Raw genomic sequence first — 55,696 nt, forward strand, 5'->3', positions numbered from 1 at the left:
GCCCCGCGCCCACCCCTTCAACAACCCCACCCCCGCCAGTCCCCACCCTCGATGAGCTTGCCGCGCGCCCGCAGTCGAGCCGCCACCGCAGGCGCAGCCACGTACACCCAGGCCTGGACACTCGTACCGTCTCCGAGCGCCACGTCCCGAGCCACGCGCTCGTACAGGTTGCCTGGATCCCCCGGCGCGTAGTCCTCCAACCGATCGAGGGCGAGCAGGAGTTGGCCGTACCGCTCAGGCAAGGGAGTGATCAGCTCGCCGCACACCACACCCCCTGCTTCCTCCACGGCGTACGGATAGCCGGGCCCCTCGTACAGCACCGCCCCCGGCAGCCGTCCCGACACCTCGGAAACGGTGCGGCCGAGGAGGAAGAGGTCGTGGTTGGGCTCGCCGGGCCGCAGCGTTCCGTACACGAAGAAGGGCAGACGGCTCACCCCGCCGTCTCCTGCTCCAGCCACTCCAGATACGCCGCACTCCCCCGCACCACCGGCGTGGCGATGATCTCCGGCGTGTCATAGTCGTGCGCCTCGCGCAGATACGCCTCCAGCTCCGCGTACCGCGTCTCCGTGGTCTTGAAGAGCACCTGCCACTCGGACGCGGTCTCGATCTGCCCCTTCCAGCGGTAGACGGACGTCACTGGCCCGGAGATCTGCGCGCACGCGGCGACACGCGCCGCGACCGCGCCCCGCGCGAGCGCGTCCGCCTTCTCCGGGGCGTCCGTCGTGGTCAGGACGGTGAGCCAGTCGGCCATGGCCATGATCGATCTCCTTTCCAGACCTTCGCAGAACGATTCTCACTCCTCACACGTACGGTGGCCTCGGCTTACGTCCGGGGCGACGGCCGTACGTCGGGAAACGCGGGCGTCACACGGGCGTCCGTCCCGGCGTCCTCCATGACCTTGCTGACCTCGATGACCGAGAAGTCAATCTCCCCCTCAGCAACCATCCGCCGCATCCGCTCCACCGCCGCCGCACGCCGATCTCCTCGGAGCCGAGACCCTCGCTCACAGCCCGGGAACGAGCCTGACCACGGTCACGGTCAGCACGGATCCCGAGACGTAGTAGAGAACGATGGCACCGAGGACGGTCGCCTCCCGCCGGTCTCGCTCGCCCCTGACGGCGGTCGATCCGTGGCCGTACGGATCTCGGCCGATGGTCCGCCCCATGGCATCCCTGAACGCTTCGGCATTCCGCATCTTGGCCAGGGTGTCGTCGGCGGGCGGCGCGTAGCTGATGCGGTAGCTCAAGCGACGCCCCGCCTCTCGGCCTCATCCGCGGCGAGCCGCGCCAGCAGCGCGTCGGCCTCCGAGTCGGGCACGGCCTCCAGCATCCAGTGCCGCATGACGGCGTGGATGTCATGCACGCCGGCCTCGTTCATAGCGCGGTCGAACTCCTCGCGCCGCCCTTCCGGGAGAGCGGCGCGGATGTCGGGGATGCTGTTGGGCACCTCGACCTCGACACCATTGACGAAGGTCTTCAGCGGTTCGGCCATCGTCGTCCTCCTATGGAGCCGGGATTCGCTGGGCTCACGGTAGTGGGTGGAGGCCGCCTGGCGTACTACGTCCAGCCGCACCATACGGACTTGCCGACCTTCAGCTCAGACACGCCTCACCGGTCGGCGATCTCCCTGACGATCAGCAGCCCGCGCCCGAACATGTCGTCCGCGGCCGCCTCTCGAAGGCTCGGCTGCACCTCGCCCTTCGGGTCGGAGACGGAGACGTGTACGGCTAGCTCGGTGAGGGTGAGTTCCATCCGGAAAAGCCGGTCGCGCAGGCACCCGTGCAGTACGGCGTTACCGCCCAGCTCGGACACCAACAGGGCTGTGTCTGCGGCGAGTTCGGGGTGACCCCAGTCGGTGAGGAGGCGGTGGGCGCGACGGCGGGCGAGGGTGACGCTTTTGGGGAGCGGGGTGTAGTCAAGACGGTCGTACTGGAGCTGGGCTCCGTCAGACTTTTCAGGCTCTTCGGGGGCGACCATGTCGCTCACCTCCGGGCAGGGACATGCAGGAGTACGTCACTCTGGAGAGCGCCGCAACGACGATCAAGGTGTGGCAACCCGCGTTCGTCCCTGGACTGCTTCAAACCGCCGAATACGTACGGGCTCTGCGCAGCAACCCCATCACGTCAGCGGCCACGAACAGGCAGTCCGACGAGGAGTTCGTCGCTGCACGGCTCGCACGGCAACAGCGCCTCTCGGAGGACCCACCCCTCTCGCTGCGGACTGTGATCTACGAGGCAGTGCTCCGGAACTTCCCTGGCGGAACGGAAGAGGCGCGCAGGCAACTCGACCACCTGGCGCAGATGGCCGACTTGCCGAACGTCGGTCTCCAGATCTTCCCGTTCAGTGCAGGCACGCACTTCGGCTTGAACGGCTCGTTCAACATCATCTCGTTCGCCGAGCCCGGAGCCATGGACATCGTCTACGTGGAGGCCCCCTTCGCTCAGCGGTGGGTGGAAGGCGGAGAGGGCGCTGCTGCCTACGATGAGCTGTTCGAGATGATCGCCGAACGCTCCCTCGATCAACGGGAGTCCGTGCTGTTCCTCCACAAGCTCCGTAAGGAACTGTGACCGTGCCTGAATTCCAGTACTGCAAGTCCACCTATAGCGACCCCGAAGCCGAGTGCGTCGAAGTAGCCACCAACATCCCCACCACCATCGCCATACGCGACTCGAAGAACCCCACCGGCCCGTCCCTCCACGTCCGCCCTGCCACCTGGACGGTCTTCCAAACAGCCCTGCTTACAAAGAGGTTGACGACCGGAGCGGCACACTGACTTGGTGGGTCAGCGCACGGGAAACACGCTCTGCACGAAGGTTCGGGCTTCCCGGATGCGTTGCCCTCATTCCGCGGGCTGCAGCAGATGGCCTGTCTGACCGAACTCATCGCCATTCCGGCTCGCGAGAAGATCAGCTGACGCGATACTTGCCGAACACGTGCAGCACCCCCGCGATCAGGAACTTTCCGCGGCCACCCAACACCCCGTAGATCTCGACGAAGGCGTCTCTCGAATCCGGCACTGCCGCGATCCGCAGGGTGAACGTGCGTCGGCCGGTCAGCCGGTGGCTGTACCACTCATCACGCTCGATGTCCGTTTCCGGCAGGGCCGCCTCGACGACCTCCCATTCGGAGTCCCCGAAGTCGTGCTCGGCGAAGTACGCCAACACCTCGCACAGGGGCCGTAGGTTCTCGCCGTGGATCCGCCGCTTGTCCATGGCGCGGGTCTCGCCGACCGAATGGGCGTGGACACCGTCCCAGACTCCCAGGCGCACGAGCCGACGCTGGCGGCCCCTTTCGATCCGGGCGAACATCGCCAACAATCCGCCGAGCAGCACGCCGATGCCCAGCGCGGGCAGAACGTCTCCCTCGAGGAGGAGGATGAAGAGGCCCCACCACAAGATCCCTGCCACAAGCCAGACGACGAGTGGCCGCCTCGCTGCGAACATCTGAGACCTGGTCGGAGGCCGCTGTCCTCCGAGGACGCGGTCAACAGCCCAGAAGGCACGCGCCAGATCCCCACCCTTGATCGGCATGGCGGGATCGTAGCCCGTCCCCTGCAGAAGTAGGCCCATGGCGAGCGCATGCAGGTACGGGCCCGCCCCACGGGCACATGACCGCAGACTCCTGAACGCCCCGGCGTGCACTGAACTTTCTTTCCGAGCCCGCCGTGGCCGTGGCCGAGATGGCCAGGGGCGTCCGACCGGGCGGCCTGGTCGCGGCGTATGTGTGGGACTACGCCGGGGGCATGGGTTTCCTGCGCCGGTTCTGGGAGGCCGCCGTCAAGGTGGAGCCGTCCGCAGCCGCACTGGACGAAGGCCGCAGGTTTCCTCTGTGCCGTCCGGAGGCGTTGCACGCGGCATGGGACGACGCGGGACTCGTCGACGTGTCGACCGTCCCGATCGAAGTGCCCACCGTCTTCGCCGACTTCGACGACCTGTGGAAGCCCTTCCTGGCGGGGCAGGGTCCTGCACCGGGCTACGTGGCCACCCTCGCCCCCGCCGACCGGGACCGGCTGCGTGACGTGTTCAGTGCGGCTGTCTCCCGGAGGCCAGACGGTTCCATCGCGCTCACCGCCCGGGCCTGGGCGGTGAGCGGCCGCAGACCGGTCCGCGCCGAGGTGAGCCAGGCGCTGCCCCAGCAATAGTCGTCGGGCCGGTCCTCGCCACGACGCTTGCCGTTCCGCGCGGTGCCGCTCCCGGGCAGTCGGAGACCCACGACGGATCACGCGAACGCCGGCATGATCCCGTCGTGGATCAGGCGGAGCTGGGTGTTCACGTCGGCCACCTCCGGGAGGTCGCGGCCGGTGAAGGACTTGACGAGGGTGCGGTCGGTGATGGCGCAGATCATGTGGTTCACGCCGGTCGGGGCGATCTCTCGCTGGATTTTCTCCAGGCATTCCTCGGGGGTGCCCGCTATGGAGAGGCGTTCGGCGATTTCCGGGGTGGTCAGTTCGATGCCGCGGGCCAGGTCGCCGGAGGCGATGGCGTCGATGATCGGTTTGAGCTCGCCGGGGTCGACGCCGTTGCGGCGTAGTTGTTCCTCGGGCATCGAGGAGGCGTAGATGCCGACCATGCTGCGGGCCGCGTCCTTGGCTGCCGCGGAGTCGGGGCCGGTCGCGAAGACGACCCAGGCGCCGATGTCCAGGGACTGCCAGTCCTTGCCGGCGCGCTCGGCTCCGGCCCGGATGTGTTGCACCGCGTAGTCGTAGGCCTCGCGGGTGTAGCTCAGCGCGTGATGGCAGCCGTCGGACAACTCGCCCGCCGCTTCGAAGGACTTGGGCCCGCGCATCGCCCCGAGCTTGAGCGGCACCCGGCTCTGGACCGGTCGGGCGAAGGTGAACAGGCCTTCGTACGAGAAGAATTCGCCGTCGTACGAGATCGTCCCCTCGTCCAGCAGGGTGCGCACCACATGCAGCGCCTCCTTGACCCGGGACAGTGGGCGGGTGCGGGCCCAGTCGATTTTGTACTGCGCCAGCAGCCCGAAGTTGCCACTGGACAGGACACCCTCCGCGCGCCCGCCGGAGAGTTCGTCGAGCGTGGCCAGGGCCTGGGCGATCAGGGTCGGTTCGCGGAGCGTGACCGGGGAGACGCTCGGGCCCAGGCGGATTCGGCTGGTCTGGCCGGCGGCCACGGCGAAGAGCAGCCACAGGTCCTTGTGCCAGGTCTCGTCGGCGGCATAGCAGGCGTGGAAGCCGAGTTCGTCGGCGAGTTTGATGGAGTCCAGTGACTCCGCGAGGGGGTAGTCGGGGAGCATCGCATAGCTGAACTTCACGAGTGTCACCTTCCGAAGAGGGGACCGCGGTCAGTACGGGTGTCCTCACGAGGATGGGAAAACTGAGCCCAACTGTCCAGCGTGCCAAGCCAGTTGTGGAGCCATCCCCACATGTGAGGAGTCGACGCAGACGGGTGACCGCACCTACGCCTCCTCCCGTGCCTCCACCCTGAAGCCCGCCTCCGTCAGTACCGTCGCCGCCACCCCGCGGCCGACCCGGCCGAGGCCCGTCAGCAGGTGGTCGCAGTCGATGAGGGCGGCGCCCGCTTGCTCTTCCGCCAGGGCGATGGCCTTGCGGGAGTACGGAGTCCAGGCGATCCGTTCGGCGGCTTGTGAGGCGCCCATGCTCAAGTGGGCCTCGACCGAACGGTGTACGACATCAGGGGCGACACCGGACGATTCAAGGAGCCGGGTGGCGTTGTTGGGCTTCGCGGTGAGGCCCCACAACAGGTGCTCGGTGCCTATGTAGTTGTTGCGGTGCTGTACCGCGGCCCGCTTGACGTGGGTCATCGCCTCGCGGAGGTCGTCGGTCATCGTGTCGGGGGCGTATCGCTTGTGGGGGGCGTGAAAGCGCTGCTGCACCGCCTGCCGGGTCACGCCCAGGGCGGCGCCGATGTCGGTCCATGAGCAGCCGTGCATTCTGCAGTGCTCGACGTAGTCCTCGACCAAGTCGTCTGCCAGGGCCTGTAGTTGGCCCGAGAGCCGCGCGGCCACGGTCAGCAGGGCGAGCCAGTCGGGCTGCTCCGTGCCGCTGCCGGGTCGGTGTGCGGTGTCGCAGGTGCGGTCCACTTCCGCGATGAGTTCGTCCAGGTCTGGAAGAGTCATGAGGCAAGTACGCCTTGACAGTTGGGGATTGTCAAGGCGCACTTGCCTATCCCCCGACGTGAGGGACGAAAACTCGTCACCCCGCGTACGGCCGCGTTTCCTTCGCTTCCCTCAACGTCCGTCCCCACCACACCAGTTGGTCCAGCATTCCCTTTGCGGCGGCGTCCGGAGCCGACGGATCCCGGTGGCGGCCCTCGTCGTCGAAGTGGGCGCCCGCGTTGTGGAAGGAGACCGTGTCGCGGACGGTGACGGCGTGGAGTTCGGCGAAGACCTGGCGGAGGTGTTCGACGGCGCGGAGGCCGCCGGAGAGTCCGCCGTACGAGACGAAGGCGACGGGCTTGGCGCGCCACTCGGTGTAGTGCCAGTCGATGAGGTTCTTCAGGGGGGCCGGGAAGGAGTGGTTGTACTCGGGAGTGAGGACGACGAACGCGTCGGCGTCGGCGAGTGTCGGCCCGACCTTGGCGAGCTCGGCGGTCACCTCGGCGGACGGTGAGTAGGACAGGGCCGTCGGCAGTCGTACGTCGGCGGTGTCGACGACGTCGGCCTCGATGTCGTCGCGCTCACGGATCCGGCTCAGCAGCCAGTCGGCGATCACGGGTCCGAAGCGGCCCTCGCGGTTGCTGCCGATGATCAGGCCGAGATGGATGGGTGCGTCTGTAGCGGAGTTCTTGGGGTTCGTGGAAGTCATGGGGACAGGCTCGTATCTCAACCAAAGTTGAGGTCAAGTCCCGGCCGGACCACTCGACCGGACCACCAGTGGAGCCGTCGCCCGAGCCTTCGTCCGAGAGGCCGGTCACCCATTCACACCCGCACCGCCGATACTTTTTGCCCGTACGCCCATGACCTGCCGAAACGCCTCCAGGGACGTCGGCCGACACACCCATCCGATACCCGTTCTGACGCCTCGTCAGGAGGCGGGCCGGGCTGACTGCCACTTACCTCCATAAAGCAGGGATGCGACCGAGGTGGAGGAGCGAGCACGATGCGAACATGCCGTCTGTTAACCGGTACCGCGCTGGCCGTCGCCGCCGCGGGCCTCCCCGCCGCACCCGCGTACGCCTACGCGTTCGGCGAGGACACCGGCCCGCTGGAGGTGTACCCGTCGACCGTCACGCCCGGCGCCGAGGTCACGGTGAACACGGCCAAGTGCGGCGCGGACGGCGCGATGAAGGGGGACGCGGGCGCGGTGGGCGCGGGCGCCTTCACGCTGACGCCCAGCGCGCACGAGCGGAACGCGGTCGGGCGCTTCCGGGTGCCGCCGTCCGCACAGCCCGGGACGTACGAGATCGTCGCGCGCTGTTCCAGCGGTACGCGGCTGTCGGGGGACCTGAGGGTCGCGCTGGCCCCCAGGGAGGGGGCCGACGAGCAGGTGCACCCGAGAGGAAGCGTGAAGACGGGGGTCGGTGGCGCACTCGGTCCCGACCCCGTGCAGACCGCGGCGGGAGTGGCGGCGCTCGCCGTCGCCGCCGCGGGCGGTACCTGGCTCCTGCATCGCCGGGCGAGAGGCGACGGGATCTGACGGACATCTCCGCTGTCCACCGGTACCGCCGTCCCCTCCCCCTCCGGGTCCGACGCCCCTCGCGGCCCGGAGGGGGAATCGGGACGCATCTCTTGTTTCAAAGGGGGCATACATGCGCAGGGTCGGCAATGCCGCCATAACCGCCGTGACGGTGGTGGCCTTCGGATCGGGTGCGTGGCTGGTGCGCAGTGGCGCCGAGGCTCACGCGCCGCCGCAGCCGTCTGCTGCACAGGGCCGCGCGGGCGCCCATGTCGACCGGCCCGTGGCCGCCCCGCTCCCGCCCTCCCCTCCCGACCGCGTCCGCATCCCGTCCATCCGGGTGGATGCCCCCCTCACGGGCCTCGGCCTCACCCCGCGGGGCGGCCTCGCCGTGCCGCCGGCCGCGGAGAAGAACCTCGCCGGTTGGTACGAGGCCGGCACCACACCCGGCGAGACGGGGACCGCGATCGTCGCCGGACACGTCGACAACGCCGAAGGACCCGCCGTCTTCTACCGCCTCGGCGCCATAAAGAACGGCAGCACGATCGAGGTCGAGCGCCACGACGGCACGGTCGCCCTCTTCTCGGTCGACGCGGTCAAGGTGTACGACGCCCGCGACTTCCCGGACAAGAAGGTGTACGGGGCCGCCCGACGCCCGGAGCTCCGCGTGATCACCTGCGGAGGCGACTACTCGACGACGACGGGCTACCAGGGCAACGTGGTCGTCTTCGCCCACCTGACGGGAACCCGCTGACGCCTCCGGCGGTTGAACAGGGGCGCCTACCGGGAGGGTGGGTTCGATTCATGGGCGACTGCGGGCCCGTCGTGGCTGGTCGCGCAGTTCCCCGCGCCCCTGAAGGGCGCGTCCCTGGAACCGCCAGCCCTCATGCTCACCAGCCACGATGTGCCCGCAGCCTCCCTCCGGCGGGAGGGGCCGTGGGCCGGTGCGTCGTATGCCCGTCGCTTAGGTTCTGTCTCAGGCCACCCGCACCGTGTACCGACACCGGGCCGTATGCCCGGCCTGCGACGGGCTGACGCACCGGCCCACGGCCCCGACCCACCACCCACCCAGGGGCGCGGGGACTGCGCGACCAGCCACAACGGACCGGCAGCCGACAACGAACCCACCCGCCCAACCGCCGGAGGCAACCCGCACCCGCCCAAGAAACCCTCACACCCCGACCCCCGCCCCGCTGAGCGCAGCGTTCCCCGCGGGAAACAGTTGTGATGCGGCCGGGTAACACCGGCACCGCACGCTCGACACCATGACCTCGAATACGCGTGTGGTGGTGATCGGCGCCGGCCTCGCGGGCGTACGGCTCGCCCGGCGGCTCGGCGAGCTCGGGCTGCCCGCCGTGCTCATCGGTGAGGAGGAGCACACCCCGTACAACCGGGTCCTGCTCGCCGAAGTGCTGGCCGGGCGGTACGCCCCCGAGGTGATCGCCCTGCCCGCGCCCGCGGAGCTGGTGCGTGCCCGGGTCACCGGCATCGACCGCACCGAGCGGCAGGTGCACTGCTCGGACGGCTCGGTGATCGCATACGACACGCTGGTCCTGGCGACCGGGTCGAACGCGAAGCTGCCGCCCTTGCGGGGGCTCTTCACCGCGGATCACATGCTGCCGGAGGGTGTGCATGCCTTCCGTACGATGGACGACTGCCTGGGCCTGTCCAAGGCGGTACGCCCGCAGGCCCGCGCCGTCGTCATCGGCGGCGGTCTCCTCGGCGTCTCGGCCGCCCGCGCGCTCGCCGCGCGAGGCGCGCAGGTCGTGCTCGCGCAGCAGGCCGAGCGGCTGATGGAACGCCAACTCGACCCGTCCGCCTCGAAGTTGGTGCTCCGGCATCTGAAGGACCTGGGTGTCGAGGTGCACACCGAGTGCCGGGTACGCGACGTGCGCTGCGTCGGCGGCGCGGTCCGCTCGGTCGAGCTGGCCGACGGGTACGCGCTCGACGCCGACCTGGTGGTGCTGACCTGTGGCGTGCACCCGCGCGTGGGCCTCGCCCAGGACGCGGGTCTCGCCGTGCACAAGGGCGTCATCGTCGACGACGAGCTGCGTACGTCCGACCCGCACATCCGGGCGATCGGCGACTGCGCACAGCACGCGGGCACCGTCTACGGTCTCGCGACACCCGCCCTCGAGCAGGCCGAAGCGCTGGCCGAGCTGCTGGCGACGGGTGAGGGCGCCGCGCGCTACACCGGCACCCGCGCCCTCACCCGGCTGACCCTCGCCTCCGGCACCCCGCTCGACCTCGCCGCCTTCGGCGAGCCCACCCCGCAACCCGGTGACGACGTCATCCAGCTCGCCGACGCGACCCGCGGCACCTACCGCAAGGTCGTCGTCCGCAACGACCGCGTGGTCGGCGGCGTACTCGTCGGCGAACTCGGCACCGTCGGCGCGCTCGCCCGTGCCTGGGAGGGAGCAGAGCCGCTCCCCGAGACCGGCCCTCTGCTCCACCTGCTCACCAACGATGGAGGCTCCTGATGTCCACGACCCCCACGATCGTGCTCGTCGGCCATGGCATGGTCGGCCAGCGCTTCCTCGAAGCGCTCGCCGAGCGCGGCATGACCGCCACGCACCGCGTGGTCGTGCTGTGCGAGGAGCCGCGGCCCGCGTACGACCGCGTCCAGCTGACCTCGTACTTCTCGGGCAAGACGCCCGAGGACCTCTCGATGACCGACATGGCGTTCATCGAGAAGGAGGGCATCGAGCTGTATGTCGGCGACCCGGCCGAGACCATCGACCGTGAGGCCCGCAGGGTGACCGCCCGCTCCGGTCTTGTCGTCGACTACGACGTCCTCGTCATGGCCACCGGCTCGTACCCGTTCGTGCCGCCGGTCCCGAACAAGGACGCCGAGGGCTGCTTCGTTTACCGCACGATCGAGGACCTCCTCGCGATCGAGGAGTACGCGAAGAAGGCGACGACCGGCGCGGTGGTCGGTGGCGGTCTGCTCGGCCTGGAGGCCGCGGGCGCGCTGAAGGGTCTCGGACTCACCGCCCACATCGTGGAGTTCGCGCCCCGCCTGATGCCGGTGCAGGTCGACGAGGGCGGTGGCGCCGCCCTGCTGCGCACCATCGCGGACATGGGCCTGTCCGTCCACACGGGCGTGGGCACGCAGGAGATCGTGACCGACGACTCGGGCGCCGTCACGGGCATGAAGCTGTCCGACGGCTCCGAGCTGGCCACCGACATGGTGGTGTTCAGCGCCGGTGTCCGCCCCCGCGACCAGCTGGCCCGCGACTGCGGGCTGACGGTCGGCGAGCGCGGCGGCATCTCGGTCGACGAGCAGTGCCGTACGGTCTCCGACCCGCACGTCTTCGCGATCGGCGAGTGCGCGCTGGCCTCCGACGGCCGGGTGTACGGCCTGGTGGCGCCCGGTTACGAGCAGGCCGAGACGGTGGCCGCGACCATCGCGCAGGACGAGGCCGAGTTCACCGGCGCCGACCTGTCCACCAAGCTGAAGCTGCTCGGCGTGGACGTGGCCTCCTTCGGTGACGCGCACGGCGCGACCGAGGACTGCCTGGACGTCGTCTACTCCGACTCCCGCTCGGGCCTGTACAAGAAGCTGGTCATCGGCCGCGACGGCGAACTGCTCGGTGGCATCCTGGTCGGCGACGCGGACGCGTACGGCACGCTGCGGGCGCTGACCGGTTCCGTACCGCCCGTCTCCCCCGAGCAGCTGGTGCTCCCGGCGGGCTCCGGCGGCGGCGCCCAGCTCGGCCCGTCCGCGCTGCCCGACGAGGCGGTCATCTGCTCCTGCCACAACGTCACCAAGGGCACGATCCGCGGCGCGGTCACCGACCACCAGTGCACGACGGTGCCCGAGGTCAAGAAGTGCACCAAGGCCGGTACGGGCTGCGGCAGTTGCGTCAAGGTCCTCGGCCAGCTGGTCAACGCCGAGCTGGAGGCCAGCGGCGTCGAGGTCGACAAGGGCCTGTGCGGCTGCTTCTCGCAGACCCGCGAGGAGCTGTACGAGATCGTCCTCGCCCTGCGCATCAACAAGTACCAGGACCTGCTCGACCGTTACGGCCGTGAGGGCGCCCGAGGCGGCGACGGCTGCGAGATCTGCAAGCCGGCCGTGGGCTCGATCATCGCCTCCCTCGCCCCCACGATCGGCGCGAGCGGCTACGTCCTGGACGGCGACCAGGCGGCCTTGCAGGACAGCAACGACCACTTCCTCGCCAACCTCCAGAAGAACGGCTCATACTCGATCGTGCCGCGCATCCCGGGAGGCGAGATCACCCCCGAGAAGCTCATCGTCATCGGGGAAGTGGCGCGCGACTTCGGCCTCTACACGAAGATCACGGGTGGCCAGCGCATCGACATGTTCGGCGCACGCGTCGAGCAACTCCCCCTCATCTGGGCGCGGTTGGTGGACGCGGGCTTCGAGTCGGGGCACGCGTACGGAAAGGCGCTGCGTACGGTGAAGTCGTGCGTGGGGCAGACCTGGTGCCGTTACGGCGTCCAGGACTCCGTACGCATGGCGATCGATCTGGAGCTGCGCTACCGGGGGCTGCGTTCCCCGCACAAGCTGAAGTCAGCCGTCTCCGGCTGCCAGCGCGAGTGCGCGGAGGCCCAGTCGAAGGACTTCGGCGTGATCGCCACGGCCAACGGCTGGAACCTGTACGTGGCCGGCAACGGCGGCGCCACCCCGCGCCACGCGGACCTGCTCGCACAGGACCTCTCCGACGCCGAACTGATCCGCCTGATCGACCGTTTCCTGATGTTCTACATCCGCACGGCCGACCGCCTGGAGCGCACCTCGACCTGGCTGGAGCGGATCCCCGGCGGCCTGGACCACGTACGCGACGTGGTCGTGAATGACTCCCTGGGCATCTGCGAGGAGCTGGAGTCCCTGATGGCTGCGCATGTCGCGAACTACCGCGACGAGTGGGCCGAGACCATCAACGACCCGGAGAAGCTGTCCCGCTTCGTCTCCTTCGTGAACGCACCGGACACCCCCGACCCCGTCGTCGGCTTCGTCCCCGAGCGCGACCAGATCAAGCCCGACCTGCCGCTGCTGACCATCGGCACCCGTCCCCTGGAAGGAAGCGCCCAGCGATGACTCTCGCACCCGAGACGACGACCCTGAAGGTCCAGCTTCGCGTCGACGACACGGCGGACGACTGGTTCACGGTCTGCGACATGAGCGCGCTGATGCCGGGCCGCGGGGTGGCGGCCCTGCTCCCGGACGGCCGCCAGGTCGCCCTCTTCCAGGACCGCGCGGGCCGCCTGTACGCCATCGACAACCGCGACCCGTTCAGCGGCGCCGCCGTCCTCTCCCGCGGCCTGATCGGCTCCCACCAGGGCCGCCCGTTCGTGGCCTCGCCCCTGCTCAAGCAGCGCTTCGAGCTGGAGTCGGGGCGGTGCCTGGACGACGATGCGGTGGCGGTGGCGACGTACGAGGTGCGTACGTCCTGACGCCTCTCACACCTTCAGGGCGTCGTACGTCACTCCCGTGAGCCGTTCCGATTCCGCCCAGAGGCGTTCCCCCGCCGTGTCGTTGAGCGTCCACTTGGCGCGGCGGGACTTGGCGGGTGAGCCGCGCCAGTCGGCGAACGAGGGGCCGGTGAAGGAGTCGGGTTCGACGCCGGGCGCGGTGGCCGCGTACAGGATGGGCCGGGCGCCGGCCTCGGCGGACTGGGCGAAGAAGCGGTTGCCGATCTGCATGAACAGTTCGGCGGCCTTGCGGCGCTCCATCCGGGGGCCCTTGGTCTGGAGGTTCGTGGCCGCGTAGCCGGGGTGGGCGGCGGCCGCGACGACGTCCGAGCCGGTCGCGGTGAGGCGGCGGGCGAGTTCGTGTGTGAAGAGCAGGTTGGCCGTCTTGGAGCGGGAGTAGGCGAGCCAACGGTTGTAGCGGCGCTCGCTGTTGAGGTCGTTGATGTCGATGTTGGCCACCGAGTGCATGGTGCTGGACACGGTGACGATCCGCGCGCCCGGGGTCTTCAGGAGCAGCGGCAGCAGAAGCCCGGTGAGCGCGAAGTGCCCGAGGTGGTTGACCCCGAACTGGGTCTCGAAGCCGTCCACTGTGCGCCCGTGGGGCAGGGCCATCACACCCGCGTTGTTGATGAGCAGATCGAGCCGCTCGTGACCATGGGACGCCGCGAACTCGGCCGCGAACTCCCTTACGGATTCCAGGCGTCCGAGGTCGAGAGCCCTCAACTCGACTTGTGCGTCAGGGATTTCCCCAAGGATCCGGTCGCGAGCGCGGGCCCCCCGCTCCTCACTCCGGCAGGCGAGCACCACATGGGCCCCACGCCGGGCCAGCTCACGCGAGGTGGCCAGCCCTAGCCCACTGTTGGCACCGGTCACGACGGCGATACGCCCGCCCTGGTCAGGGATGTCCTGCACACTCCAGCCGGCCATGACGGCTCCCTCTCACTGTGCCCTGAGGACCCTCTCAACTCCGCACGAGACGTACAGTTTCAGGGTAGCCGGGGTTCCGCTTTCCGGCCTGTCCGGTCAGCGGGGAGTGACACCAGACAGGCCCTGGCGGTTGAGGGGGGCGCTACCCCCTGTGCGGGCCGCTATGCCTTGAGCCAGACCGCGCCGTCCGGTTCCAGAATTTCGTCTGCGATCGGGCCGCTGGCCAGCAGGATCGAGGTGTGGTCGGGCAGCTGGTACGCCTCATCCGAGAGGTTGACGACGCAGAGGAAGCCGGGTTCGCGGTGGAAGGCGAGGATGCCTGCGGGGGCGTCTTGCCAGGTCAGGGTGCCGTCGCCGAGGGCGGGGTGGTCGCGGCGTAGGCGGAGGGCGGTGCGGTACAGCTCCAGCATCGAGGTCTGGTCGCCGGTCTGTGCCTCCACGCTGCGCTCACGCCAGTTGGCGGGCTGGGGCAGCCAGGGGGCGGCAGGAGCATCCTCGGGGCTGAAGCCGAAGGGCGGGGTCTGGCCGGACCAGGGGATGGGGACGCGGCAGCCGTCGCGTCCTCGGTCGGTGTGGCCGGAGCGTTCCCAGATGGGGTCCTGGAGGACGGACTCGGGCAGGTCCTCGACTTCGGGCAGGCCGAGTTCGTCGCCCTGGTAGATGTAGGCGCCGCCGGGCAGGGCGAGCATCAGCAGGGCGGCGGCGCGGGCGCGGCGGATGCCGAGGTCCAGGTCGACGGGGCCCTGGGGCTGGTAGCGCTCGTTGGGCACCCATCGTGCGACGGTTTTGCGGGCGTAGCGGCTGGTGTGACGCATGACGTCGTGGTTGGACAGCACCCAGGTGGCCGGTGCTCCGACGCCGCTGAGCATGGCGAGGGAGTCGTCGATGACCGCGCGGAGGTCCTTGGCGTCCCAGCTGGCCATGAGGAAGTCGAAGTTGAACGCGGTGTGCAGGCCGCCGGGGCGGACGTAGGCGGCGAGGCGTTCGGGGGTGTCCCAGGTGTCGGACCAGGCTTCGGCGACGAAGGCCCGGTCGCCGTCGAACTCGTCGGCCACCTTGCGCCAGGTGCGGTAGATGTCGTGGACCTCGTCGCGGTCCCAGTGCGGGTGTGCGACGTACTCCCGGGTCTTCTCGCTCGCCGACTCGGGCCGCAGGTCGGGCAGTTCGGGGTCCTTGACGAGTCCGTGTGCCACGTCGATCCGGAAGCCGTCGACGCCCCGGCTGAACCAGAACCGCAAGATGGACTCGAACTCGGCGTGCACGTCGGGGTGTTGCCAGTTGAGGTCGGGCTGTTCGGGGGCGTACAGGTGGAGGTACCACTCGCCGTCGGGCAGCCGGGTCCAGGCGGGGCCGCCGAAACAGGAGACCCAGTTGTTGGGCGGCTCGGCGCCGTCAAGGCCGCGGCCGGGCCGGAAGACGTACCGCTCGCGTTCCGGGCTCCCGGGGCCGGCGGACAGTGCCGCCTGGAACCAGGCGTACTGGTCGGAGGTGTGGTTCGGGACGATGTCGGGAATGACGCGGATCCCGTACTCGTGGGCTTCCTCGATGAACTTCTCGGCCTCGGCGACCGTGCCGAACAGCGGGTCGATGGCGCGGAAGTCGGCCACGTCGTAGCCGCCGTCCGCCATCGGGGACGTGTACCAGGGGGTGATCCACAGGGCGTCCACGCCGAGCGACTTGAGGTACGGGAGCCGGGAGCGCAGGCCGGCGATGTCGCCGACGCCGTCGCCGTTCCCGTCGGCGAAGCTGCGGATGTAGACCTGGTAGATGACGGCACTGCGCCACCAGGGCGAGGGCGTGGTGGGGGACATGGTGCTGAAGGGTCCTTTGAGAAGGGGACTGTGGGGGAACCGGCCGCAAGAACGGACGGCTACTTGGCCGCGCCCGCGGTGAGTCCGGCGACGATGCGGCGCTGGAAGAGGAGCACCATGATCACCAGGGGGATGGTGACCAGGACGCCCGCGGCCATCTGGCTGCCGAAGGGGACGTCGAACTGGGTGGCGCCGGCGAACTTGGAGATGGCGACCGGCGCGGTCTGGATGCTGGGCCGGTTGGTCATCGACAGGGCGATGAGGAACTCGTTCCAGGCGGCGATGAAGGTGATGATCGCGGTGGTGAAGATGCCCGGTGCGGCGAGCGGAACGATGATCTTGCGGAATGCCTGGCCGCGGGTGCAGCCGTCGATCATGGCGGCCTGTTCCAGTTCGTCGGGCATCTGCCGGAAGAACGTGGTCAGGTTCCACACCGCCAGCGGCAGGGCGAAGGACATGCTCGGCACGATCATCGCCTGGTAGGTGTTGATCCAGCCGATGTCGGTGAACAGCTTCAGCAGCGGGACCACGATCGACACCACCGGGAACATCGAGGTGGCGATGATCAGGGTGAGGATCAGCCGCTTGAAGCGGAACTCCAGCCGGGCCATGGCGTAGGCGGTGAACGTGGCCAGCAGCAGCGCCAGGACGGTGGTGATACCGGAGACGATCAGGCTGTTGAGCAGGGCGCGGCCGAAGCCCTGGGAGGGGTCGAACACCGCCCGGTAGTTGTCGAACGACACCGGGGAGGGCAGCAGTGTGGTGTCGAAGATGTCGGAGGTGCGGCGCAGGCTGGAGACCAGCATCCAGTAGAAGGGGGCCAGGCAGTAGGCCACCACCAGGGCAACTCCCGCGTACACCAGCCAGGTTCGCCATTTCGCCGGGGTGGTCATGGTCGTCTTGGTGGTCGTGTTCGCCGTGGTGGTCATGCCGACACCTCCACACCGCCGGGCGCCGGGGCGCGCCGGAGCCTGCTCTTGCGCTTGGCTTTGCGTGCGGTGCCGCCGTCTCCGACGACGTCCGCGCCCAGCAGTCGTACGAATCCCAGGGCGATGAGGAAGACGTAGAGGAAGAGGATCACCGCGTAGGCGGCGGCCGGTCCGAAGCGGACGTTGGACGCCTCGTTCTGCGCGAGCATGGACAGGGTTTCCACCGAGTTCTTCTGGGCGCCGACGAGGAGGTAGGGCAGGTCGAACATCCGCAGCGCGTCCAGGCAGCGGAAGAGGACCGCCACCAGCAGTGCGGGCTTCACCAGCGGCAGGGTGATGTGCCAGAACTGGCGCACGGGGCTCGCCCCGTCCATGCGGGCCGCCTCGTAGACCTCCTTGCCGATCACCTGCAGGCCGGCCAGGACCAGCAGCCCGATGAACGGGGCGGTCTTCCATACCTCGGCGATGATGACCGCGACCTTGGCATGGAAGCCCTCGGTGGTCCACAGGACCTGTTGGCCGATCAGGGCGTTGGCGATGCCGTCGCTGTTGAAGATCCACCGCCACAGCAGGCCGGAGATGGCCGTGGGGACCGCCCAGGGGATGAGGATGCTGGCCCGCACCAGGGCGCGGCCCTGGAACGCCTTGTGCATGATCAGCGCCATGGCGACACCGATCACCGTCTCCAGTCCCACCGTGACAATGGTGAAGAAGGTGGTGTTCCAGAAGGCGTTCCAGAACCGGTCGCCGGCCTCGCCGAAGATGTCGGCGTAGTTCTGCAGCCCGACGAACGGCTCGGTGTCGCTGATGAAGCCGGTCTCCGGGTCCAGCCCCTTGGGCCCGTACAGCGACTCCCGCAGCGCCATGATCGTCGGGTAGAGCACGACGACGGTCAGCACCAGCAGGGTTGGAGACACCAGCAGGGCCGCCATCCGGCCGGAACCCGCCGTCGCCCGTTTCTGCCCGCCCCGGAAACGCACCGGCGCGGCGGGCCGTCCGGCACGGCGCGCTGCCGCACCGGACGGCCGTACCGCGGCCGTGTCGGGTGGGGTCTTGGCGTCCACCACGGCCCTCCTCCTCACTGTGTCGGGAGCTTCTGCAGGGCTTCCTGCAGGTCCTTCAGCGCCTGCGCGCTGGACTTGTCACCGTTCAGGGCTGCGTAGGCCTCCTGCTGGATCGCGGAGGACGCGTCGCCGTACTGGACCACCCGAGGGCGCGGCACGGCGTTCAGGATCGACTTCTTCAGCACCGGCAGGTACGGGTACTGCTTGACCAGCGCCTGGTCGTCGTACAGGTCCGCGTACGGCGGGGCGGCCGAGCCCTCCTTGAGGAACGTGGTCGCGCTGTCGTGGCTGGTGAAGAACTTGATGAAGTCCAGCGCCGTGGCCTTGTTCTTGGCGAAAGAGGACACGGCCACGTTGTGACCGCCCAGGGTGGAGGAGCCGGCTCCGGTCAGGCCGGGCAGCGGCGCGACCGCGAACTTGCCCTTCACCTTGCTCTTCTCGGCCAGCGAGTACACGTACGGCCAGCTGCGAAAGAAGACCTGCTTGCTGGACTGGAACGCCTGGCGGCCTTCCTCCTCCTGGTAGGTGATGGCCTCCTTCGGGATCGTGCCGTCCTTGAAGGAGTCCACGAGGAAGTCCAGGCCCTTCTTCGCCTCGGCCGTGTCGACGTTCGGCTTGCCGTTGGCGTCGGTGATGACCCCGCCGGCGGAGTTCACGGCCTCGGCGAAGTTGACCGTCAGGCCCTCGTACTTCTGGAACTGGCCGGCGTAGCAGGACATGCCCTTGGCCTCGGGCAGCTTCTCGACCTTGGCGCAGGCGGCCTGCATCTGCGCCCACGTCGTCGGCGCGGCGCTGACGCCGGCCTTCTTCAGCAGGTCGGAGCGGTAGTACAGCATGCCGCCGTCGGAGGACTGCGGGACCGCGTACAGGTTGTCGCGGTACTTGGTCGTCTCCACCACGGGCTTGAGCATCTTGTCCAGCGGGAACTGTGCGGCGGGCAGCTGGTCGATCCACTGGTGGGCGGCGAACTCCGAGGTCCACACCGCGTCCAGGGAGAGCACCGTGTAGGCGTCGGACTTCGTCTCGGCGTTCTGGATCATCTGCTGGCGCTGCTGGTTCACGTCCGACGGCAGCTGGACGAAGGTGACCTTCTCCTTGGGGTGTTCCTTGTTCCAGCCGTCGATCACCTTCTGGACGACGCCGGAGCTGTCCTTGGCCGCCGCGAACGTGATCGGGCCACGGCCCGAGAACGACGGGGACTTCTCCGAGGAACTGTTGTCGTCGGAGGAGCCGCAGGCGGTGAGGACGAGCCCGGCGGCGACGAGCACGGCCGAGCACTGAAGGACTCTGGTGGTTCTGGCGTTCACTGTCTCTCCTGGACGTGCGGAACCGAAGTCTCGGCGTGGTCGCCCCGTAGGGAGCAGCTGCCGAGATGCCTCTGGGATGACTCTGTTACGAGACTGTGCTGTCATCGCGTTCTGTAGATCAAAAGCGCAGTTCAAAGCATCGAAGGGTGACTTCGAAGTGACGTCTTCGACTCCGCTGAGACAACGCTTGCACCGTAGGAGTGCACTCGATGGAAGTCAATGCGTAACGACGCAGTAGCAAGGATGCTTTACGCGACACACACCCTCTCTGTACTGGGTGTAACAGACATTCCATCCTCGTAAGCAGCAAAGACAGCGCTGTCTCGAGGAGTCCCATCAGAGGCTCAGTCTGTGCTAACTTCCGCTCATGTCACCAGCTCAGCGGCACCCCACGTTGGCCGACGTCGCCGAACGGGCGGGGGTCTCCCCGTCCACCGTCTCGCGCACCATGCGTGGCCTGACATCGGTCTCGCCGCAGATCCGTGAGCGGGTCGAGAAGGCCGCCCGTGAGCTGAACTTCGCGATCTCGCGGCAGGCGTCGAGCCTGGTGACCGGCAGGACCGGCGTCATGGCGGTGCTCGTGCCCACGCTCGACTCGTGGTTCATGGGAGCGGCGCTGTCCAGCCTGGGCCCGCTGCTGCGGGACGCCGGCATGGAGATGACCGTCTACGTCGTCCCAGATCTGGCCGAAAGGGCTGAGTTCTTCGAGCGACTGCCGGCCCGGCGCAACGCGGACGCGCTACTGGTCTTCTGCTTCGACCTCACCAAGGAAGAGACCGCCCGGCTGGACGACCTCGGCATGCCGGTCATCTACATCAGCCAGCACGTCGAGGGCCGCCCCAGCGTCTACGTCGACGACGTCGCCGCCGCCTGCAAGGCCACCCGCCACCTGATCAACCTCGGACACCGCCGGATCGCCTTCGCGCACACCACCAACGCCCGCGGCTTCAGCTTCAGCTCGCGCGATCGCCTCCTCGGCTACCGGCAGGCGCTCACCGAGGCGGACATCCCCCTGGACGACGACCTGATCGTCACCACGCCGCCCCGCGACAAGCGCGGCACCACCCAGGCAATCGGAAACCTGTTGAGCCTGCGCGAACCACCCACTGCGATCTTCGCCGAGCAAGACGAACTGGCTGCCTCCGTCATCTCGGCCCTGCGCACCGTGCAGATCGAGGTGCCCGAACGGATCTCCGTCCTCGGCTTCGACGACCAACTGATGGCCGAGTGGCTCGACCTGTCCACCGTGGCCCAGTCCCCCTCGGACATGGGCCGCGCCGCCGCCGAACTGGCCCTGGAACTCATCAACGACTCCGACGCGGACCGCGCCCGACACGTCATCCTGCCCACGCATCTGATCCCACGAGGAACCACAGCCCCGCCATCCAAGCCTCAGGGCGAACGCGAGGTCAACGACTGAAGGAGGATGGCGGTCTCCTGTCATCGCGCCGGGACGCGGACGGTCGGCGGTGGCTCGGTCGCGGGCTGGCCCGGCGCCTCAGGGAGGCGTCCCGGACCCAGTCCGCTCCTGGGCCGGGCGGCCTCCCCGCTTGATCCGCACCAGGCGCCGTCCGCGTTCCCGGCGGACCCTTTCCTCAGGCCCGGTCGGTCGTTGACCGGCCGCGGAGGAACAGGGGCATGACGGGCGGCGGGGACGTACCCGGCATGGGCTCCGTGTCCAGGTAGAACCACTCGGCTGTCGGGCCGGGGACGGGGGCCGGATCGGCAGACCGGTCGGCGGTGGCTCGGTCATGGGGCGAGTCGGTGAGCGGGTCGGCGTCCCGGGTGCGGTCCGTGGTCCAGGGGCGGTCGGTGTCCCACGCCTGGCCGGTTTCCCACGCCTGGTCGGTGCCCCACGCCTGGTCGGGGTCCCACCCCTGGTCGGGATCCCACGCCTGGTCGGGGTCCCAGGTCGCAGGCCTGTCCAGAGCCGGGTTCGTTCCCCAGTCGGGGATGGCTTCCCAAGCCGAGCCGGTGGACGGGACCGCTTCCCAAGCAGGGCCGCTGGAAGAGTCCGCTTCCCACGTCCGGTTCGCTTCCCCGTCAGGCGCGGCAGGGACCGAGGCAAGCACCCGCTCCCTCTCCGAATCCGCCCCGGGCGCCGATGCCGAGACCCCGGCGGCAGCCGCCACGTCCGGCTCCGGCGACGGCGGCACCTTCGCCCCCGCCCCCGTAACCGCCGGCCCCGGCATGAGCAACTCCACCCGCAACCCCGCCCCTCGCTGCTGCGCGACGAACTCGTCGATCTGGCTGCGGCAGGCGTGGTCCAGGTGGGTCACGCCCGTGAGGTCGAGGCGGATGCGGGGCTTGCCGGAGGCGGCCGCGGACTCGAGGGCGTCGATCAGGCGCGGCAGGCGCAGGAACGTGGCGTTGCCCGCCATGACGACCTTCGCCGTGTCGTTGTCGATGTGCTGCCGGACGACCGTCTGCGACATCCGCAGCGCCGCCAGGACGACTCCGGCGGCGAGGCCGATCAGTACGCCCTCAAGGAGCGCCGTGGCCACGATGACCAGCGTCGTCACGGTCATCACCGCGAACTCGCCCCGGTCCTGCCGCCACATCTTCGGGAACTCCTCGGGCGCGAACAGCTTCCACCCGCTGTGGACGAGGACACCCGCGAGCACCGAGATCGGGATCAGCGCGAGCACCTGCGGCAGCAGCAGCGCGAAGGCGAGCAGCCACAAGCCGTGCAGCGTACGGGAGAGCCGGGTCCTGGCCCCGGCCTGCACATTGGCCGAACTACGGGCCACGACCGCCGTGATGGGCAGCGCCCCGAGGACGCCGGCCACCGTGTTTCCGGCGCCCTGGGCGATGAGTTCGGTGTTGTAGCGGGTGCGCGGGCCGTTGTGCATCCGGTCCACGGCCGCCGCGGTGAACAGGCTCTCCGCCGAGGCGATGACCGTGAAGGTGAGGATCGCGGTGATGATCCCCGCATTGGCCAGGCCCGCGAACTGCTCCGCCCCCGGCACCTGCACAGAAGCCAGCAGGTTGCCCACCTGGAGCGTCTTCACGTCCACGCCCGGCAGCGAGGCCACCCCGATGCCGATGCCCACGGCCACGAGCGCCGCCGGGACCTTCTTCACCGGGCCCGGCATCTTCTTCCATACGAAGCTGAGCACGATCGTCACGATGCCGAGCAGCGCCGCGATCCCCGCCTGGGGGTTCGCCAGGGTGTCCGCGACCAGCGCGGGAACACCGGCGATGTTCTCGATCGGCATGCCGGGAGCCTTGGCGTCGGACATCGGATACACCTGGCTGAACATCAGTGGCAGTCCGATCCCGGCGAGCATCCCCTGGACGACGGCCAGGGAGATCGCCTGGAACATGCGGCCGAGCCGGACCATCCCCAGAATGATCTGCAGGATGCCGGAGAAGAGAACGATCACTCCGAGCATGGCGACGCCGAACTCCAGCACCGTCTCCGCGACCAGCGCGGCGAGCCCGGCGGCCGGCCCGCTGACCTGGAGCGTGCTGCCCCGGGCCGCCCCGACCACCAGTCCGCCGATGACCCCGGAGATGATCCCCAGTTCGGCGGGCACCCCGGACGCCACGGCCACCCCGATGCACAGCGGCAACGCGACGAGGAACACGACGAGCGAGGCGGTGATCTCGGTGGCAAAGTCCACGCCACCGCCCTCGCCCGAGCCGCGCCCCTTGCGCGAGTCGGGAGGACCGGCAGACCCCTCCTTCGTACTTCGAGTGCCCGGCGGGTTCTGAGGGCTCTGACTGTGAGGGCTGCGAGGGCTCTTGGGCTGCGGAATCGTGAGCGTCGACGACGAAGACCCCGAGTCCCCCGAGGATCCCGAACCGCGTCCGCGCGCCCGCCGCGCATGCTGCCCGCTCATGACGCGTGCACCCGGAACAGACCGTCCTCGTCCAGCTCATGGACCTGGCCGGTGTCGATCTCGTAGTACCAGCCGTGCAGCCGAAGCCGCCCGGAGTCCAGGAGTTGACGGGCCGTCGGGTACTCGCGCAGCGCGGCCAGCTGGTTGCGCACGTTCAGCTGGACGACCTCCCGCAGAGCCGGATCCTCGGGCTCGACGGCGTCCCCGAGCAGGGAGGTGAGTCCCGGCCGGGCGAGATCGAGCCAGGCGTCCACCCGCGGCAGCCCGGACAGATCCGCGCCGTGCTTCAGCGCCCCCATGGCGCCGCAGTGGGAATGACCACACACCACGACGTCCTGAACGCCGAGCACCTCCAGCGCGTACTCGATGGTGGCGGCCTCGCCGGAGGCCGCTCCGTGCTCATCGTGCGGCGGCACAATGTTGCCCGCATTGCGGAGCTCGAATATCTCGCCGGGCCTTGCGCCGGTGATCAGAGCGGGTATCACCCGCGAGTCCGAGCAGGTGATGAACAGCGCTTCCGGAAATTGACCTTCGGCCAACTTCCGGTATTCACCGCTCTCGAAATCGACCCGGCGCTTGAACGACCGGGCGCGATCCAGCAATGCCTTCACGTTGCCTCCCTCAAACATATTCTGACCTGGCCTTATAAACCGTAGGGGAGGCCTGACCAGAGAAAGGTTAAGGGGACACTAAGGCGACACCAGGTTTGCCACATATTTCAGCCAGGCACCCCACCGAAGCCGCCGGAACCAGTCGAATCGGACAGATACAAGCGCTTACTGAGTGCCTTTTCACAAACCCCGCATTCATGGGACACGCACATGAGACCTCTTGTAGCGTGGCAGCCCCACAGCACGGGATTCGTGTTGTCCGGATTTCATGTTTCATGGAGAGACAGGACGCATGGGCGTACGAGTGCTGCTCATCGAGGACGACGAGACGATCGCCGAACCGCTGACCGAGGGCCTGCGCCACTTCGGCCTGACGGTCAGCCATGTCGCCACCGGCGCCGACGGGTTGAGAGGGCCGCACGGCGATGTCGTCCTGCTGGACCTGGGCCTGCCCGACCTGGACGGCATCGACGTCTGCCGCGGCATCCGCCAGACCTCCGACGTCCCCATCATCATCCTCAGCGCGCGCGGCGAGGAGGCCGACCGCGTGCTGGGCCTGGAGCTCGGCGCGGACGACTACCTGGCGAAACCGTTCAGCATCCGCGAACTCGTCGCCCGCATCCGCGCCGTGACACGACGGCTGCACCGCACGGGGACACCGGGGGACGCGACTCCCGCGGCAGGTACGTACGTTCCTGATCCGTACGCCCCCCACTACGCACCCCAATCGGCGACGCACGATCCGAACGCGTACGAACCGGCCGTGCCCGCGTACGACCCGATGGCCTATGAACCGCCCAGGCCGGGCGCCTACGAACCGCCCCGGTACGAGCAGTCCCCGCCCGACCCCGGCGAGCCGATGGGCGACGCCCCGGCGCCCGGACCGCTCGTGGTGGACCGGCGGACGCGGCAGGTCTGGGTGGGCGAGGTGCCGGTGCCGCTGACGCCCAAGGAGTTCGAGCTGCTGGCGCTGCTCTCCGAGGACCCCGGCGCGGTGTACTCGCGGCAGCAGATCCTCAACCGGGTCTGGGACACGCACTATCAGGGCCCGACCAAGACCCTGGACGTGCATGTCGCCACCCTGCGCCGCAAGCTCGGCGACCCGGCGTGGATCCAGACCCTGCGCGGGGTGGGGTTCCGGCTCGCCGTACGCACCGCGGGTGAGGCGAGCCCGGGGCGCGGCGGCCACGGCGACGCCTCCGACAACCCTGAGACCTCCGAGGAGGCCACAGTGTCATGACCCGCCGTCTGCTGCTGACCTATCTCAGCCTCGCCGCCTTCGTCCTGCTGTGCCTGGAGATCCCGCTGGGGATCGTCTACTCGCGGGCCGAGCGGGAGCGGATCGTCAACTCCGCCGTCGACGAGGCCGAGTCGGTGGCCGCGTTCGCCGCGCTGTCCCTCTCGGCGGGGCGGAAGGGCGAGCTCGACAAGCGGGTCGTCCAGTGCGCCGAACGTATCGGCGGACAGGTGGCCATCCTCGACGCGGACGGTGATCTGCTGGCCACCTCGCATCCGCTGTCCGATGCGGAGGAACGCGAACTTCCGTCGCGTACCGAAGTGGCCGCCGCACTCGACGGCACAGCCACCAGCGATGTCCGTACGTCCACCATGGGCGGCGTGCAGTACCTGTCCGTCGCCGCCCCGGTCGTCGCGCCCGGCGGGCCTCAGGCAGCGGGCGACGAGCGGGCGCGGGGCGCGGTGCGGATCACGCTGCCCACGGAGATGGTCGCCGACCGGGTCGGCCGGGTGTGGCTGCTGCTGGCGTTCACCGGATGCTCGGCGCTGACCGCCGTCGCCGCGTTGGCCTTCGCGTTCGCCCGGTGGGCCGGGCGTCCCATCCGCCAACTCGAGGAGGCCACACACCAGTTGGCCGACGGTGGCCAGGCAACTCCGGTGGCGGTCACCTCCGGCCCGCCGGAGATACGCAGCCTGGCGGCGGCCTTCAACCGGACCGCCGCCCGCCTCGAACACCTCCTGGCCTCGCAACGCGCCTTCGCCGGCGAGGCCTCGCACCAGCTGAAGACCCCGCTCGCGGCCCTGCGGCTGCGGCTGGAGAACCTGGAGCCCGACACGGCCCAGCGCGCCCGGGGCAGCCTCGCCGCCGCCGTGACCGAGACGGACCGGCTGTCGCGGATGGTCGAGGGGCTGCTGGCGATGGCCCGCCTCGAGGACAGCGCGGCGAGTCCGGGCCCGGTCGACGTGGGCGAGATCTGCGCGGAACGGCACCGGACGTGGGCGCCGTTGTTCGAGCGGCACGATGTCTCGCTCGTCCTGTTCGCCGGCAGCGTGGGCCAGGTGCTCGCGCTCCCGGGAGCGGTGGAGCAGATCCTGGACAACCTGCTCTCCAACGCCCTGCGGGCCTCACCGTCCGGCAGCACGGTCTCGATGGAGCTCCGCCTCTCGGCACCCGCCCGCCGACACCCCCTGCACCATCTCCACCACCTCCGCGAAAGCCGCGCCTCCTGGGTCGACCTGCACGTCACGGACGAGGGCCCCGGCATGAGCCCGGAACAGCGAAGCCGCGCCTTCGACCGCTTCTGGCGTGCCCCCGGAGCCCCCAAGGGCGGCACCGGCCTGGGCCTCTCCCTGGTCCAACGCCTCGCCCACGCGAGCGGCGGCGAGGTGGCCCTGCACGCCGCGGCCACGGGCGGTCTGGACGCGGTGGTCCGCCTCCCGTCCGCGCAATCGCACGAGCTTCCGGCAGGGAAACCTGGCCCCCGTCGCCGCGAGGCGCCGGCGCTGCCCGCCTGACGTCGTAGCCTGGCGCCCGACGACTCGGGAGCGGAGGTGGGGACGTACATGAGCGAGACCGATCCGTACATCCACGTCGAGGAGAAGGTGGCACAGGCGGGCGCCGCCTACCGCAACACGCTCGCGTCGACGTTCGACCTCGTGCCGGACGCGCCGAGCGTCGTCACCACCGGTTGCGCACGCCGGGTGCCGTACGCGATGACCTCTCCGCACCCGGAACGCGTCACCTGCCTGGCCTGCCGGGAACACGCCCACCGGGAGCATCTGCGCTTCGCCGACCAGGTCGAACGCCTGAGCCGGATGCCCGGCGCGATCATCACCGGCGACCAGGCGGCCGAGGCCGCGCGGTGGCACCGGGACCTGGCGAGAAGGTTCTCCGGCTGAACGCAGGCGGTGGTGGCACACCTTTGGGTTGGCGGTGTTTCGCACACCCCGAGGTGTACAAATCCCTGCCACATGAGCGGAGAGCTACCCTCCAGTCACGTCACGTTCGCATCACAGGTCCTTCATATCGCCTCCACATCGGCAGCCCCTCAATACGTTGATCACCTCAAATCCGCTCGATCGTCACTTCGTGATCACACGTACGGATATCCGCACATATCTGGGGACTCTCCATGAACCTTTTCCGCAGACCTGCCGCCGTGGCTGTCGCCGCCCTGGCACTGGCCGCCCTGCCGGCCACCGCCGAGGCCCATGACGGCGATCACCCGTTCAAGAACTGCACCGAGGCGTACGACAACGGGTACTCCGAGATCCCCGCGAGCGACGAGCACTACGGCAAACACCTCGACCGCGACGGAGACGGCATCGGCTGCGACCAGCCGCCCGCGGGCTTCGTCCCGGCCGAGGACACGAACACCGGCGGCGAGGACGAGAGCACCGGAGACGAGGACGCGGGCACCGGAGCCGACGAGTCCAACGGCACGAACGCCACCTCGCCCGACACCGCGGGAGACGAGGGCACCGACCTGGCCGAGACGGGCGGCAGCAGCGCGACCCCCTACCTCGCGGGCGGCGGCGCGGCCGTCCTGCTCGCCGGAGGCGGCGTACTGCTGGCGGCCCGCAAGCGCCGTACCACCGGCTGACCTGTGGTCGCCTGACAGGATGACGGAATGACTGACGGACTCCGCTGGGTGGCCGAGGCGTATCCCTTCGGCTACAGCATCATCTTCTGCGAGAACCTCTCGCCGGAAAAGGTACTCGTACGACTCGGTGCCCGACGAGAGTCCGCCCTCACACGACAGCGTCGTCAGCGCAGTGAGCTGAATGCAGCCCGCACCTCCGTGGAGAAGAGCTCCGGCTCCTCCCAGGCGGGGAAGTGGCCGCCGCTGTCGACCTCGTTGAAGTACGTGAGCTTGGGGTAGACCGTCTCGACCCAGCTGCGCGGGGCAGCCCAGATCTCGCCGTGGAACGTCGTGAAGCCGACCGGAACCGAGACCGCCGGAGGAGTCTGGCCGGCCGCATGGGCTGCGGCCAGGGCCCGTCCGAACTCCCAGTACCACCGGGCGGCCGAGGCACCGGTGCCCGTCAGCCAGTACAGCGTGATGTTGTCGACGATGTTGTCCCGGGTGAGATTGCCCACGGGCTCGCCGTCGACGAACGCGCGGGAGATCTTGTAGTAGCTGTCCGTGTCGTGGTCGAGCAACCAGGCCGCCAGCCCGACGGGTGAATCCAGCAGGGAGTAACCGATCGTCTGCGGCCGGGTGGACTGCTCCAGGAAGTAGCCGAAGCCGTCCGTCATGAACGTGTTGACCGCGTCGTGCGCCGCGCGTTCCTGCTCGGACTCCGCCGGCAGTTGGTCCTTGAGACCGAGCGCCCCGGCGAGCAAGTTCATGTGGATGCCGAGCAGCCCCTCGGGTGCTTGGCCGCCCATCGCGTCCGTGACGGCGGCGCCCACGTCGCCCCCCTGGGCGACGTAGCGCGTGTAGTCGAGGCGATCCATCAGCTCCGCCCACGCGTGTGCGATGCGGCCGGACTCCCAGCCGAGCTCGGTCGGCTCGCCCGAGAAGCCGTAGCCGGGCAAGGACGGCAGCACCAGATGGAACGCGTCCTCGGGGGTGCCGCCGTGAGCGGTCGGATCGGTCAGCGGGCCGACGGTCTCCAGCAGCTCGATGACCGAGCCGGGCCAGCCATGCGTCATGATCAGCGGCAACGCATTCTCATGCCGCGACCTGACGTGGATGAAGTGGATCTCGACCCCGTCGATCTCGGTCGTGAACTGCGGCAGCGCGTTCAGCCTCGCCTCGCACTTGCGCCACCCGTACCCGGTCGTCCAGTAGCGGGCGAGCGCCTGCAGCGTCGCCAGCTGCACGCCCTGCGACCGGTCGGCGACGAGCTCTTTGGAAGGCCAGCGCGTCGCCTCGATCCGGCTGCGCAGCTCAGCGAGCTGCTCCTCCGGAACCTCGATCCGGAACGGACGGATGGCTGCTGCTTCGGCCGTGACGGGCATAACGGCGCTCCTCGGTCTGCGGACGGGCGGAAAGCCTCGTAGACGGTGGCGAACTGTTCGTATGACGCGGTGTTCATCGCCGCGTCGGTGACCGGGCAGTACATCGACTGCTGCAGGAAGGTGACGTCGCCGCGTTCCTTGGCCGTCAGCGCCGGCGCGGCCGTCATATAGCCGCCCACCGAGCGGCACGTCTCCACGTTCGTGACGCTTTCCATCTAACACCCGCAAAAGGGGCAGTTCCATTCCGGGTCGATCGCCGCCAGCTACGCGGCCCGTGTCTCCGCGCGCTCGGGATCCTTTCCGAAAAGGGCCGCTGCATCACTGTGCAGACCATCGAGGTATCCGGCGGCCACAACCTTCTGGTCAGAGGTCACGGGCGTTGTCCTCGGGCGGCACAGCGCCACGACGTGTGTTTTCCGCTCACGTCTCCCACAATGGAGATGTCGTCCCCGGGGTCGTCGGCGTCGTGTCCCTCTGACGGAATGGGGCAGATCCATGGGAATCGTTTCGCGGGGCTTTCACAGCCGGGCGCGCCCAGCGGATGTGAAGCTGCCTCCCGGGCAATATCTGACCGAGGACTTTCCGGTGCTGTCGGCCGGTCCCACGCCGAGCATCGCACGGGAGGAGTGGGAGTTCACCATTACGACCGAAAGCGGTACGCGCCACCGCTGGTCGTGGCGGGAGCTGCTGACGCTGCCGAGCGAGCGGCCGACAGTGGACCTGCACTGCGTGACCAAGTGGTCGAAGCTGGGCACCGGCTGGGAAGGCGTGTCCATGGACACCCTGTTCGCCGATGTGGAGACGGCGGCCGAGTTCGTGCTGGTCCACTCCTACGGTGACTACACGACGAACATCCCGCTGGAGGACCTGCTGGGCGGCAAGGCGTGGATCGCCTACCAGTACGAGGGGGAGGACCTCGCTCCGGTGCACGGCGGCCCGGCCCGGCTGCTGGTGCCGCATCTGTACCTGTGGAAGTCGGCCAAGTGGGTGCGCGGGATGCAGCTGCTGACCGAGGACGAGCCGGGGTTCTGGGAGAGCCTCGGCTACCACGACTACGGTGACCCGTGGCGCGAGCAGCGGTACCAGGGCGACTGAAAGCGCCCCTGACCTGGCAGGCCGCCCGGCTGGTCGGTCTGCGCGACGAGACGCCTTCGGCCCGCACGCTGGTCTTCGACGTGCCCGGCTGGTCCGGGCACCTGGCCGGCCAGCACGTGGATGTGCGGCTGACGGCCGAGGACGGCTACAGCACCCAGCGCAGCTATTCGCTGAGCTCGGCACCCGACGGCGACCGGTTCGAGCTGACGGTGCAGCGCGTGCCCGGCGGAGAGGTCTCGCCGTACTTGGTCGATGTGATGGAGATCGGTGACCTGGTGGAGATCCGGGGCCCGGTGGGTGGCTGGTTCGTCTGGCGCCCGGCCGACATCCGGCCGGTGCTGCTGGTGGGCGGCGGATCGGGGATCGCCCCGCTGATGGCCATGATCCGCACGCGCCGCAGCCTCGGCAGCCACACCCTCTTCCGGCTGATCTACTCGGTCCGCACCCCCGAGGACGGGTACTACGCCTCCGAACTGCGCACCTCGCAGCCCGGTGACGGCGGCCTGGAGGTCACCCACCTCTACACCCGGCACACGCCTGAGGGCTGGCCGAGACCCGCCAAGCGCCTGCAACTCGCAGACCTGCAGACCCACGGCTGGCCACCGGAGTTCGAGCCGGTCTGCTTCGTCTGCGGGCCCACCGGCTTCGTCGAGACCGCCGCGGCCCAGCTGGTGGCGCTGGGCCACGACCCGCGCCGGATCAGAACCGAACGCTTCGGCCCCACGGGAGGCTGACATGGACCGACAGGACACCACGGATTACGAGGACGGCAACGCACTCGCCGGCCCTCTGGGCGAACTGTTCACCGCAGACGTCACCGCAGCCTCCGGGCGCTGCGCCGGCTGCGGGCGCACCGCTCTCGTCGCCGACCTGCGCGTGTACGCGCACGCCCCGGGCCTGGTGGCCCGCTGCCCGAGCTGTGGCGCGGTGATCCTGCGACTCGTACGGGACCCCGACGCCGCATGGCTGGACCTGCGCGGCACGGTCTACATGCGCGTCCCGCTGCCACGCACATGAAGCCACCGTCTGCGGCAGCGGCAGCGCCGGTTGCTCCTCGAGGTGAGACGGAGTCATTCATGACCACACCGCGGGACCTGTTGATCATCGCCATGGACTTGACGGCCAGTCGTCCTCTGGAACAAGGCGATCTGTCCCTTGCGCTCGCGGGAGCCGAGCTGATCGACCTCCTGGAGGCCCAGGCCATCACACTGGACGGTGATCACATCGTGCCGAGCGACCGGCGAGCCATAGCTGATCGGGGGTTGGATGAGGCCGCGTCGTCACTTGCTCGACAATCGCCGTACGAGTCGGTCGGCGACTGGCTGTGGCGCAGAGGCCGCGGCCTGTCCGCGGCCTATCTGGCCGCCCTCGAAGCGGAAGGCCAGCTCACTCGGCAACGCCGCCTCTGGATGATCTTCCAGCCCGCTCACCTGGTGCTGGTGGATTCGCCCGCACGCCGCCGGGCGGCGAACCGCTGGGCATCGGATGAGCCCATCCTCACAGCCCTCGCGGCGGCCGTCGGGATCGGCGACAAGCCGACGGGAGAGTCACCAGGCGTGGCCGACGATGCCGTGGCGACAGTGCTCGCCGCCGTCCATGATGCGGTAAGGAGTCTGGAGGCCGAACGGCAGCGGCGAGCCATCGAGGAGGCTGCCTTCGACAACGTCTGGCGGGGCGAGTGAAAGACCGCACGCGCGGTGGCATGGTCGCCGCATGACTGGAGCCACAAAGCCGCAGGTAGACCCATTCCGTCGGTTGCCCACCCCTGGCCCGCGGGGCAAGGTCCCTGCGGACTGGGAGCGGCACCTGCGCTGACGTGGCTGTTGAGGTTGGTGGATGCGGATCCAGGAGCGGGGCAACGAGGCGCGTTGCGGTGCCGATACGGGGTGAACGGTGCCGTTGCTCAGGCATCCGTTTCACTGGCCTTGAGGACATCCAGCCGCTTATCGTCTGCCGCACTCCATGATGCTCATTGCTCATGCTGTGCTCTTCTCGGAGACGCCGAAAGCGGCGACCTTACGGACGGCGATGACAGCGACCGTCAGCACGATGCTGCTCCACGACGGATCACCCGCGAGGCGGATCAGGCCGGCCGCGGTGAGAAACTCCAGGAGTAGCGGCAGGGCGGAGCGGATCGTGCGCGTGGCCGCGTAGGCCGTCAGGAACGACACGACGCCGACTGCGGTAATCAGCAGCGTGGCTGCCTCGATCGCCGCGTTCACCCTACGGCGCCTTTCGCCCGCCGGACCTGGCTCCCGCGTCTTGCTGTGATTCCCCTTCTGTGTCGCGTTCGAGCTCGGCACGTTCACGGGCGATCTCACGGCCCAGGAAGTAGTTGAGAGCCGTCCGGATGGCGGCAATCGCGGCGAGCTGTCCGATCTCGGTGAAACTGGGCGCCACCGCGGTACGCAGCACATCGCCCGCCAACTGAAACTCGAGTCCCAGCACGAGAAACCTGCCCAGCGCCAGCCGGATCCGGTTGAAGCCCTGCCCCTGCCCCCCGCCACGCACCACGGCCGCGATGAAACGGGCGAACGCCCAGACCGCCCCCACAAAAATGATCAACGCACCTGCGGTCTCCACCACGCGTACGAGGACACCGATCGCCTCACGCAGATCCGACTCCGGCAATACCTCCCACGACAGGATCATGTATGGCGGTTACCCGCCCGCAGAGAGCCCTCTCACCAAACGCCTGCCAGGCCCGTCCAATGGCAGACACCAGGCACCGGACCCACCGCCGCCACGACCTACATCCGGCGGCCGCTCAGGGCTTGTCCGGCGGATCAGGCCGCAAGACCGTGAGTTACGACAAACCCGCCAGAAGTGAGCGATGCCCTGCCTCCGGTACAACTGCGGCGGCGTGCTCCGTGGGTCGTCTGCCAGTCGGCTCGTCCAGTGGAGATGCGGCCGGTGCGGGTTCGTCGTGTGGAGCTGACGCAGGGCCTTGCTGTTCGCCGCCTGGGTGAGCTGAGGCTCGCTACGCTCGCGTCACATGAGTGACGACATCCAGAGCCGCGGGCCCCACCGCGATGCCTCAGTGGTGGTGGCCCGCGGCTCGGACGGCCTCGTAGCCATCCTGAGCGCACATTTTCCCCGGCACGGCGGCGAGTTCCTCTTCCTTCCCGGCGGGCGCAGAGAAGACGGGGAAACCCCTGAGCAGTGCGCCCGCCGGGAACTTCTGGAAGAGGCCGGCATCACCGCTGTGGCCTGGAGGCTCCTCGGCTCCTACGCCATCACGCTCGACTCGGCCGCACGCGTGCACCTCTTCGAGGCCACCTCACTCACCTGCGGCCCGCAGCAACTCACCCCTGCCGAGGCGGACTTCAAGCTGTCCTGGTGGCCCATGGCCGACGCCGTCAAGGCGGCCGTACAGGGCCGATTCCTGCTCCCGGCCGGACCTTTGGCCCTGCTGCTCGCAAGGGACAGGGGCGTCGCACCAGCACCCACTGACGCGGCGTCACGTCTCTTGTAAGGCGGTCAAGCAGCGAACGGCCTGGGCGCGCAGGGTCGCGGCGAGTTCGGGCGGGGCCTCGGTCAGGGAGAAGTCGGCGTCGACCGAGGTGATCATCCAGGCGAGGTCGCGGGGATTGTCGGCGCCCAGGTGCAGCAGGCAGCTGTGGTCGTCGACGGGTTCGAGGACGCCCATGCCGGGCCAGACGCGGTCGGCGACCGCCGCGGCGGACTCGTGCAGGGTGACGGTGGCCCTGAACGGCCATGCCTGCGCGGACAATTGGTGGGCGAGATACGTGGCCACGTCCCCGTGGGGGACTTCCCGGGGCGTGAAGCGCGGGCCGGTCGGCGTGCGCGGGGTGAGCCGGTCGACGCGGAAGGTGCGCCAGTCGGCGCGGTCGGTGTCCCAGGCGACCAGGTACCAGTGGCGGCCGAAGCTCACCAGGCTGTGCGGCTCCACCGAGCGGATTCCGCCCTTGCCGCGGGCGTCGGTGTAGTCGAACCGCAGCCACTCGTGCCGGCGGCACGCCTCGGCAACGGCCATGAGGACGTCCGGGGAGACCTTGGGTGCCGGAGCCTCACCCGCCCGGACGGTCGCGGCGTGCAGGGTGTTCACCCGGTAACGCAGCCGTGCGGGCAGCACCTGCTCCAGTTTGGTCAGCGCACGCAGCGAGGACTCCTCGATTCCGGCGACCGATCCACCGGCCGCCGTGCGCAGGCCGACCACGACGGCGACGGCCTCGTCGTCGTCGAGCAGCAGCGGCGGCAGCGTGGCCCCGGCACCGAGCCGGTAACCAGCGGTTCCCCGGGTGGCCTGCACCGGGTAGCCGAGTTCGCGCAGCCGCTCCACGTCACGGCGGAGCGTGCGCCGACTGACGCCGAGACGGCCGGCGAGCTCGGCCCCGGACCGGTCACCGTGGGTCTGCAACAGGGACAGCAGCTTCAGCAGCCGCCCGGACGTCTCCAGCATGCCGCCAGACTGCCAGAAGGTTAGGAACACCTCTGACCTAAGCACCTTCTAGCGTCACCGCCATGGCGAACACGACCACCTCCGACATCCATCCGTTCCACATCGACATCCCGCAGACGCAACTCGACGACCTCCACGCCCGCCTGGCCGCAACCCGCTGGCCGGACGAACTGCCCGGCGTCGGCTGGAGCCGCGGCGTCCCGCTCGCCTACCTCAAGGACCTGGCCGAGTACTGGCGCACCGCCTACGCCTGGCGGGCGCAGGAGGCGTCCCTCAACAAGTTCCCCCAGTACATGACCACCCTCGACGGCCAGAACCTCCACTTCCTGCACGTCCGCTCCCCCGAACCCGACGCCACACCCCTGATGCTGCTGCACGGCTGGCCGGGCTCGGCGGTGGACTTCCTCAACATCATCGGCCCGCTGTCCGACCCCCGCGCCCACGGAGGCAACCCGGCGGACGCCTTCCACCTGGTCGTCCCCTCCCTCCCGGGCTTCGCCTTCTCCACGCCCCTGGCCGGCCCCGGCATGAACGCCGCAAAGATGGCCACGCTGCTCACGGGCCTCATGTCCCGCCTCGGCTACGACCGTTACGGCGTCCACGGCTACGACACCGGCGCCTGGGTCGCCCCGGCGATGGGCAAACAGGCCCCGGAACACCTCACCGGCATCCACGTCCACGGCCTGCTCACGTTCCCCGTGGGCGCCGAGGGCGAGATGGACGGCCTGGCCGAGGCTGAGCAGCGGCGCTGGGACCGGATGCAGAACTTCAACGACGGCTACCTGCAGTGCAACTCCAAGCGCCCGCAGACGGTCGGCTACGCCCTCACCGACTCCCCCGTCGGCCAACTGGCCTGGATCGTCGAGAAGTTCAAGGAGCTCAGCTTCCCCGAGGACGGGCTGCCGGAGGACAGCGTCGACCGTGACCACATGCTGACCGGCATCTCGCTGTACTGGTTCACCGCAACCGCCGCCTCGGCCGCCCAGATCTACTACGAGGAGATCTCCGCCGCCACGTGGGACGTCAGCGGGCGCGGCACCGCACCCACCGCGGTCCTCCTGACCGCCAACGACGTGGCCATCCGCCCCTGGGCCGAACGCGACCACAACGTCGTACGGTGGACCGAACTCGACCGCGGCGGCCACTTCCTGGCGATGGAGGCACCGGACCTGCTGGTCGACGACGTCCGCGCGTTCTTCCGCACGGTGCGCTGACCTCGGCCGTCGCGCCGAGAGGGCGGCGCCTCCGCACAGGCGCCGCCCTCTTTCCTTTCGCGCACCGGAGCCGCCATCGCGTCGGTGAGGGTCGGGGTGACCGACGACGGCTCCGGAGTCCGGGACAGGATCAGCGGTGGTCGCTGCCCTTCGACGTGGACGCCGCGCGGCCGGCCTCCAGGCGGGCCACCGGGATCCGGAACGGCGAGCAGGATACGTAGTCCAGACCCACCTCGTGGAAGAAGTGGACCGACTCCGGGTCACCGCCGTGCTCGCCGCACACGCCGAGCTTCAGGTCGGGGCGGGTGGCGCGGCCGGCCTCGGCGGCGAGCTTCACCAGGGAACCCACGCCGTCCTTGTCGATCGTCTCGAAGGGGGAGACGCCGAAGATGCCCTTCTCCAGGTACGCCGTGAAGAACGAGGCTTCCACGTCGTCGCGGCTGAAGCCCCACACCGTCTGCGTCAGATCGTTCGTGCCGAAGGAGAAGAACTCGGCGGCCTCGGCGATCTGGCCCGCCGTCAGCGCGGCCCGCGGCAGCTCGATCATCGTGCCGATCGACAGCTTCAGTTGCGTGCCCGTCGCCGCCTCGACCTCGGCGACGACCTGGTCGGCCTCCTCGCGGACGATCTCCAGCTCCTGGACCGTGCCGACCAGCGGGATCATGATCTCGGCTCGCGGGTCGCCCTTCGCCGACTTCCGCTCCGCCGCGGCCTCGGCGATCGCCCGTACCTGCATCGTGAACAGGCCGGGGATGACCAGGCCGAGGCGTACGCCGCGCAGACCCAGCATCGGGTTCTGCTCGTGCAGGCGGTGCACCGCCTGGAGGAGGCGGAGCAGGTTCTCGTGCGGCTCCTGGCGGGACTCCGCCAGGGCGACCCGGACCGAGAGCTCGGTGATGTCGGGCAGGAACTCGTGCAGCGGCGGGTCGAGGAGACGGACCGTCACCGGCAGACCGTCCATCGCCGAGAACAGCTCCACGAAGTCCTGCTTCTGGAGCGGGAGCAGCTGCTTCAGCGACTCCTCGCGCTCGACCTCCGTGTCGGCCAGGATGAGGCGCTCGACCAGCTCACGACGGTCACCGAGGAACATGTGCTCGGTACGGCACAGGCCGATGCCCTGCGCGCCGAAACGACGGGCGCGCAGCGCGTCCTCGGCGTTGTCCGCGTTGGCGCGCACCCGCAGGCGACGCTTGCGGTCGGCGAACGCCATGATCCGGTGTACGGCCTCGACCAGTTCGTCGGCGTCCTGGGCGCCCGCGTGCATCCGGCCCTCGAAGTACTCCACGACCGGGGACGGGACCACGGGCACCTCACCGAGGTACACCTTGCCGCTCGACCCGTCGATGGAGATGAGGTCGCCCTCCTCCACCACATGCCCGCCCGGCACCGTCATCCGGCGCCGCTTGGTGTCGACCTCGAGCTCCTCGGCACCGCACACACAGGTCTTGCCCATGCCGCGCGCCACCACGGCGGCGTGCGACGTCTTGCCGCCGCGCGAGGTCAGGATGCCCTCCGCCGCGATCATGCCGTCCAGGTCGTCCGGGTTCGTCTCGCGGCGGACCAGGATCACCTTCTCGCCCGAACGCGACCACTTCACCGCCGTGTACGAGTCGAAGACCGCCTTGCCGACCGCCGCACCCGGCGACGCCGCGATGCCCCGGCCGACCGTCTGGACCTTCGTGTCCTCGTCGAAGCGCGGGAACATCAGCTGGGCCAACTGGGCGCCGTTGACGCGCTGAAGCGCCTCGGCCTCGTCGATCAGCCCCTGGTCCACCAGCTGGGTCGCGATACGGAAGGCCGCGCCCGCCGTCCGCTTGCCGACGCGCGTCTGGAGCATCCACAACTGGCCGCGCTCGATGGTGAATTCGATGTCGCAGAGATCCTTGTAGTGGTTCTCCAGGGTCGCCATGATCTGCATCAGCTGGTCGTACGACTTCTTGTCGATCTTCTCCAGCTCGGCGAGGGGGACCGTGTTGCGGATGCCGGCCACCACGTCCTCGCCCTGCGCGTTCTGCAGGTAGTCGCCGTACACGCCCTGGTGGCCGCTCGCGGGGTCGCGGGTGAAGGCGACACCGGTACCCGAGTCCGGGCCGAGATTGCCGAAGACCATCGAGCAGACGTTGACGGCTGTGCCGAGGTCGTGCGGGATGCGCTCCTGGCGGCGGTAGAGCTTCGCGCGGTCGGTGTTCCACGAGTCGAAGACCGCGTGGATGGCGAGGTCCATCTGCTCGCGCGGGTCCTGCGGGAAGTCGCGCCCGGCCTCGGTCTTGACGATCTTCTTGAACTTGGTGACGAGCTTCTTCAGGTCGGCCGCTTCCAGCTCGGTGTCGACGGCGACCTTCTTGGCCGTCTTCGCCGCCTCCAGCGCGTCCTCGAAGAGGTCGCCTTCGACGCCGAGGACGGTCTTGCCGAACATCTGGATGAGACGGCGGTACGAGTCCCATGCGAAGCGCTCGTCACCGGCCTGCTGGGCCAGGCCCTGCACCGACTTGTCGGAGAGCCCGATGTTCAGGACGGTGTCCATCATGCCCGGCATGGAGAACTTCGCCCCTGAACGGACCGATACGAGCAGGGGGTTATCGGCCTGCCCGAGCTTCTTGCCCATCGTCTCTTCGAGGGCGTCGAGGTGTGCACTCACCTCGTCACGCAGTGCCGCGGGCTCCTCGCCGCTTTCGAGGTACGTCTTGCAGGCCTCGGTGGTGATCGTGAAGCCCGGTGGGACGGGAAGGCCCAGGTTGGTCATCTCGGCGAGGTTCGCGCCTTTGCCGCCGAGGAGGTCCTTGAGGTCCTTGTTGCCTTCGGTGAAGTCGTAAACGAACTTCGCTCCGCCGACAACACTGTCGCCGCTACCAGTTACGTGGGGATCTTTGTTTTCCGACACGGATCTCGACTCCTCGAGGACGCGTTGGCTGCCCTGACGGCGAGAACATACCCAGATCGAAGGTACCTCGGTACGTCCACTTGCGCGTCATACGGCCGTAACCAGTCGTCCGCCAACAGATCGCAAGTCAAGAGCTCGCAATGAGTCGGGAGTTGATGTTTTCACTTCCCGAACGAGTCAACGCCCGTAGACCCCCTACGGCGCTCACCTGAGCGGCACTCCGTACGTGTGAGTTCACACCGTGAACGATCAAAGGGTGGCACTCAGTGCCACCCTTTGGAGAAGTGCAGTTGCTCAAGATCCGCTCATCTGAGCGCAACCCTTATCAAGGGTGGCAAGAATCACGCCGATTAGAGCGGCCAGATTTCACCATGCGGACGCGTACGCGGACCGTAACGCGGATGTCACACACCGATCCGCACCCACGCCACGCACCTACCCACGCCACCCCGCGCCCCGGCCGTCTCACACGCCCATCGCCAGCAGCCGCTCCTCCGCCCGCTCCGGCGCGTACAGGTGCTCCACCACCAGCAGCCCAGCCCCCACCAGGCCCGCCCGATCGCCGAGCCGTGAGGTGACCACGTCCAGGTGGGCGGTGGAGCGGGGCAGGGCGCGCTGGTAGAGCAGCTCGCGTACGCCCGTGAGGAACGGAGTGCCGGCCAGATCCCCGGCGATCATCAGCACCCCGGGGTTGAGCAGCGTCACCACGGTCGCCAGTACGTCACCGACCAGCCGCCCGGCGTCCCGCGCGAGCGCCGCCGCCCCCGGATGCCCGGCGGTCAGCAGATCCCGCACATCCGAGCCGGAGGCCGCCGGCACCCCGGTCTCCGCGAGCCGCCGCGCCACGGCACCGCCACTGGCGACGGCGGCGAGACAGCCGTACGAACCGCACTTGCACAAGGCGTCGGCGCCCTCCGGGACCCGTATGTGCCCGATGTCCCCGGCGCCTCCGTCTATGCCCCGGTAGATCGTTCCGCCGACGACGACACCCGCACCGATACCGGTGGAGACCTTGATCAGAACGAAGGCCGAGCAGTCCGGGTAGCCGGTGCGCTGTTCGCCGTACGCCATGAGGTTGGCGTCGTTGTCCACAAGGACCGGGACCTCCGTGGCGCCGGTGTGCTCGGCGAAGGCGCGGGTCAGCCGGGTCCTTATGTCGTAGCCGTCCCAGCCGGGCATGATCGGCGGCTGGACGACCCGGCCGGTGTCGCTGTCGACCGGTCCGGGCACGGACAGCCCGATCCCGCACACCTCGTGCGCCCGGTGCCCCGCCTTCTCCAGCAGCTCGCCGAACCAGCGGCCGAGTTCGCCGAGCACCACGTCCGGGCCGTCCTCGATGAGCAGCGACCCCGTGTGCTCGGCCAGCAGCTCGCCGGTGAGCGAGAGGACCGCGGTGCGCGCGTGCCGGGTGTCGAGGTCGGCGGCGAGGACGACGGCGTGGGAATCGTCGAACTCAAGTCGGACCGAGGGCCGGCCGCCGAGCGGCGAGTCCACCGGGCCCGCGGCGCCCTCGCGCAGCCAGCCCGCCCGGAAGAGCCGGTCCAGGCGCTGGCCGACCGTGGCCCGGGACAGGCCAGTGACCTGCTGCAAGGCGCCGCGCGTGGTGGCGCGCCCGCTGCGCACCAGCGCCAGCAGCTCGCCGGCGCTCGCCTGGCCTCCCGCCCTTGCGGCCCGTCCTGCCATACCGGTCCTCCCGGCGTTCTCGGTCATGCACACCCTCTTGCGTTCCTCAACTCTGCATTACATATTGAGTTTTGCGTGTTAAATAGACGTAACCCTACGGTAGCTACAGCCGAACTGGCCGGACATACGTCTTCGTGGAGACCCGAGTGAACCGCTCGACCCAGCTCACAGCCCGCCGCACCGGACATCCGGAGCCCGTACGCACCTCGGCCTCACCTCCATTTTCCGGCCAGGGTGAGATCGGCCATTCCGGGGCAGCCGTATACGATCCGGGCCCCGCCTCGCACTCGCTGCACCTGAGGGCCGCGCGAGTCCTGCACGACAACTGGACCGGGACGTCCACGGTGCCCTCGCGCGGCCTGTACCCCCACCAGTGGTCCTGGGACTCGGCGTTCATCGCGATCGGGCTGCGCCATCTGTCGCCGCTCAGGGCACAGGTCGAGCTGGAAACGCTACTGGACGCACAGTGGGGCGACGGCCGGATTCCGCACATCGTCTTCAACCCCTCCGTCCCGCTCGACGCGTACTTCCCGAGCCCCGACTTCTGGCGCTCCTCCACCGCGGGACGCGCCGCGGGCGCCCCGCGCACCGTACAGACGTCGGGCATCGTGCAACCACCGGTGCACGCGCTCGCCGCCTGGCTGGTCCATGCCGCCGACCCGGGCCTGTCACGGGCCCGCGGCTTCCTGTCCCGCCTCTATCCGCGCCTCGCGGCCTGGCACCGCTATCTGCTGCACCGCCGGGACCTGGGCGGCGGGGGCCTGGCCTCCGTGGTCCACCCGTGGGAGCAGGGGATGGACAACGCCCCGTCCTGGGACGCCCCGCTCAGCCGCGTCACGCCCGCCCCGCCCCGCACCTTCCGCCGCGCCGACCTCGACCACGGGGCCGCCTCGGACCGGCCGACGGATCTGGACTACGGGCGGTATGTGGCGCTGGCGAGCGACTACCGAGACCGTGGATATGCCGATGGAGAAGGAGAGTTCGCGGTCGAGGACCCGGCGTTCAACGCACTCCTGATCGCCTCCGAGTACGCACTGGCCCGGATCGCCCACGAGCTGGGCGCCACGGCCACGGCCCGCCGCGCGCGGGCGGAGCGGCTGACGGCGACGCTGGTGGAGCGGCTGTGGGACCCGGCGGAGGGCATGTTCTTCTGCCGGGACGTACGGACCGGGGAACTCATCCCCGAGCGCGGCGTGGCCGGACTCGTCCCGCTGCTCCTGCCCGCCCTGCCCCGCGACGTCGCCGACAGTCTCGTACGGACCCTGCGCGGCCCGCACTTCGGGCTCGGCGGCGCCACCCGGCTCGTGCCGAGCTACGACCTGACCGGCGAGGCCTTCGATCCGCACCGGTACTGGCGGGGCCCGGCCTGGTTCAACACCAACTGGATGCTGGAGCGCGGCCTCAGGCTGCACGGCGAGCAGGCCCTCGCAGACAGTCTGCGGGGCGCGCTGCTCGACACGGCGGGCGAGTCCGGCTTCGCGGAGTACGTGACCCCGTACAGCGGCGAGGCCTGCGGAGCGCTCGGCTTCAGCTGGACCGCCGCACTGACACTCGACCTGCTGCACGACCACGACCACCAGCACGAGCCGCCGGCCCCGGCACACACCACGACACAGGGCGCGGCGCAGCACGCAAGCGAAGAGATCGGCCAGGGTGCCAAGGGAGGGGACCAGGGATGACGGACCGGCAGCATTTGCTCGTGCACGGTGGGACGTTCGCGGCCGTGGGTGACGGCGGGGACATCAGCGGAGTGCGCGGCAGCGGCTCCCCGGACGGGCTGTTCGTACGCGACGCCCGGCATCTGAGCCGCTGGCAGCTGACCGTCGACGGCGCGGTGCCCGAGGCACTGTCGCCCGTCGCGGACGGCGACTCGGCGCGCTGCGTCCTCGTACCGCGCGGTGGCCGCCAGGAGCCGCCCGCGTACACCCTCTTCCGTGAACAGGCCGTCGCGGACGGCGCGTTCGTCGAGGCGCTGCGCGTCACCAGCAACCGCCCGGTGCCGACGACGGTCCGGATCGCGGTCACCGTGGACGCCGACTTCTCGGACCAGTTCGAGCTGCGCTCCGACCACCGTACGTACACCAAGATCGGTGCCGTCCGCTCCCGCCAGATCCTCGACGACGGCGTGGAGTTCAGCTACCGGCGCGGCGAATGGCGTTCCTGTACGACGGTCACCGCCGAGCCCGCGCCGGACGGCGTCGAGGAGACCGGAACGGGCGCCCGCCGCCTGGTCTGGGCCCTCGACCTCGAACCGCACGGTTCGGCCGAGCTGGCCCTCCGGGTCGCGGCCCGCCCGCACGGCACGCCGCACCCGGAGGTGCCCGCCTCCCCGTCCGCCGTGAACGAGCAAGTCCGCGCGCTGGAGGACGAGTTCACCGAGGGCGTGCCCTTCCCGACAGGCTGGCCGGAGCTGGCCGCGGCCTGCGAGCGGGGCCTCGCCGACCTGGCCGTCCTCCAGGTCCCGGCAACGGGCCCCGACGGAGAGGAACTTCGCGTCCCGGCGGCCGGAGTCCCCTGGTTCCTGACGCTGCTCGGCCGGGACGCGCTCCTCACCTCCCTCTTCGCCCTCCCCTACCGCCCCCAGCTCGCCGCCGCCACCCTGCCCGCGCTCGCCGCGGCCCAGGCGACCGCGACCGGCACCGGCGCGGTGGCCCAGCCGGGCAAGATCGTGCACGAGGTACGGCACGGGGAGCTGGCGCACTTCGGGCAGGTGCCGTACGGGCGTTACTACGGCTCGGTCGACGCCACGCCGCTGTTCCTGGTGCTGCTCGGCGCGTACGTCGAGCAGACCGGCGATGTCGCGACGGCCCGCCGTCTCGAGCCCCACGCCCGCGCCGCGATCGGCTGGATGCTGGACCACGGCGGCCTCACCTCGCGCGGCTACCTCGTCTACCGCGCCGACGAGGGCGGCCTCGCCAACCAGAACTGGAAGGACTCCCCCGGCGCCATCTGCTCCGCCGACGGCAGCCGTGCCACCGGCCCGGTGATGGCCGCGGGTGCACAGGGGTACGCGTACGACGCCCTGCGCCGCACCGCGCACCTGTCGCGCACGGTATGGGAGGACGAGGTGTACGCGGCGCTGCTGGAGCAGGCGGCCGGCGACCTCCGCGACCGCTTCCAGCGGGACTTCTGGATGCCCGAACGCGCCTTCCCCGCGCTGGCGTTGGACGGCGACGGCAACCACGTGGACGCACTCGCCTCCGACGCCGGGCATCTGCTGTGGTCGGGGTTGTTGGACAAGGAGTACGGGGAGTTGGTGGGGCGGCGGTTGCTGGAGCCGGACTTCTTCTCCGGGTGGGGGGTGCGGACGGTGGCCTCCGGACAGCCGGCGTACCACCCGCTGTCGTACCACCGGGGGTCGGTCTGGCCCCACGACAACGCGTTGATCACGCTGGGGTTGTCGAGGTACGGGCTCCATGACGAGGCCCGGACGGTCGCGCATGCGCTGGTGGACGCGGCGACGGCCGCGGGTCATCGGCTGCCGGAGGTCCTTGCGGGCTACGGCCGCGACAGTCACGGGGAGCCGGTGCCTTATCCGCATGCGTGCGTGCGGGAATCCCGGTCGGCGGCGGCTCCATTGGCGTTGCTGACGGCTGTTGGGGGCGCCTAAGAGCTCGGGGCTATATGTCGGTTCGCGAGTGCGGGTCGTTTGTGGCTTGCCGTCCGCGTCGTTCGGGCCGCCGGGAGCGACGGCCCATCGGCGCTTTGCCGAGTGGACAAAGGGCCGTCTTCTTGCCCGCGCTCAGAGGTCGTCCACGTCGACCAGCCCGTCCTGGATGGCGCGGGCCACCAGGCTTGCCTTGGTCCGCGCGGGGCGGCCGACGTTCGCGTACTTGATCCGCACCCGGTCCAGGTACGAGTTGACCGTCCGTACGGAGATGCCGAGACGCTGCGCGACCAACTCCTTCGACTCCGACTGGAACCACTCGATGAGCACGTTCTCCTCGCGCGTGGAGAGCTGGGGGCGGTCGGCGCGGGTGTTCGTTCCCAGCGCGCCGGCCAGCGCGGGCGGCATGTAGGGCCGCTCATCGGCTGCCGCCAGCGTCGCCTCGACCAGGTGCTCTCGGCCCTCGCTCTTGGTCAGAAAGGTCGCGGCTCCCAGGTCCAGGCAGCTGAGCGCTGTCTTCTCGTCATCCCGCATCGAATAGACGACCACCTGCCGCCCGGCGTCGACGAGTCTTCGAAGGCTGCCGAAGGCGAGGCCGCCCTCGCCCAGTTGCAGATCCAGGACGACGACATCGGCCGTGCTGCCCGGCGCGGTCCAGGCTTCCTGTATGGAGCCGCCAGCCGCGACCACGGTGATGGGCCGCCGCGATGCGGCGTACCACGCCTCTACGCCTGAGAGGATGGCGGGATGGTCGTCAACGACGACCACGCTGACTGGTGCGTTGTCACTCATGTCAGGTCAACTCCGGAGGCCGCCGGTCTTCTCCAGCCAGCCTCCACCCACACACTTTCGCCGCGCGTCGTTCGGGCCACGGTCACCTTGGCGTCCGTGGCACGGCCGTGCGCTTGAGCGGCCTTTGCCGTGCCACGGCCGCCGACGCAGTCCTCGCTGACCACGCTCACCCGGACCGCGCGGGGGGTCCACACGACAGTCACCCGCGCGGTCGAGCGGGTACGGCCCAGAATCACCGCCACCGGGTCGACCAGCTCCCTGCGTACCTCCACAGGCACCTCACTCCGCCGGCCTCGTACGGCCAAACTCACCGTCACCCCCTGGTGTTCGGCCACCTCAACACACGCTCGCAACTCGTTCAGCAGCGGGTCCAAGACGGCATCGCTCTCCGCGAACAGGCGGCGCATACGGGCGGCCTCCACGCCGCACCGCAGCCTGACCTCCTCGTCATGCGGGCTCAGCACGCCGTGGCCAAGGCCCACGAGCAGCGGCACTGTCGTCGCCGTCAGGGCGCGGTAGCGCTCCTTGTGATCACGCTGCATGTCCTCGTGGATGCGTTCCCGGGTACGCAGTTCCTCCTCCTGTGCGGCCGCGGTCCCCGCTGCCGGCGCCGTACCGTGGAGCAGGTGCGTCAGTAGTACACCGACGGAGAACTGGAAGCCGCAGACGGAGATCGTGGTGATCCCTATGACGGCCGACTCCGCGGCGGTTGGCGCCCCCGACAGGAACACAGCGGTCGCGTTGAGCCCGATATGCGCCCCGAGGAATGCCGCGAACACCCTGACCCGCAGGTCTGCCAGCAGGAACAGCGCATGCCAGCCGACCAGTCCGAACGCCCAGTCCTCCGCCCCTGCCAACCGCTCCGGCGGGAGTGTGAACGCGCCTGTCGCCGAAACGGTCAGCACCGCGCCCAAGCTCCACCAGCGCACCCGCGGCGGGATCTGCCTACCGCGTAGCAGATAGGCGGCCCCGTTCACCGCGACGGCGGCGAGGCAGACGAAGGCCGCTGTCTGTGCCCACGCGGGGCGGTACACGCCCTGGTAGGCCGTGAGCTGGTGCAGCGAGATGGTGAACTGCGACAGCAGGCTGATCAGCAGCGCGGCCAGTTGGGCCCCGTAAAGCAGCTGCCCGCGGATGAGGCGGACGACAGCCGTGTGCTGTGCCTGGGCGCGGGGCGGACGCGGTACGCCCGTCACCTGCGCTCCGTCCCCTGCCTTCGAGGCACGGGCCCGGCCGTGCCAGCGCCACTGCACGCGGGTCCCGGTGCCCGGATGTGAGGTGACCGTGGCGGAGCCTCCGACCGCGTGCATCCTGCCGATGATGGAACCGGAGATGCCCCGGCGCCGCGCGGGGACGGATTCCGGGTCGAAGCCCCGTCCCGCGTCGGACAGTTCGACGACGGCGCCGTCCTCCTCCGCCCATGCCCTGAGCTCCGCCTCCCGCACCCCGGCATGGCGTGCCACATTGGTGACGGCCTCCCGGACCCCGTTGAATATCGCAAGCCCAGGGCCGGACGGAATCGCGAGCGGGCCCTCGATGAGCATCTTGAGCCGCACCCTGGCCTGACCCTCACCCTCGGGCACGCAGCCGAGAAGCGCCGCGAGGTCGACGCTCTCCGTCCCGAATCCGGGCATGGCGGACAATGCCTCCAGATCCTGTCTGGCACGTGCAGGCAGCCACGACCAGTCCCGGCCGTCGCCCTGGGAGACCATCAGCAGCGTCGCGCTCGCCGTATCGTGCAGGGTCGCCAGGTACTCGCGCTCGGCTGCTCTCCGTGCCGCGGCGACATCGGCCTCCCGGCGAGACGCCGCCCTGACCGTGGCCGCCCGGTCAGCCGCCCTGGCCCGCGCCCGAACCATGAGGTAAGCGGCCCTCGACAGGCCCGCCAGGACAAACATGCGCACCAGAGGTACCAACTCGGGGCTGTGCCCGGGCGAGGAGAGAATGTCGCCCAGCGCGCAGACGACAGCCCCCAACGCGGCCAGGGCAACCCCGGCCACGGGGCGCGTCCCCCACTCGTGCTGGAAAGTGATGACGCAGATGCCGACAATCGCCTCCACCATCACATCCGCGCCGTCGCCGCCGAGCACCGGCTGAGACAGTCCCGTCAGCACCAGCACGGCCGCGTCCAACGTCCACAGCAGGGCGAACGGGAGCGGGCGGCGCAGCGCGTAAAGGCGCACACCGCAGGCGAGGAAAGCGGGCACCAGCAGAGACATCGCCAGGGGAACCTCCGCCACATCCGCCGAGACGACGCCCAGCGCACTGCACAGGCAAACCACGGTGAACCGGAGCCACACCCCGTACCGCTCGAGGGTCAGGATCAACAGGCGCTCGCTGGACCTTGGGCCGTCTATCGGCTCAGCGGCTCCATCCCTGTTCCCCTCGTATCCCCCATGCCGCATAGAACAAGGATAGTTGACCGACGATCAAGGAAGAGCGCCCGTTCGCCTCCGGCCTCGGTGCGATGAAGGCGTCGGGGTCGGCCTTCTGATGCCGGCTGCCGAACGACAACTGAGCTGCCCGAGTTCTGTAGCGGCAGTCGAACTCAAAGGTCACGGCTGTGTACGAGAGGCGGTCTCGTCCGCTGCCTTGCGCGTATTCCGGTGGGTGCGGCGGCCGTTCCTTGTGGGGCAAACGACCGGCACACTCAGCGACCGGGCCGGGCTACTGTGCCCGTCGTACGGGGCTGACACCGGCCGTGGCGGGCGCGCATGACCTCACTTTCACTTTTCCACTCATGACCCGGGCAGCCGACACCGGCAGGGGCATCCCGGATCAAACCAGTGATCCTATGAGTTCACGCTGCTTCAGTCGCACCCGCAATCCCGTCCTGCAGGAACTCGGGCTATCCGCCCGACAATCGGAAGGTGGAGCAGAATTGATCAAAATCCGAAGCGGGCGCGCCAAGTCGGCTACGGCCGTGGGGGCCCTTCTGGCCAGTCTCCTCGGCGGCGCTCTCGTCGGCGCGCCGTCCGCGACCGCGGCTGACTACCTCCCTTGCAGCTACGGGGCGACTCTTCACAACAAAGTCACAAACCCCACCTCTTACAAATACGTCCCTTACGTCGGCAATTCGCCCAATTGCTGGCTGGACTGGGGGATGAGCAACACGGCAGTCCGCGCCCTTCAGAAGAACCTGAATTCCTGCTACGGATACAGGCTGGCAACGGATGGGGACTTCGGAGATCTCACCGAGTCGGCGCTCAAATCCGTTCAGAGGAAGGTGGGTGTCCGGGCGGACGGCGATTACGGCCCCAATACGCGGGATGCGATGGCGTGGGCGAACTACAGCATGGAAACCGGGGCGCGGATCAGCTGTAACTGACGAACAGCTGATCCACCGCCCGGTCCCCGGCGTGAACATTCGGGACCGTTCGGTCCGCGTCCCTGGCGAGGGGAGGACGCGGCTCGGAATTGGGCGCCGCCGTTGTTCACAGCGGCGGCGTTCACTCGACCGCTTGCGCCGCTGCACGCGCGGCGCGAGCACCTGGGCCCGGCACCACCGCCTGCAACCCCATCCGGCAATGGGCGCGGGGAACTGCGCGACCAGCCCTCACGCACCCGCAGCGAACACTCAACCCCCGGACGTGTCCAACTCCGCGTCCTCGCCGACTCCCGCGCAGTCGTACGGGTCCTTCAGCCAACCGTCCGGCAGAACAACCCTGTTGTTGCCGGACGTACGGCCGCGGGGCCCGTCCGCGCCCGTCGGCCACGGCTGGTCAAGATCCAACTCGTCGAGCCCGGAACGGAGTTCGGCCAGTGACGACGTGATCGCCAGGCGCTTGCGCATCTCGGAGCCGACTGCGAAACCCTTCAGGTACCAGGCCACATGCTTGCGGAAGTCGATGACGCCGCGCGTCTCGTCGCCGATCCACTCGCCGAGCAGCGTGGCGTGGCGGACCATGACGGCCGCCACCTCACGCAGCGTCGGACGGGCGTAATCCGCAGCGCGCCCCTCGAACGCCGCCACCAAGTCCGAGAACAGCCACGGCCGCCCAAGGCAACCCCGGCCGACCACCACCCCGTCGCAACCAGTCACCCGTACCATCCGCAGCGCGTCATCCGCCGACCAGATGTCGCCGTTGCCGAGGACCGGGATCTCCGGCACATGCTCCTTGAGGCGGGCGATCGCGTCCCAGTCCGCCGTACCGCCGTAGTGCTGCGCGGCCGTCCTGCCGTGGAGGGCGATCGCCGTCACGCCCTCCTCCACGGCGATCCGGCCGGCGTCCAGGTACGTGATGTGGTCGTCGTCGATCCCCTTGCGCATCTTCATCGTGACCGGCAGGTCCCCGGCGCCGCTCACCGCCTCACGCAGGATCGCGCGCAGCAGATGGCGCTTGTACGGGAGGGCCGAGCCGCCGCCCTTGCGTGTCACCTTCGGTACCGGGCAGCCGAAGTTGAGGTCGATGTGGTCGGCGAGGTCCTCCTCCGCGATCATGCGGACGGCCTTGCCGACGGTCGCCGGCTCGACCCCGTACAGCTGGATCGAGCGCGGAGTCTCCGAGGCGTCGAAGTGGATCAGCTGCATGGTCTTCTCGTTGCGCTCGACCAGCGCCCGCGTTGTGATCATCTCGCTGACGAACAAGCCCTTGCCGCCGCTGAACTCCCTGCACAGGGTGCGGAACGGCGCGTTCGTGATCCCGGCCATGGGGGCGAGGACGACGGGCGGCCGCACCGGGTGCGGGCCGATCGACAGCGGGGAGTTCACGAGAGGTGTGGGCGTGGGCATACGACCTATTGTCCCGTACGCCGACGGGCACGAGCCACGGCCTTTCGGCGACCGACCGCGGTCGTTAGTTAGGCGCACTACCGATATCGGCGTACCCTGGTGGAATGCCCGAGCTCAGCCATCGCCGACGTATGCTGGTCCTCGCGATCTGCTGCATGAGCTTGCTGATCGTGAGCCTCGACAACACCGTGCTGAACGTCGCGCTGCCCTCGATGCAGAGGGAACTGCACGCGAGTACGGCCGGCCTCCAGTGGACGATCGACGCGTACACGCTGGTGCTCGCCTCGCTGCTGATGCTCGCGGGCTCGACGGCCGACCGTATCGGCCGCAAGCGGGTCTTCATGGCGGGCCTGGTCGTCTTCACGATCGGCTCGGTGCTGTGTTCCCTCGCGCCGAACCTCGAATCGCTCATCGCCTTCCGGATGGTGCAGGCGGTGGGCGGTTCGATGCTCAACCCGGTCGCGATGTCGATCATCACCAACACGTTCACGGAACCGCGCGAGCGCGCCCGCGCGATCGGGGTGTGGGGCGGTGTCGTCGGCATATCGATGGCGGCCGGCCCTCTGGTCGGCGGCCTCCTCGTGGACTCGGTCGGCTGGCGGTCGATCTTCTGGCTCAACCTCCCGGTGGGCCTGGCCGCACTCCTGCTCACCTTCCGGTACGTCCCCGAGTCCCGCGCCCCGAAGGCCCGCCGCCCCGACCCGGTCGGCCAGCTCCTGGTGATCGCGCTGCTCGGCTCCCTGACGTACGCGATCATCGAGGCCCCCAACTCGGCCGCCCTCAAGATCATCGCCTTCGGCGCCCTGGCGCTTGCCGCCCTGCTCACCCTCCTGTGGTACGAGCCCCGCCGCGCCGAACCCCTCATCGACCTGCGCTTCTTCCGTTCGGCGCCGTTCAGCGGGGCCACGGTCGTGGCGATCAGCGCGTTCGCGGCGCTCGGCGGCTTCCTCTTCCTCTCGACGCTCTATCTGCAGAACGTACGCGGGCTCAGCGCCCTGAACGCGGGCCTGTGGATGCTCCCCATGGCCGCCCTGACCTTCGTCTGCGCCCCGCTGTCCGGGCGCCTGGTCGGCAGCCGCGGCCCCCGCCTCTCCCTCCTCGTCGCCGGAGTGGCGATGACCGCGAGCGGGGTGCTCTTCGCCGCCTTCGAGGCCGAGACGTCGAACGTGACGCTCGTCATCGGATACGTCCTCTTCGGCCTCGGCTTCGGCTTCGTCAACGCCCCCATCACCAACACCGCCGTCTCGGGCATGCCCCGCGCCCAGGCCGGTGTCGCCGCCGCGGTCGCCTCCACCAGCCGCCAGATCGGCCAGACGCTGGGCGTCGCCGTGATCGGCGCGGTACTGGCCTCGGGCGTGGGCTCGTCCCCGTACCGCGAGGTCTTCGTCTCGGCCGCCCGCCCAGGCTGGTGGATCATCGCGGCCTGCGGCCTCTCGGTCCTGCTCGTCGGCGCCCTGACGAGCGGCCGCTGGGCCCGCCGGACCGCCGAACGCACCGCGGAGCGGCTGGAGTCGGCGGAGGTCAAGGAGCAGGCGGACGTACTGGCATGATGCGCCTGCCCTCTCGCATGGGCCAACTCTCGTCACAAGTACCCCTGTTGATGTTGGTCTTGCTGCACACTCCTTCTGCGAGCCACCCCACAGGAGGAGTTCGTCATGCTGCAGATCAACACGAGCAAGGTCAGCCGCTGGGACCAGCACGGCCGCGAACACGTCGTACGGGTCCAACGCGCGGGCATGCAGCGCACCATCAGATGCGATACGTGCGGCTGGCGGAAAGGCGCCCAGTTCCTGCCCTGGCTGAAGGCGGAGGAACACCTCGCGGAGGCGCATCAGGCGACGGTGAATCCGTCGGAGGGATAGGGAGCCGATTCCTACCGTGCCCGCCCGGCGTTCACCAGCCGGCCGCGCAGCCGGGCCGCGTCCTGGGCGGGCGGCAGTCCGTACGCCCTTCGGTACTCGCGGTTGAACTGGGTCGCGCTGACGTAGCCGACCGCTTCGGCGACCAGGGCCGCCGTGGTGTCGTCAGTGAGGAGACGACGGCGGGCCTCCTGAAGCCGCAGGTGTTTCTGGAAGCGCAGCGGGCTCATGCCGGTGGCCGCCTTGAAGTGGCGGTGGAGGGTGGCGGTGCTCATGTGGGCCACCGCGGCGATCGTTTCGATGCTGAGCGGCTCGGTGAAGTGGGCGCAGATCCACCTGGCCGCCGTGCGGACCCGGGCGGCGGCGGTGTCTGCAAGCGTGAAGTGACGCAGGGTCGGGCCGAGGGGACTGCCGAGCAGGCGGTAGAGGATCTCGCCCTCGATTCGGTTCGCCAGGGGGCGGATGTCGTCCGGGGTGTCGAGCAGCCGTACCCATCGGGTGACCGCGTCGACGATCTCGGGGGTCATCGGTGCGGTGATCTGCCCTGCGGGTTCAGGCCCGTGGAACGTGCGAGGGTCCGTGCCGTCCAGTTCCAGCAGGAGGTCGGCGAGCGTCGGGCCGTCGAGGCGCAGCACCGCTGAGCGGTACGGCAGCCGATGGAACGTGGAGGTGACCGGCAGCACGAGTGAGTTGAAGAGCATCTCCCCGCTCCCGGTCGTCCAGCTCCGGTCGCCCGCGACACTGCTCTTGGAGCCGTCGACGATGAAGCAGATCATCGGCTCGTACAGCAGGTCGATGGGGGTGATGGGCTCGTCCAGCCTCACCAGCCGAAGGCGTGGCACCGCGGTGTCGGACCACCAGTCGTCGCCGTGCCGGGCGATGGCCGCCGCGAGCTCGTCCAGCATGAAGCGCTCCCTGGGTAGCTGTTCCTGGGCCGGGGTCCTGAGAGGATCAGGCAATCCTATGCGGTCCCCGGCCCATGACCCGGCGGTGCCCGCGCTCATAGCGTCGACGGCATGACACAGCAGGAACAGCAGGACAAGAGCCAGAGCAGGAACCTGCCGACGCGCAAGCTCGGCACGCAGGGACTTCAGGCCAGGGCGATCGGTCTCGGCACGATGGGCATGACCATGGCGTACGGTGCCGGCGACGAGCCCGGCGGCATCGCCACCATCCGCCGGGCGTACGAACTCGGTGTCACCCTCTTCGACACCGCCGAGCTGTACGGCATGGGCACCGGAAGCAACGAGCAGCTGCTCGGCCGGGCCGTGAAAGACTTCCGCGACGACGTCGTCATCGCCACCAAGTTCGGCTTCGACATGAGCGTCCCGCAGAACGGCGCGGGCTTCGCGCTGAACAGCCGCCCGGACCACATCCGCGAGGTCACGGAGAACAGCCTGCGCCACCTCGGCACCGACCACATCGACGTCCTGTACCAACACCGGGTCGACCCGGACGTACCGATCGAGGACGTGGCGGGCACCGTCGGCGAGCTGATCGCCGAAGGCAAGGTCCGGTACTTCGGGCTCAGCGAGGCGGGCCCCGACATCCTGCGGCGCGCCCACGCCGTCCACCCGGTGTCCGTGCTGCAGACCGAGTACTCGGTGTTCGAGCGGGCGGTCGAGGCCGAAGTGCTGCCTGTGGTACGGGAGTTGGGCATCGGCTTCGTGCCGTACTCACCGCTGGGCCGTGGATTCCTCACCGGCGCGGTGAAGCCCGCCGCCGAATACCCCGCAGACGACATGCGCAGCTGGGACGACCGCTGGCAGCCCGGCAACTACGAGAAGAACCTGGCCGCCATCCGCGAGCTGACCGCGCTAGCCGACGCCAAGGGCATCACGGTCACGCAGCTGGCGCTGGCCTGGCTGCTGGCCCAGGGCGACGACATCGTGCCCATTCCGGGGACCCGCAGCCCGCAGCGCCTGGCCGAGAACGTCGCGGCGGCACATGTCACGCTCACGCCGCAGGACCTCGCCCGCGTCCAGGAGATCCTGCCGCGGGGCGCGGCCGGGTCCCGCTACCCGGAGGCGATCATGCCCACCTGGTGAGAGCCGGTCAGGCGCGCAGCCCTCGTAGCACCAGGTCCATGACCGCCTCGAACTCCGCGTCGATCCCCGGCTGTTCCCATTCGGGGGCGTAGGCGGGGTCGTGGAAGCGGCCGGTGGCGTGGAAGAGGGCGCGGGCGGTGGTCGCCGGGTCGGCGGTGGTGAAGACGCCGGCGTCGACACCGGCCCGGACGATCTCCGTCAGCTGGCCGGTCAGGTCGGCGAGGTGCCGGCCGACCGCCTCGCCGTTCTCGCCGGCCAGCACCCTGTACGTGGCGAAGAGCTCGGGATCGTCCCCCGCCTTACGGCGCTTGGCGGCGAAGAGTGCGGCGAACCACTCGCGCAGCCGGGCCTCCGGGTCCCGTTCCCCCTCGGCGAGGATGCCGGACAGCGTCTCCGTCGTACGGTCCAGCCACCGCTTGGTCACCGCCTCCCGCAGCGCCGCCTTCGTACGGAAGTGCCGGTAGACGCTGCCGTGGCTGACGCCGAGCACGCGGGCCACATCCACCACGGTGGCCTTGGCCGGGCCGTGGCGACGCAGCACCTCCTCGGTGGCTTCGAGGATGCGCTCGGCGGTCAGGATCTCGGTGGTCGCCATGTCGTTGACCGTACCTGGCGGTACCGTCAGCGCTCGCTGTCGAGGTGTGCCATCTGCTGCTCGGGGTAGCGTTCGCCCGCGGCGGCGCCGGGCGGTACGGCGTCCTCGATCGCGGCCAGGTCGGCGGCGTCCAGCGTGACGTCCAGTGCGCCCAGCGCCTCCGTGAGCCGGTCCCGGCGCCGCGCGCCGATCAGCGGCACGATGTCCTCGCCGCGGGACAGCACCCAGGCGATCGCGATCTGCGCGACACTGACGCCCTTCTGCTCGGCGATCTTCCGCAGCGCCTCGACGAGGCCCAGGTTGTGCTTCAGGTTCTCGCCCTGGAAGCGGGGTGAGAACGAGCGGAAGTCGTTCGGCGCCAGCTCCCGGTCCGCGGTGAAGTGCCCGGAGATCAGCCCACGGGAGAGCACGCCGTACGCCGTGATGCTGATCCCCAGCTCACGGGTGACCGGCAGGACCTTGTCCTCGATGCCGCGCGAGATGAGCGAGTACTCGATCTGAAGGTCCGCGATCGGCGCGGTCGCGGCGGCCCGGCGGATCGTCTCGGCGCCGACCTCACTCAGGCCGATGTGCCGGACGTACCCCTTCTCGACCAGTTCCGCGATCGCCCCCACCGTCTCCTCGATCGGGACGTCCGGGTCGACGCGCGCGATCCGGTACACGTCGATGTGGTCCACGCCGAGCCGCTGCAACGAGTACGCGGCGAAGTTCTTCACCGCGGCCGGCCGGCCGTCGTAACCGGCCCAGCCGCCGTCCGGGTCGCGCAACGCCCCGAACTTCACGCTGGTGAGCGCCTGTTCGCGCCGCGCGGCGGGCGCGGTCCGCAGCGCCTCGCCGATCAGCATCTCGTTGTGGCCCATGCCGTAGAAGTCACCGGTGTCGATCAGCGTCACGCCCGCTTCGAGGGCGGCATGGATGGTCGCGATGGACTCGGCGCGGTCGGCGTCGCCGTACAGCGCGGACATGCCCATGGCGCCGAGACCGAGGGCGGAGACCTGAGGGCCGGTGGATCCGAGGGAACGGGTTTGCATGTGGACTCCTTGGGTGTCCGGAGGGAGTGCCCCAGGAGGGCGTACACCCACCCTGACATGACAGCTGACAAATTTCAATATCTGTCAGCTGTCATGTGTCAGCCCTCAAGCCCCTCAGCCCTCAGCCTTCTGTCGCCGGCTCAGCCCTGTCGCAGCGGCAGCGCCAGGTCCACGACCGCCCGGCCGCTATCGAAGGTCCCGGTACGAGCCACCGAGCCGTTCAGCAGATCCGCCCGGTACAGCCGCTGCTTGCCGTCGACGCGCAGGACGGCGTACGCGGTGTTCGAGCCGGACCGGGTCGACGTGTAGATGTCGAAGCCCGCGCTCGGTCCGGCGTCCACGCCCAGCTTGCCGGTGGGCGCGAGGTTGCCCGCGTTGGCCGGGGACTGGACGGAGATCTGGTCGAGAGCCGTGTCCACGTCGAAGAGGGTGGTGGCGGTCGCCGCGGCGAGGTCGTTGTTCGTGTACGCGGCTCCGGTCACCCCCTGAGCCGTGGCCCCGGTCGTGGCGGGCGGAACCGGCGGGTTGGTCAGCGTGCCGTCGACCGCGGTGGTGCCCGCGGCCGGGGCGCCGGCCGGGTCGTCGATGTTGTGGCGGAGGTTCTGGCCGGTGTCGCTGATGACCCGCAGCCGGTTCGCGGCCGGGTTGAAGTCGACGCCGAAGGAGTTGCCCTGCAGGGCCACGCTCAGCTGCGAGACCTTGGTGGCCTTGGCGCCGATCTCGCGGATCGTGTAGATACCGCCGCGGTCGCCGACGCCGTACAGCTTGTTGTTCTGTACGCGGTAGTCGATCCCGACCAGCTTGCTGTCGCCCTTGAGACCGTCCACCTTGCCGAGCGGCAGGGTGCGGCTGGGCTGGTCGACCCGGAACTTGACGAGCCGCTGGTTGTCGGTGAGCCCAATGGCGCTGAGCCGCTCGCCCGAAACCGCCGGCAGCCCCGCCCCGGCACCGCCCTTGGCCTCGATCGCCGAGCCGGCCGAAGAGGAGTCGCTCCCCTGCTCCCCGTCGCTCGC

At 69.5% G+C, this 55,696-nt stretch carries 54 protein-coding genes and 2 pseudogenes (1 of these 56 only partly in view); 25 read left to right on the forward strand and 31 right to left on the reverse strand.

The genetic code is table 11. The features are described 5' to 3' along the window. Positions 1 to 17: 17 nt before the first annotated feature. From ACYVO6_RS29280 to ACYVO6_RS29305, 6 genes are all read right to left on the reverse strand, one after another. Complete coding sequence (locus ACYVO6_RS29280) at positions 18 to 434, reverse strand: gamma-glutamylcyclotransferase family protein (RefSeq protein WP_461066332.1); 417 nt, start codon at positions 432 to 434, stop codon at positions 18 to 20. Beyond that, a complete protein-coding gene (gene cutA, locus ACYVO6_RS29285) occupies positions 431 to 751 on the reverse strand; it encodes a divalent-cation tolerance protein CutA (protein ID WP_461066484.1) in 321 nt (106 codons plus the stop codon). The genes ACYVO6_RS29280 and cutA overlap by 4 nt, the downstream gene beginning before the upstream one ends. Before the next feature lie 71 nt (positions 752 to 822). Beyond that, complete coding sequence (locus ACYVO6_RS29290; protein WP_461066334.1) at positions 823 to 945, reverse strand: hypothetical protein; 123 nt, start codon at positions 943 to 945, stop codon at positions 823 to 825. A 58-nt stretch (positions 946 to 1,003) separates the two neighbouring features. Then, positions 1,004 to 1,246 (reverse strand): hypothetical protein, encoded by a 243-nt coding sequence (locus ACYVO6_RS29295; protein WP_461066336.1) that lies wholly within the window; start codon positions 1,244 to 1,246, stop codon positions 1,004 to 1,006. Beyond that, positions 1,243 to 1,491 (reverse strand): hypothetical protein, encoded by a 249-nt coding sequence (locus ACYVO6_RS29300; RefSeq protein ID WP_461066338.1) that lies wholly within the window; start codon positions 1,489 to 1,491, stop codon positions 1,243 to 1,245. Before ACYVO6_RS29300 ends, ACYVO6_RS29295 begins: the two co-directional genes overlap by 4 nt. A 116-nt stretch (positions 1,492 to 1,607) precedes the next feature. Further along, positions 1,608 to 1,976: an ATP-binding protein gene (locus ACYVO6_RS29305; RefSeq protein WP_461066340.1), complete on the reverse strand. Its 369-nt coding sequence runs from the start codon at positions 1,974 to 1,976 to the stop codon at positions 1,608 to 1,610. 23 nt (positions 1,977 to 1,999) lie between these two features. Between ACYVO6_RS29305 and ACYVO6_RS29310 the strand changes: the two genes are divergently transcribed. Continuing rightward, complete coding sequence (locus ACYVO6_RS29310; protein WP_461066342.1) at positions 2,000 to 2,566, forward strand: DUF5753 domain-containing protein; 567 nt, start codon at positions 2,000 to 2,002, stop codon at positions 2,564 to 2,566. Between the two features lie 2 nt (positions 2,567 to 2,568). Beyond that, positions 2,569 to 2,772 carry a DUF397 domain-containing protein gene (locus ACYVO6_RS29315; protein WP_461066344.1) on the forward strand — a complete coding sequence of 68 codons (204 nt, stop codon included), beginning with the start codon at positions 2,569 to 2,571 and terminating at the stop codon, positions 2,770 to 2,772. A 133-nt stretch (positions 2,773 to 2,905) separates the two neighbouring features. On the opposite strand, the gene ACYVO6_RS29320 is transcribed toward ACYVO6_RS29315, so the two are convergent. Beyond that, entirely contained in the window at positions 2,906 to 3,406 is a 501-nt protein-coding gene (locus ACYVO6_RS29320; protein ID WP_461066346.1) for a hypothetical protein, read from the reverse strand. A 257-nt stretch (positions 3,407 to 3,663) separates the two neighbouring features. On the opposite strand from ACYVO6_RS29320, the gene ACYVO6_RS29325 reads away from it, so the two are divergent. Beyond that, a complete protein-coding gene (locus tag ACYVO6_RS29325; protein WP_461066348.1) occupies positions 3,664 to 4,140 on the forward strand; it encodes a hypothetical protein in 477 nt (158 codons plus the stop codon). A 77-nt stretch (positions 4,141 to 4,217) separates the two neighbouring features. Here ACYVO6_RS29325 and ACYVO6_RS29330 read toward each other — a convergent pair whose 3' ends face one another. From ACYVO6_RS29330 to ACYVO6_RS29340, 3 genes are all read right to left on the reverse strand, one after another. Next, entirely contained in the window at positions 4,218 to 5,267 is a 1,050-nt protein-coding gene (locus ACYVO6_RS29330; RefSeq protein ID WP_461066350.1) for an LLM class flavin-dependent oxidoreductase, read from the reverse strand. 144 nt (positions 5,268 to 5,411) lie between these two features. Continuing rightward, a complete protein-coding gene (locus ACYVO6_RS29335; RefSeq protein ID WP_461066352.1) occupies positions 5,412 to 6,092 on the reverse strand; it encodes a Clp protease N-terminal domain-containing protein in 681 nt (226 codons plus the stop codon). Between the two features lie 76 nt (positions 6,093 to 6,168). Beyond that, positions 6,169 to 6,780: an NADPH-dependent FMN reductase gene (locus ACYVO6_RS29340; RefSeq protein WP_461066354.1), complete on the reverse strand. Its 612-nt coding sequence runs from the start codon at positions 6,778 to 6,780 to the stop codon at positions 6,169 to 6,171. A 294-nt stretch (positions 6,781 to 7,074) separates the two neighbouring features. Here ACYVO6_RS29340 and ACYVO6_RS29345 point away from each other — a divergent pair, with 294 nt between their 5' ends. The 5 genes from ACYVO6_RS29345 to nirD all read left to right on the forward strand — a co-directional run bounded on the left by ACYVO6_RS29345 (position 7,075) and on the right by nirD (position 13,008). Then, positions 7,075 to 7,611, forward strand: a complete 537-nt coding sequence (locus tag ACYVO6_RS29345) for a hypothetical protein (RefSeq protein WP_461066356.1) — start codon at positions 7,075 to 7,077, stop codon at positions 7,609 to 7,611. Positions 7,612 to 7,723: 112 nt separating this feature from the next. Next, the gene (locus tag ACYVO6_RS29350; RefSeq protein ID WP_461066358.1) at positions 7,724 to 8,344 is read left to right on the forward strand and encodes a class F sortase; all 621 of its coding nucleotides are present in this window, start codon (positions 7,724 to 7,726) and stop codon (positions 8,342 to 8,344) included. A 511-nt stretch (positions 8,345 to 8,855) separates the two neighbouring features. Further along, positions 8,856 to 10,070 carry an NAD(P)/FAD-dependent oxidoreductase gene (locus ACYVO6_RS29355; RefSeq protein WP_461066360.1) on the forward strand — a complete coding sequence of 405 codons (1,215 nt, stop codon included), beginning with the start codon at positions 8,856 to 8,858 and terminating at the stop codon, positions 10,068 to 10,070. Next, complete coding sequence (gene nirB / locus ACYVO6_RS29360; RefSeq protein ID WP_461066362.1) at positions 10,070 to 12,652, forward strand: nitrite reductase large subunit NirB; 2,583 nt, start codon at positions 10,070 to 10,072, stop codon at positions 12,650 to 12,652. The genes ACYVO6_RS29355 and nirB overlap by 1 nt, the downstream gene beginning before the upstream one ends. Next, entirely contained in the window at positions 12,649 to 13,008 is a 360-nt protein-coding gene (gene nirD, locus ACYVO6_RS29365; RefSeq protein WP_461066364.1) for a nitrite reductase small subunit NirD, read from the forward strand. Before nirB ends, nirD begins: the two co-directional genes overlap by 4 nt. Before the next feature lie 6 nt (positions 13,009 to 13,014). Here the strand turns inward: nirD and ACYVO6_RS29370 are convergent, their stop codons facing one another. From ACYVO6_RS29370 to ACYVO6_RS29390, 5 genes are all read right to left on the reverse strand, one after another. Beyond that, the gene (locus ACYVO6_RS29370; RefSeq protein WP_461066366.1) at positions 13,015 to 13,953 is read right to left on the reverse strand and encodes an oxidoreductase; all 939 of its coding nucleotides are present in this window, start codon (positions 13,951 to 13,953) and stop codon (positions 13,015 to 13,017) included. A gap of 161 nt (positions 13,954 to 14,114) precedes the next feature. Continuing rightward, the gene (locus ACYVO6_RS29375) at positions 14,115 to 15,764 is read right to left on the reverse strand and encodes a glycoside hydrolase family 13 protein (RefSeq protein ID WP_461066368.1); all 1,650 of its coding nucleotides are present in this window, start codon (positions 15,762 to 15,764) and stop codon (positions 14,115 to 14,117) included. Between the two features lie 59 nt (positions 15,765 to 15,823). Beyond that, positions 15,824 to 16,693 carry a carbohydrate ABC transporter permease gene (locus ACYVO6_RS29380; RefSeq protein ID WP_281399426.1) on the reverse strand — a complete coding sequence of 290 codons (870 nt, stop codon included), beginning with the start codon at positions 16,691 to 16,693 and terminating at the stop codon, positions 15,824 to 15,826. Then, positions 16,690 to 17,760: a carbohydrate ABC transporter permease gene (locus ACYVO6_RS29385; protein ID WP_461066370.1), complete on the reverse strand. Its 1,071-nt coding sequence runs from the start codon at positions 17,758 to 17,760 to the stop codon at positions 16,690 to 16,692. Before ACYVO6_RS29385 ends, ACYVO6_RS29380 begins: the two co-directional genes overlap by 4 nt. Before the next feature lie 11 nt (positions 17,761 to 17,771). Continuing rightward, positions 17,772 to 19,064 carry an ABC transporter substrate-binding protein gene (locus ACYVO6_RS29390; protein WP_461066372.1) on the reverse strand — a complete coding sequence of 431 codons (1,293 nt, stop codon included), beginning with the start codon at positions 19,062 to 19,064 and terminating at the stop codon, positions 17,772 to 17,774. Positions 19,065 to 19,431: 367 nt separating this feature from the next. Here ACYVO6_RS29390 and ACYVO6_RS29395 point away from each other — a divergent pair, with 367 nt between their 5' ends. Next, the gene (locus tag ACYVO6_RS29395; protein ID WP_461066374.1) at positions 19,432 to 20,484 is read left to right on the forward strand and encodes a LacI family DNA-binding transcriptional regulator; all 1,053 of its coding nucleotides are present in this window, start codon (positions 19,432 to 19,434) and stop codon (positions 20,482 to 20,484) included. A gap of 712 nt (positions 20,485 to 21,196) precedes the next feature. Here ACYVO6_RS29395 and ACYVO6_RS29400 read toward each other — a convergent pair. Continuing rightward, positions 21,197 to 22,690: pseudogene (locus ACYVO6_RS29400) on the reverse strand (SulP family inorganic anion transporter); the annotation flags it as partial. A 215-nt stretch (positions 22,691 to 22,905) separates the two neighbouring features. Next, entirely contained in the window at positions 22,906 to 23,520 is a 615-nt protein-coding gene (locus ACYVO6_RS29405) for a carbonic anhydrase (protein ID WP_461066376.1), read from the reverse strand. Positions 23,521 to 23,812: 292 nt separating this feature from the next. On the opposite strand from ACYVO6_RS29405, the gene ACYVO6_RS29410 reads away from it, so the two are divergent. The 4 genes from ACYVO6_RS29410 to ACYVO6_RS29425 all read left to right on the forward strand — a co-directional run bounded on the left by ACYVO6_RS29410 (position 23,813) and on the right by ACYVO6_RS29425 (position 27,359). Beyond that, the gene (locus tag ACYVO6_RS29410) at positions 23,813 to 24,760 is read left to right on the forward strand and encodes a response regulator transcription factor (RefSeq protein ID WP_461066378.1); all 948 of its coding nucleotides are present in this window, start codon (positions 23,813 to 23,815) and stop codon (positions 24,758 to 24,760) included. Then, on the forward strand, positions 24,757 to 26,271 hold the full coding sequence (locus ACYVO6_RS29415) for a sensor histidine kinase (protein WP_461066380.1): 1,515 nt from the start codon (positions 24,757 to 24,759) through the stop codon (positions 26,269 to 26,271). The genes ACYVO6_RS29410 and ACYVO6_RS29415 overlap by 4 nt, the downstream gene beginning before the upstream one ends. Before the next feature lie 48 nt (positions 26,272 to 26,319). Continuing rightward, entirely contained in the window at positions 26,320 to 26,655 is a 336-nt protein-coding gene (locus ACYVO6_RS29420) for a hypothetical protein (protein WP_461066382.1), read from the forward strand. 233 nt (positions 26,656 to 26,888) lie between these two features. Next, positions 26,889 to 27,359, forward strand: a complete 471-nt coding sequence (locus ACYVO6_RS29425) for an excalibur calcium-binding domain-containing protein (protein WP_461066384.1) — start codon at positions 26,889 to 26,891, stop codon at positions 27,357 to 27,359. 164 nt (positions 27,360 to 27,523) lie between these two features. On the opposite strand, the gene ACYVO6_RS29430 is transcribed toward ACYVO6_RS29425, so the two are convergent. After that, positions 27,524 to 28,723, reverse strand: a complete 1,200-nt coding sequence (locus ACYVO6_RS29430; protein ID WP_461066386.1) for an epoxide hydrolase family protein — start codon at positions 28,721 to 28,723, stop codon at positions 27,524 to 27,526. A 38-nt stretch (positions 28,724 to 28,761) separates the two neighbouring features. Then, positions 28,762 to 28,905: pseudogene (locus ACYVO6_RS29435) on the reverse strand (esterase); the annotation flags it as partial. 313 nt (positions 28,906 to 29,218) lie between these two features. On the opposite strand from ACYVO6_RS29435, the gene ACYVO6_RS29440 reads away from it, so the two are divergent. Genes ACYVO6_RS29440 through ACYVO6_RS29455 form a run of 4 tightly spaced genes read left to right on the forward strand, consistent with a single transcriptional unit; the run spans position 29,219 to position 31,500 of the window. Further along, positions 29,219 to 29,818: a sulfite oxidase-like oxidoreductase gene (locus tag ACYVO6_RS29440; RefSeq protein WP_461066388.1), complete on the forward strand. Its 600-nt coding sequence runs from the start codon at positions 29,219 to 29,221 to the stop codon at positions 29,816 to 29,818. Continuing rightward, entirely contained in the window at positions 29,788 to 30,552 is a 765-nt protein-coding gene (locus ACYVO6_RS29445) for a ferredoxin reductase (RefSeq protein ID WP_461066390.1), read from the forward strand. The genes ACYVO6_RS29440 and ACYVO6_RS29445 overlap by 31 nt, the downstream gene beginning before the upstream one ends. Position 30,553: 1 nt before the next feature. After that, entirely contained in the window at positions 30,554 to 30,835 is a 282-nt protein-coding gene (locus ACYVO6_RS29450) for a DUF6510 family protein (RefSeq protein WP_461066392.1), read from the forward strand. A 59-nt stretch (positions 30,836 to 30,894) separates the two neighbouring features. Continuing rightward, positions 30,895 to 31,500, forward strand: a complete 606-nt coding sequence (locus tag ACYVO6_RS29455) for a GPP34 family phosphoprotein (protein ID WP_461066394.1) — start codon at positions 30,895 to 30,897, stop codon at positions 31,498 to 31,500. Between the two features lie 294 nt (positions 31,501 to 31,794). Here ACYVO6_RS29455 and ACYVO6_RS29460 read toward each other — a convergent pair whose 3' ends face one another. Both ACYVO6_RS29460 and ACYVO6_RS29465 read right to left on the reverse strand, forming a co-directional pair. Next, on the reverse strand, positions 31,795 to 32,040 hold the full coding sequence (locus tag ACYVO6_RS29460) for a hypothetical protein (RefSeq protein ID WP_461066396.1): 246 nt from the start codon (positions 32,038 to 32,040) through the stop codon (positions 31,795 to 31,797). A 1-nt stretch (position 32,041) separates the two neighbouring features. Beyond that, positions 32,042 to 32,470 carry a DUF1622 domain-containing protein gene (locus ACYVO6_RS29465; protein WP_461066398.1) on the reverse strand — a complete coding sequence of 143 codons (429 nt, stop codon included), beginning with the start codon at positions 32,468 to 32,470 and terminating at the stop codon, positions 32,042 to 32,044. A gap of 343 nt (positions 32,471 to 32,813) precedes the next feature. Between ACYVO6_RS29465 and ACYVO6_RS29470 the strand changes: the two genes are divergently transcribed. After that, positions 32,814 to 33,293 carry an NUDIX hydrolase gene (locus tag ACYVO6_RS29470; protein ID WP_461066400.1) on the forward strand — a complete coding sequence of 160 codons (480 nt, stop codon included), beginning with the start codon at positions 32,814 to 32,816 and terminating at the stop codon, positions 33,291 to 33,293. On the opposite strand, the gene ACYVO6_RS29475 is transcribed toward ACYVO6_RS29470, so the two are convergent. Then, positions 33,279 to 34,241, reverse strand: coding sequence for a helix-turn-helix transcriptional regulator (locus tag ACYVO6_RS29475; RefSeq protein ID WP_461066402.1), 963 nt, complete (start codon positions 34,239 to 34,241; stop codon positions 33,279 to 33,281). The two genes, ACYVO6_RS29470 and ACYVO6_RS29475, sit on opposite strands and share 15 nt — an antisense overlap. Before the next feature lie 62 nt (positions 34,242 to 34,303). On the opposite strand from ACYVO6_RS29475, the gene ACYVO6_RS29480 reads away from it, so the two are divergent. Beyond that, complete coding sequence (locus ACYVO6_RS29480) at positions 34,304 to 35,455, forward strand: epoxide hydrolase family protein (protein ID WP_461066404.1); 1,152 nt, start codon at positions 34,304 to 34,306, stop codon at positions 35,453 to 35,455. 130 nt (positions 35,456 to 35,585) lie between these two features. Here the strand turns inward: ACYVO6_RS29480 and ppdK are convergent, their stop codons facing one another. Both ppdK and ACYVO6_RS29490 read right to left on the reverse strand, forming a co-directional pair. Continuing rightward, the gene (gene ppdK, locus ACYVO6_RS29485; RefSeq protein WP_461066406.1) at positions 35,586 to 38,336 is read right to left on the reverse strand and encodes a pyruvate, phosphate dikinase; all 2,751 of its coding nucleotides are present in this window, start codon (positions 38,334 to 38,336) and stop codon (positions 35,586 to 35,588) included. 465 nt (positions 38,337 to 38,801) lie between these two features. Next, positions 38,802 to 40,046 (reverse strand): ROK family protein, encoded by a 1,245-nt coding sequence (locus ACYVO6_RS29490; protein ID WP_461066408.1) that lies wholly within the window; start codon positions 40,044 to 40,046, stop codon positions 38,802 to 38,804. Positions 40,047 to 40,165: 119 nt separating this feature from the next. On the opposite strand from ACYVO6_RS29490, the gene ACYVO6_RS29495 reads away from it, so the two are divergent. Both ACYVO6_RS29495 and ACYVO6_RS29500 read left to right on the forward strand, forming a co-directional pair. Then, positions 40,166 to 41,698, forward strand: coding sequence for an MGH1-like glycoside hydrolase domain-containing protein (locus tag ACYVO6_RS29495; protein WP_461066410.1), 1,533 nt, complete (start codon positions 40,166 to 40,168; stop codon positions 41,696 to 41,698). Beyond that, positions 41,695 to 43,629 (forward strand): amylo-alpha-1,6-glucosidase, encoded by a 1,935-nt coding sequence (locus ACYVO6_RS29500; RefSeq protein ID WP_461066412.1) that lies wholly within the window; start codon positions 41,695 to 41,697, stop codon positions 43,627 to 43,629. Before ACYVO6_RS29495 ends, ACYVO6_RS29500 begins: the two co-directional genes overlap by 4 nt. Positions 43,630 to 43,761: 132 nt before the next feature. Here ACYVO6_RS29500 and ACYVO6_RS29505 read toward each other — a convergent pair whose 3' ends face one another. Next, complete coding sequence (locus tag ACYVO6_RS29505) at positions 43,762 to 44,418, reverse strand: response regulator transcription factor (protein WP_461066414.1); 657 nt, start codon at positions 44,416 to 44,418, stop codon at positions 43,762 to 43,764. Beyond that, complete coding sequence (locus tag ACYVO6_RS29510) at positions 44,415 to 46,745, reverse strand: sensor histidine kinase (RefSeq protein ID WP_461066416.1); 2,331 nt, start codon at positions 46,743 to 46,745, stop codon at positions 44,415 to 44,417. Before ACYVO6_RS29510 ends, ACYVO6_RS29505 begins: the two co-directional genes overlap by 4 nt. Positions 46,746 to 47,158: 413 nt before the next feature. Here ACYVO6_RS29510 and ACYVO6_RS29515 point away from each other — a divergent pair, with 413 nt between their 5' ends. Then, positions 47,159 to 47,746 carry a peptidoglycan-binding domain-containing protein gene (locus tag ACYVO6_RS29515; protein WP_461066418.1) on the forward strand — a complete coding sequence of 196 codons (588 nt, stop codon included), beginning with the start codon at positions 47,159 to 47,161 and terminating at the stop codon, positions 47,744 to 47,746. A 249-nt stretch (positions 47,747 to 47,995) separates the two neighbouring features. Here ACYVO6_RS29515 and dusB read toward each other — a convergent pair whose 3' ends face one another. Beyond that, positions 47,996 to 49,150, reverse strand: coding sequence for a tRNA dihydrouridine synthase DusB (dusB, locus tag ACYVO6_RS29520; RefSeq protein ID WP_461066420.1), 1,155 nt, complete (start codon positions 49,148 to 49,150; stop codon positions 47,996 to 47,998). Between the two features lie 104 nt (positions 49,151 to 49,254). Between dusB and ACYVO6_RS29525 the strand changes: the two genes are divergently transcribed. Both ACYVO6_RS29525 and ACYVO6_RS29530 read left to right on the forward strand, forming a co-directional pair. Then, positions 49,255 to 50,700: an MFS transporter gene (locus ACYVO6_RS29525; protein ID WP_461066422.1), complete on the forward strand. Its 1,446-nt coding sequence runs from the start codon at positions 49,255 to 49,257 to the stop codon at positions 50,698 to 50,700. Positions 50,701 to 50,805: 105 nt separating this feature from the next. Further along, a complete protein-coding gene (locus tag ACYVO6_RS29530; RefSeq protein WP_033320872.1) occupies positions 50,806 to 51,012 on the forward strand; it encodes a hypothetical protein in 207 nt (68 codons plus the stop codon). An 11-nt stretch (positions 51,013 to 51,023) separates the two neighbouring features. Here ACYVO6_RS29530 and ACYVO6_RS29535 read toward each other — a convergent pair whose 3' ends face one another. Continuing rightward, entirely contained in the window at positions 51,024 to 51,914 is an 891-nt protein-coding gene (locus ACYVO6_RS29535; protein WP_461066424.1) for an AraC family transcriptional regulator, read from the reverse strand. Between the two features lie 111 nt (positions 51,915 to 52,025). On the opposite strand from ACYVO6_RS29535, the gene ACYVO6_RS29540 reads away from it, so the two are divergent. After that, positions 52,026 to 53,057: an aldo/keto reductase gene (locus tag ACYVO6_RS29540; protein ID WP_461066426.1), complete on the forward strand. Its 1,032-nt coding sequence runs from the start codon at positions 52,026 to 52,028 to the stop codon at positions 53,055 to 53,057. Between the two features lie 7 nt (positions 53,058 to 53,064). On the opposite strand, the gene ACYVO6_RS29545 is transcribed toward ACYVO6_RS29540, so the two are convergent. The 3 genes from ACYVO6_RS29545 to ACYVO6_RS29555 form a co-directional block, all read right to left on the reverse strand. Next, positions 53,065 to 53,652 (reverse strand): TetR family transcriptional regulator, encoded by a 588-nt coding sequence (locus tag ACYVO6_RS29545; protein ID WP_461066428.1) that lies wholly within the window; start codon positions 53,650 to 53,652, stop codon positions 53,065 to 53,067. A gap of 26 nt (positions 53,653 to 53,678) precedes the next feature. After that, positions 53,679 to 54,683 carry an aldo/keto reductase gene (locus tag ACYVO6_RS29550; protein WP_461066430.1) on the reverse strand — a complete coding sequence of 335 codons (1,005 nt, stop codon included), beginning with the start codon at positions 54,681 to 54,683 and terminating at the stop codon, positions 53,679 to 53,681. A gap of 140 nt (positions 54,684 to 54,823) precedes the next feature. Next, a protein-coding gene (locus ACYVO6_RS29555) for a DUF4394 domain-containing protein (RefSeq protein WP_461066432.1) crosses the window boundary here: on the reverse strand, positions 54,824 to 55,696 show its 3' portion. 69 nt of this gene lie beyond the right edge of the window; only the last 873 of its 942 coding nucleotides appear in the window; its start codon lies off the right edge, out of view; the stop codon is at positions 54,824 to 54,826.

The sequence above is a fragment of the Streptomyces pseudoechinosporeus genome, assembly GCF_054783935.1.

Coding starts and splice junctions, on each gene's coding strand:
- cutA (WP_461066484.1), bottom strand. CDS start 751: ATGGCCGACTGGCTCACCGTCCTGACCACGACGGACGCCCCGGAGAAG.
- ACYVO6_RS29290 (WP_461066334.1), bottom strand. CDS start 945: ATGGTTGCTGAGGGGGAGATTGACTTCTCGGTCATCGAGGTCAGCAAG.
- ACYVO6_RS29300 (WP_461066338.1), bottom strand. CDS start 1,491: ATGGCCGAACCGCTGAAGACCTTCGTCAATGGTGTCGAGGTCGAGGTG.
- ACYVO6_RS29305 (WP_461066340.1), bottom strand. CDS start 1,976: ATGGTCGCCCCCGAAGAGCCTGAAAAGTCTGACGGAGCCCAGCTCCAG.
- ACYVO6_RS29310 (WP_461066342.1), top strand. CDS start 2,000: ATGCAGGAGTACGTCACTCTGGAGAGCGCCGCAACGACGATCAAGGTG.
- ACYVO6_RS29335 (WP_461066352.1), bottom strand. CDS start 6,092: ATGACTCTTCCAGACCTGGACGAACTCATCGCGGAAGTGGACCGCACC.
- ACYVO6_RS29340 (WP_461066354.1), bottom strand. CDS start 6,780: ATGACTTCCACGAACCCCAAGAACTCCGCTACAGACGCACCCATCCAT.
- ACYVO6_RS29345 (WP_461066356.1), top strand. CDS start 7,075: ATGCGAACATGCCGTCTGTTAACCGGTACCGCGCTGGCCGTCGCCGCC.
- ACYVO6_RS29350 (WP_461066358.1), top strand. CDS start 7,724: ATGCGCAGGGTCGGCAATGCCGCCATAACCGCCGTGACGGTGGTGGCC.
- ACYVO6_RS29355 (WP_461066360.1), top strand. CDS start 8,856: ATGACCTCGAATACGCGTGTGGTGGTGATCGGCGCCGGCCTCGCGGGC.
- nirB (WP_461066362.1), top strand. CDS start 10,070: ATGTCCACGACCCCCACGATCGTGCTCGTCGGCCATGGCATGGTCGGC.
- nirD (WP_461066364.1), top strand. CDS start 12,649: ATGACTCTCGCACCCGAGACGACGACCCTGAAGGTCCAGCTTCGCGTC.
- ACYVO6_RS29370 (WP_461066366.1), bottom strand. CDS start 13,953: ATGGCCGGCTGGAGTGTGCAGGACATCCCTGACCAGGGCGGGCGTATC.
- ACYVO6_RS29375 (WP_461066368.1), bottom strand. CDS start 15,764: ATGTCCCCCACCACGCCCTCGCCCTGGTGGCGCAGTGCCGTCATCTAC.
- ACYVO6_RS29380 (WP_281399426.1), bottom strand. CDS start 16,693: ATGACCACCACGGCGAACACGACCACCAAGACGACCATGACCACCCCG.
- ACYVO6_RS29395 (WP_461066374.1), top strand. CDS start 19,432: ATGTCACCAGCTCAGCGGCACCCCACGTTGGCCGACGTCGCCGAACGG.
- ACYVO6_RS29410 (WP_461066378.1), top strand. CDS start 23,813: ATGGGCGTACGAGTGCTGCTCATCGAGGACGACGAGACGATCGCCGAA.
- ACYVO6_RS29415 (WP_461066380.1), top strand. CDS start 24,757: ATGACCCGCCGTCTGCTGCTGACCTATCTCAGCCTCGCCGCCTTCGTC.
- ACYVO6_RS29420 (WP_461066382.1), top strand. CDS start 26,320: ATGAGCGAGACCGATCCGTACATCCACGTCGAGGAGAAGGTGGCACAG.
- ACYVO6_RS29425 (WP_461066384.1), top strand. CDS start 26,889: ATGAACCTTTTCCGCAGACCTGCCGCCGTGGCTGTCGCCGCCCTGGCA.
- ACYVO6_RS29430 (WP_461066386.1), bottom strand. CDS start 28,723: ATGCCCGTCACGGCCGAAGCAGCAGCCATCCGTCCGTTCCGGATCGAG.
- ACYVO6_RS29440 (WP_461066388.1), top strand. CDS start 29,219: ATGGGAATCGTTTCGCGGGGCTTTCACAGCCGGGCGCGCCCAGCGGAT.
- ACYVO6_RS29450 (WP_461066392.1), top strand. CDS start 30,554: ATGGACCGACAGGACACCACGGATTACGAGGACGGCAACGCACTCGCC.
- ACYVO6_RS29455 (WP_461066394.1), top strand. CDS start 30,895: ATGACCACACCGCGGGACCTGTTGATCATCGCCATGGACTTGACGGCC.
- ACYVO6_RS29465 (WP_461066398.1), bottom strand. CDS start 32,470: ATGATCCTGTCGTGGGAGGTATTGCCGGAGTCGGATCTGCGTGAGGCG.
- ACYVO6_RS29470 (WP_461066400.1), top strand. CDS start 32,814: ATGAGTGACGACATCCAGAGCCGCGGGCCCCACCGCGATGCCTCAGTG.
- ACYVO6_RS29475 (WP_461066402.1), bottom strand. CDS start 34,241: ATGCTGGAGACGTCCGGGCGGCTGCTGAAGCTGCTGTCCCTGTTGCAG.
- ACYVO6_RS29480 (WP_461066404.1), top strand. CDS start 34,304: ATGGCGAACACGACCACCTCCGACATCCATCCGTTCCACATCGACATC.
- ACYVO6_RS29490 (WP_461066408.1), bottom strand. CDS start 40,046: ATGACCGAGAACGCCGGGAGGACCGGTATGGCAGGACGGGCCGCAAGG.
- ACYVO6_RS29500 (WP_461066412.1), top strand. CDS start 41,695: ATGACGGACCGGCAGCATTTGCTCGTGCACGGTGGGACGTTCGCGGCC.
- ACYVO6_RS29505 (WP_461066414.1), bottom strand. CDS start 44,418: ATGAGTGACAACGCACCAGTCAGCGTGGTCGTCGTTGACGACCATCCC.
- ACYVO6_RS29515 (WP_461066418.1), top strand. CDS start 47,159: ATGACCCGGGCAGCCGACACCGGCAGGGGCATCCCGGATCAAACCAGT.
- dusB (WP_461066420.1), bottom strand. CDS start 49,150: ATGCCCACGCCCACACCTCTCGTGAACTCCCCGCTGTCGATCGGCCCG.
- ACYVO6_RS29525 (WP_461066422.1), top strand. CDS start 49,255: ATGCCCGAGCTCAGCCATCGCCGACGTATGCTGGTCCTCGCGATCTGC.
- ACYVO6_RS29530 (WP_033320872.1), top strand. CDS start 50,806: ATGCTGCAGATCAACACGAGCAAGGTCAGCCGCTGGGACCAGCACGGC.
- ACYVO6_RS29535 (WP_461066424.1), bottom strand. CDS start 51,914: ATGCTGGACGAGCTCGCGGCGGCCATCGCCCGGCACGGCGACGACTGG.
- ACYVO6_RS29540 (WP_461066426.1), top strand. CDS start 52,026: ATGACACAGCAGGAACAGCAGGACAAGAGCCAGAGCAGGAACCTGCCG.
- ACYVO6_RS29545 (WP_461066428.1), bottom strand. CDS start 53,652: ATGGCGACCACCGAGATCCTGACCGCCGAGCGCATCCTCGAAGCCACC.
- ACYVO6_RS29550 (WP_461066430.1), bottom strand. CDS start 54,683: ATGCAAACCCGTTCCCTCGGATCCACCGGCCCTCAGGTCTCCGCCCTC.